This is a genomic window from Nonomuraea salmonea (assembly GCF_042428605.1).
Classification (GTDB): domain Bacteria; phylum Actinomycetota; class Actinomycetes; order Streptosporangiales; family Streptosporangiaceae; genus Nonomuraea; species Nonomuraea salmonea.
Genome location: NZ_JBHMCF010000038.1, coordinates 1 through 54,557 on the forward strand (window position 1 = coordinate 1; position 54,557 = coordinate 54,557).

The window sequence follows — 54,557 nt, forward strand, 5'->3', positions numbered from 1 at the left end:
GGGCATCAGGACCGGCACGCCCGGCAGCCCACCACAGCCCGTGACGGCGAGGCCCGCGCGGCGCCGGCCGTCGAAACTGACCGCCGTCCCGGCACGGTCACATGAACCTCAAGGAATCGGCCACGCCGATCACACTGCCGAATTGTTCTTATCGGGATCAAGGCGACGGCGCTGCGCGCCGCCGCACGGGACTTCGTACCTCAGCCCCGGTCCACCGGGCATTCCAGCATCGACGAGGGCCCTTGGACGGCCGCCTCGCCGAGACCGGCCTGGCAATCAGACCCACCTGAGCAACCCGGCCACATCACGAGTTAAACCTCAGTAATGCAGGGCGGTCGCGAGCGCCTCGGCCAGGGTCACGGGCGGGCGGCCGATCAGGCGGCGCAGGTCGCCAGAGTCGGTGTACATCTCGCCGCGGTTCATACCGCGGTCAGCGTCAGCGAGGACCTCCGCCAGCTCGGCGGGTAGGCCCGCGGCGTCCAGTACCTGGGCGAAGTCGGCCACCGGGAGGTCAGCGTAGGTGACCTGCTTTCCGGCCGCAGCGGAGATCGCGGCGGCGAGCTCAGTCAGGGTGAAGGATTCGTCGCCGCCGAGCTCGTACACGGCGCCGGTGTGGCCTTCAGCGGTGAGGACGACCGCTGCGGCCTCGGCGTAGTCGGCGCGGGACGCGGCGCTGATCCGCCCCTCGCCTGCGGCGCCGACGACCGCGCCGTTCTGCAGGATCTGCGGCAGTTGGCTGGTGTAGTTCTCCAAGTACCAGCCGTTGCGCAGCAGCACGCTGGGGATTCCGCGGTCCCGCAGATACGCCTCGGTCTCCCTGTGCGTGGCACCGATGATGGTGGTGGCCGTGTCTGCGTGCGTCGTGCTCGTGTACGCCACCAGCGACACGCCTGCGGATGCCGCGGCGTCGATCACGCGGCGGTGGTTGGCGACCCGCTCGCCCACGGGGACCGAGGCCGAGATCAGCAGCAGCCTGTCCGCCCCCGCGAATGCCTCGGCCAGGCCGTCCGTGTCCGCGAAGTCGGCGCGGCGTACCGTGATGCCTCGGTCGGCCAAATCCTTGATCCCGGCGATGTCCCGGCCGGTCGCGATGATGTCCGCGGCCGGGATCCCGCGCCGCAGCAGTGCCTCGACGGTGAGCCTGCCCAGCTGGCCGGTGGCTCCAGTGACGACGATCGGCATGATGGTCATTCCTTCCTTCCGCGCGTGCCTCGCACGCCTGCCGCGGTCCGTCCGCCGCGGGATGGAACACAGAATGACCTGGATACTCTCTATTGGGGAGTAGCCACTTCTTGGTAGGGTACTTACCGCAGCGAAAGCATCGAGGTGAGCCGTATGGCTGCTGTCGAGAATGTGACCGGGCCCATGCCGTCATTCGATCCGTACGAGCGCGGCTGCCCGTCGCGGGACCTGCTCGACCAGATCGGCAGCAAGTGGGCGGTCCTCGTGCTGGGCGAACTCGGCCGGAACGGGACCTCCCGGTTCGGTCATCTCCGGCAGGCGCTGGCGGGCGTGAGCGAGAAGATGCTCACCCAGACGCTGCGCACCCTCGAACGCGACGGGCTGGTCAGCCGGACCGTCTACCCAGAGGTGCCGCCGCACGTGGAGTATGAGCTGACCGCGCTCGGCCAGACGCTACGGGGACCGCTGAAGGCGCTCACGGAGTGGTCCGTGCTGCACATCGAAGAAGTCATCACCGCCCGCGAAGAGTACGACAACCGCGCTGAGCGCACCAGGTAATCAGCGGCGGCCGGCGGTCTGGTCATGGACGGCCGCCTCGCCGAGACCGGCCCGACAATCAGACCCACCTAAGCCACCCGGCGACATCACGAGTTCAACCTCAGATACGCACCATCTGAAACTACGGCCGCCTCCACGTTCAGCGTGATTTCACTCTCACGCAGCAGTTCAACCAGCGACCTGCGTCCAACTGTCCAACATCATGATCGTCCGCTGGTTTGGACCGCGTCTGCCGAGTACTCCGAAGTGGTGCGGGTTCCGGGTTCGAGCCCCGGGCGCCCTACCTCTCCACACTCATCCGAACTGCGCTCTCGGGGGCCTTCGGCGAGACGCAGGCACGCCGTTGGTTGCTCTTCGGTACGAGCCGGGAGACCTGACGGGCATCCCGGTCCGGGGTTCGCCTGCCGGTCGGCTCGGAAGGGTTTCAGCGGTCGTCGTCGGCAAAGCCTGTGCGGTAGGCGAAGACCACGGCTTGGACGCGGTCGCGTAGGTCCAGTTTGGTGAGGATGCGGGAGACGTAGGTTCGGACGGTCTCGAAGCTGATGACCAGTTCCGCGGCTATCTCGGCGTTGGAGAGGCCGCGGGCGATCAGCCGCAGTACCTCGCGTTCGCGGGGAGCCAGGACGGCCAGCGGGTCCTCGTCGGGGGTGGGGGCGGCCGGACGGAGGCGGTCGGCGAAGCGACCTATCAGGGTACGGGTCACGGTGGGGGACAGCAGGGACTCTCCGCGGGCGACGGTGCGGACGCCGTTCACCAGCTCCAGTAGAGGGGCGTCCTTCAGCAGGAAGCCGCTGGCTCCGGCGCGCAGGGCTTCGTAGACGTACTTGTCCACGTTGAACGTGGTCACCACGAGTACCTTCGGCGGCGCCACGACACCGGGGCCGGCGATGCGCCTCGTCACCTCGATGCCGTCCATCAGCGGCATGTGGATGTCCATGATCACCACGTCGGGCTTCAGGCTGGTGACCGTCTCGACCGCGGCAGGGCCGTCGGCGGCGACGCCGGCCACCGCCATGTCCGGCTGCGCGTCGAACGCCGTCGCGTAGCCGGTACGGACGACCTCCTGGTCCTCGCAGATCACGACACGGATGGTCATTCGGCACCGCCCACGGGGATCGACGCGGAGACTCGGAAACCGCCGTCCGGCTGCTCGCCTACGGCCAGCGAGCCGCCCAGCACGCCGATCCGCTCGCGCAGTCCGGCCAGGCCGCGCCCGCCGGAGAGGCTGCTTCTCGCGCCGACGGGGACCGCGGCGGCGGCGTTCGTCACCTCGACCTCCACCCGGTCGTCCCGGTATCCGATGCGAACGGTGGTGGGTCGGCCTTCGGCGTACTTGACGGCGTTCGTCAGGCCCTCCTGCACCACCCGGTACACGGCCAGCCTCACGCCGGCCGGAAGCGACGGCTGGTCGCCGTCCTCCACCAGCTCGATCGGCTGGCCGCCGCTGCGGGTCTGTTCGACCAGGTCTCGCACGCTGCCCACGACGGGTGTGGCCGGCTCTCCGGTCGCCTCCAGCACGTCCAGCAGAGCCCGCAGTTCGGCCAGGGCTCGGCGGCCGGCGCCGCCGATCGTGGACAGTGCCGTGACCACCCGCTCCGGCGAGGTGGCCACGAACTGCGTGGCGTCGGCCTGCACGACGATGCCGGTGACGTGGTGGGTCACCACGTCGTGCAGCTCCCGCGCGATGCGCGCCCGCTCGGCGGCGGCCGCGGCCTCGGCGGCGAGCCTGCGTCGCTCGGCCTCCTGGAGCCGCTGCCCGCGTACGTAGGCGCCGACCAGCCAGCACGCGGCGAAGAGCAGGTAGAAGATCAGGAAGTCGCTCTGCAAAGGCGGTGAGCCGAGCAGAACGATGGCCACGCACAGGGCGACGTACGCGGCCGATGCCACGGCGGCGACGACGCGCCGGAATCGCTCCTGGTGCGCGCCCACCGAGTACAGCGCGATGTACACCGTCACGGTGCCGAACTGCATCGGGTAGCCGAGCGTCTCGTGGAGCACGAAGGCCGTGCCGCTGATCGCCAGACACGCGGCAGGCCATCGGGTCCGCACGGCCAGAGGCAGCGTCTGGGCCAGGATCAGGACGATCTGGAACGCGTCGGCCGGACGTCCTGACCGGTCGCCGAACTCGACGCTCATGATCGACAGCGCCGGCACGAACGCCAGCCCGGTGCACACGACGGCCAGCCACCGGTCCCACACCGTGGCGTCGTAGAGGCGCCGCAGCTTCCGCAACCTCCGCGACCGGTCGCTGGCACAGGTCCCCGACATAGGTCAGAGCCTAGCGATCCCTGATCCCGCTATTGCCGCGCTTGTCCCTCATGTGAGCTACACGCAATGTCCGCAACGCAGTGATTCGGGACAGGGCCGTCCACTTCTACCTTTCTCATCAGCGGCCGGCAACCACGGTCAACCGCGAAGTCAGATCGCGGCACATCGGTCATTCGGAGGACAGCACCATGGGAAACACCATCCGCGTACGCGTCGCCGCCGTCGGCGCCCTGACCGCGGTCGCGGCAACGGGGGCGGTGATCGGCGGCCAACCGGCCGACGCCAGGGCCGTGGCGGCCGCCGGTCACGTCCAGACTTCGATCAAATGGGGTAAGTGCCCGGAACCCGCGCCGGGCGCCAGGCGAGACCCCAGGCAGACCTGCGGCACGGTCAAGGTGCCTCTGGACTACCGCCGCCCCGGCGGGGAGACCATCACCGTCGCGGTCTCCAGGATCGCCACCGCCAAGCCCGGCAAGAAGCGCGGCAACCTGCTGTTCAACCCGGGTGGTCCGGGACTGCAGGGCCTCGACATGCCCGGCCAGATGGCACGCACGCTCCCGAAGAAGGTGCGGGACTCCTACGATCTGATCGGGTTCGACGCGCGCGGCGTCGGCCACAGCACCCCGATGAGCTGCGGTCTGTCCGGCAGCAGCCTGCTCACCATCTTCCCCTACCCCGGCGCCGGCGGCTCGATCGAGGGCAACGTCACCACCGCGCGCGCCGTCGCCCGGCAGTGCGCCACGATCGGTGCCAAGCTTCGCTTCTTCAACAGCGCGAACACAGCGCGCGACATGGATCGCATCCGCCAGGCGCTCGGGGCGCGGAAGACCTCCTACTGGGGTCAGTCCTTCGGCACCTACCTCGGCGCGGTCTACGCCTCACTGTTCCCCCGCAACACCGACCGGATGGTGCTGGAGGGCAACGTCGACCCGGCCAAGGTGTGGGCGAAGATGCTGAACACCTGGAACCAGGGCATGAACGACCGGTTCCCTGACGCCGCCCGCGTGGCCGCGGCGAACGACGCCGACCTCGGGCTGGGCGCCACCGCCGACGAGGTCACCGACACCTTCCTCGCGCTGGCCGACCGTCTCGACCGCGAGCCGGCCACGATGCCAGGCGCCTCGGTGGCCATCAGCGGTGCGCTGCTACGCGGCGTCACGTACCAGATGTTGCAGCACAACGAGACGCTCCCCCCGCTCACCCGGTTCTGGAAGGCGGCGGCCGACCTGTCCGCCGGCAAGGCCCCGGCGGACGCGGACGTCGCCGTGCTCCGGCAGGTTCTCGCCGACACCCCGGCAACGAAGGGCGTGCCGGCGGACAACCAGGCCACCATGGTCCTGGCCATGCTCTGCGGGGACACCACCTGGTCGCGCAAGGTGGACTCCTACGCCGACGCCACCGCGGCCGCCCGCGCGAAGTACCCGCTGAGCGCGGGCATGCCCAACAACATCCTGCCGTGCGCGTTCTGGTCGCAGAAGCCGATCGAGCCGGTGGTCAAGATCACCTCGCGCGGTGCGCGTAACATCCTGATCCTGCAGAACCGCCGCGACAACGCCACACCGTGGGCCGCGGGCCGGGGAATGCGCAGGGCCCTGGGTGACCGCGCCGGCTTCCTCGGCGTCGAGCACGGCGGCCACTTCGTCTACGGCACCGGATCGACCTGCGCCGACAAGGCCACCGTCGCGTTCCTGATCAAGGGAACCCTGCCGGCCAAGGACGCCTCCTGCGACGGCCCCCGGCGCTGACCGTCGTGCCGACGACACGCCCACTGTTGATCTCGAGGTGATTCTGATGCGCATCGGATTGTTCGTAGATGAGAAGGGGCCGTCCCTCGACGTGATCGTCGATCAGTCTCGCGCCGCGGCCACGGCGGGCTTCGCCGGAGTGTGGCTGGGCCAGCGCGACGGCAGGGACGCGCTGACCACGCTGGCGGTGGCGGGGCGCCAGGTGTCCGGCATCGAGTTCGGTACGGCGGTGGTGCCGAGCTACCCCCGGCATCCGCTGACCCTGGCGGCGCAGGCGCTGACGGTCCAGGAGGCGGTCGGCGGCCGGCTCAGCCTGGGGCTTGGTGTCAGCCACCGGCACATCATCGAAGAGCAGTACGGCCTTTCCTTCGACCGCCCTGTCCGTCACCTCCGCGAGTACCTGTCCGCGCTGGTTCCACTGCTGAAGGGCGAGACGGTGACGTACAAGGGCGAGACGCTCCAGGCCGCGGGCGCGGTCGACATCGCGGCAGCGGCGCCGCCGTCCGTGCTCGTCGGCGCACTCGGCCCGGCGATGTTGCGGGTGGCCGGAGAACTGGCCGATGGAACCATCACGACGTGGGCCAATGCGGCGGCTCTCGCCGACCACATCGTTCCTGCGATCACCCGTGCGGCGGGTCGGCGTACGCCCCGTGTGGTCGTTTCCACGGTCGTCTGCGTCACCTCGCACGAGGACGATCGCCGGCAGTGGGTCGCCGAGAATTTCGGGATGGTCGGGCAGCTGCCCAGCTACCGCGCCGTGCTCGACCGAGGTCGCGCCGCAGGCCCTCAGGACACGGTCGTCATCGGTGATGAGATCGTCGTCGAGCGGCAGATCGACCGGCTGTTCGATGCCGGTGCCACGGAACTCGTGGTGATGCTTCTCGGATCAGCGGATGAACAGGCCCGGAGCACCGCACTCCTGGCCGACCTCGCGGGGTAGGACCGGCCGGACCAGAACGGCGCAGGTCCGAGCGAGAGCACGGCACACCCGTGCTGGACGCGGGTGAAACTCATGCCGACCTGACCGCCGAGTACGGTGCCGGGCGCTCCACCGGCTCCGATCCCTCATCTTTCAGCCGCGGAACACACCGCGGAAACTCACGCGAAAGGATCACGATCGTGGCGTCTCCGGAGCACCCGGAAGATACCCTCCCGCAAGCCGCCTCCACCACGGGCCGCGGCCGATGGCGCAGGTTCCGGTTCCCCGTCCTGCTGATCGCGTTGTTCGGTGTGATGGTGGTGGCGGGCGGGATCACCCAACTCGTCCTGCCCGTACCGGTCCTCGCCCTGCCGGTGGGGGTCGGCCTGGCCATCGCCGCTCTGACCTGCTATCGCTGGTTGTGCCGGGTCGTCGAGCTCCGCCCGGACATCCCCGAACTCGGCAGGACGGGACGATGGTCCCAGCTGCGGCGCGGGACGCTGATCGGGCTCGGCATGTTCGCCGGGTTGATGGCGGTGATCGCGGTGTTCGGTGGCTGGCAGGAGGTGTCCTGGGGTTCCGTCGGCGGATTCCTCGGCGCCGCGGGCCTGATGGCGAGCGTCGCCGTCACCGAAGAACTGCTGTTCCGCGGGGTGCTGTTCCGCATCATGGAGGAACGTACCGGAACGGTGATCGCCCTGGTCGTATCCGGGCTGCTGTTCGGTGCGATGCACCTGATCAACGCCAACGCCACCCTTTGGGGCGCGTTCGCGATCGCCTTGACGGCCGGAGTCATGCTGGCCGCCGCCTACATCGCGACCCGCTCGCTGTGGCTGCCCATCGGCCTGCACTTCGCCTGGAACTTCACCCAGGCCGGGATCTTCGGTGTCACGGTCTCCGGATCGGCCGTACAGTCCGAGGGCCTGCTGAACGTCACGCTGTCCGGCCCGTCCGCACTGACCGGCGGCGCCTTCGGCCCCGAGGCCAGCCTTTTCGCACTGCTGATCTGCATGGTGCCCACGATCCTCCTGCTGCGGCGGGCCGCCCGCACCGGCCGGATCCGGCCCCGCCCGCACCGCGCCAAGCTCTCCACCTGATGGAGGGAGGCCGGCTTGCCGGGCTGCTCACCGGGATCGAGGCGCCAGGCCGCACAGATACGTGGACTCCTCCAGCAACTGTGGCGTCAGTTCGACTCCGGTGAGGTGCTCGGCCAGGGCGAACGCCGCCTGGTCGTGGGTGCCGCGATCGATGTCGTCGCCGAGGCCGAAGCCGACTCGTCGCATCATCTCCACGAGTTCGTCCGGGGCGCTGCCGTGGCGGAAGGACGGGAAGAGCGGGTCGAAGGAGAGGCGGATCTCCCCGTCCTCCACCCAGCGGAAGTGGCCCACCGCGTTGACGTTACGGGAATGGGAAACGAGTCGCGTACCGGCCGACAACGGCACGATGGCCTTCCTGTTCACGCCGAGATGCCCGTTCACCTCGACCATGAGCACCCAGCCGCCGATGGAGGCGGCTCCGAAGAGGTGGCCATCCCAGGTGCCGAGTGGGCCGGGACCGGAGTAGGAGGCATCGATCAGCTGATCGAGCGTCTTACGAGACACCGCTTCGACGTTGGCGCCGAGGCGAGTCATCAGTGCCTCGGGGGTCAGGTCACGGACGAGAGTGAAGCAGTAGGAGTCCGCCAGGTCGGGGAACCGATCGTCGTTGAACCATGAGTAGTCCACTGCATTCGGGGCCATCTCGGCATCCTCGCAGCAGTGAACCGTGCAGTCCCCTACCGGCCGCCGGTGAAGGAGGCGGCGGGGACGAACAGCTCGTGCCCGGTGCCGAAGCGGATCCGTACGCCTTCCGGAGTCCACTGTGTGGACTGCACCGGCTTGTCGGCGATGCCCGGGAGGTCGAGGTCGACGAAGTGGCCGTAGTGCAGCGACGGATCGCGTCCCGCGTACAGGCGATAGGAGTCCTCCAGCAGCGAGTGATCGCGGATGAGCGCGATCACGTGCGAGGAGTCGTCGTCGTACGCGACCGTGCCCGGCTGCTTGTCGGTGTAGAGGGTCTGCTGGGCGGGCCAGCGCATGGCGATCATCGCCCCTGCGCACAACACGACGCCCAGGATCAGGCCGATCATCAGGGGGCCGAGCCGTCCCGGCCGACGCGTGGTGCCGGTTGGCGCGGGGGTGTGGATCGTCATGCTCACCTCTCTTTGGAGACGTGACGACCCTTCCAGGCCCGCCTTTCACTCTCCTTTCTCGCCGCTTGAAGGACGCCCCGGGCAGGACAGTGTGCTCACAGAAGCCCTCTCCTGTGGAGATTTCCCATGAGGTCGCGGATCCCGAAGCTCCACGGCGCACAGTCCTCGGCGTGCTGGACGCGGTTGACCAGGGTGCCGAGTGCGGGAGAGCTGATCCGCACCACGTCGCCGGTCTTGTGGGTGAACCCCTCGCCCGGGTGGTCGCGGTCCTGGATGGGGGCGAACATCGTGCCGAGCATGAGGACCGCGCCGTCGGGATAGTGATGGTGCGGGCCGATCAGCTGCCGTACCAGCGCCTCCGGATCGCGGGAGATCCGCGACATCTCCGAGACCGCCTCAAGGCGGAAGCCGTCCTCGCCTTCGAGGTCCAGCCGCACCGCGAGGCCGCGTACGTGGTCCAGGTCGAACCGCTCGTCGAAGAGCCGGACGAGGGGGCCGAGCGCGCAGGACGCGTTGTTGTCCTTCGCCATCGGCAGCAGGAGCGCGGATCGGCCTTCGACGTCCCGGAGGTTGACGTCGTTGCCGAGCGTCGCCCCCACGATCCGGCCACTCGACTGGACGACGAGGGACACCTCGGGCTCAGGGTTGTTCCATGTCGAGGCGGCGAGCACCCCGACGGGCGTCGCGGTGCCCATGGCGGACAGGATCTGGCCCTTGGTGAAGATCTCGGCGTCAGGGCCGATCCCGACCTCCAGGTACTGGCTCCACATGCCTTCGGCGACCAGCAGGGCCTTCAGCCGTGCCGCCTCCTCGGAACCTGGCGTGAGGTCGTGCAGGTCGACGCCGGCGAGCATCCGGCGGCGGATGTCCGCCGCGCGCGCCATGTCGCCGCCGGCCCGTTCTTCGATGACGCGCTCGATCATCGAGACGGCGAAGGTCACTCCGGCGGCCTTGAGCGCCTGGAGGTCGACCGGTGCGAGCAGCCAGGGCCGGGTACGGTCGCGGGCAGGGGACCCGGTGTTGGCGAGCACGTCCGCGAAGGCGCCGACGTGCCGGCCGTTCAGCCCGGAGACCACGGCAGCGGGTTCCGGCAGCTCGCAGATGTCGCGGATCGTCGGGAACTCCGCGCTGACGTCGATGACCTCTCCGTCGCGGACCACCACGGGTGAGGGCCCTTCGGCGAGGGGATCCCAGATCCGCCCGATCAGGACGGCGTCCGCGGCATCGTCCGGCAGCGCGTCCGCGGCCGTCCCGAACCAGGCGCGCTCATCGGACGATGACAGGCTCATTCGCCGTCTCCCAGGTTGAAGAAGGACCGCTCGTCGGGGGGCCGGATGTCGAAGACGGCGTCCTGGAACAAGCGCATGGGGTGGGGGGTGAAGGGATGCCGCGCGATCGCCTCGAGGTCGAGCTCGATGCCGAGACCGGGCCCGGTCGGGACGAGGATGTCGCCCTCCTCCGTCAGCACGAGCCTCTCGTTGGTGACCTCCGGGCGCCATGGGACGTCGGTGGCCATGATCTCCAGGTAGCGGAAGTTGGGCAGGGCGGCCCCGAGCTGCAGCGACGCCGCCGTGCTCAGCGGTCCGCTGGGATTGTGCGGCGCGAACCCGACGTAGCTGGTCGCGGCGAGCGTCGAGATGAAGGCCAGCTCGGCGATGCCGCCGGCGTGCGTCACGTCAGGCTGGACGTAGTCGACCGCCTGGCGGGCGAGCGCCGGCGCGAAACCCTGCCGTCCGAACCATCGCTCCCCCGCGGCGATGGGCACCGGCGATGCCCGGCGGATGTCGACGAGGGCGTCGAGGTTGTCCGGAGGGCAGGGCTCCTCGAAGAACACCGGGTCGAACTGCGCGATCTCCCGCGCGATCTTGATGGCGTGCGTGACGTCGAACCGGCCGTGGCCCTCGATGAACAGCTCGACGTCGGGCCCGACGGCGGAGCGGACGGCGTCGATCTGCGCGAGCGCGCGGTCCAGCTGGCGATGGGTGATCGTGAGGTCGAAGTTCTCGAAGGGGTCCCACTTGAGACCGCGAAAGCCGCTGTCGACGGTCCTCCTCGCGGCGGCCGCGTACTCCTCGGGCGTGGCGGCTCCGGAGAACCAGCCGTTGGCGTACGCGCGCACCCGGTCGCGGGTGGCGCCGCCGAGCAGGCGGAAGACAGGGACGCCGAGCTCCCGTGCCGAGATGTCCCACAGCGCCATCTCGAACGAGCTCAGCGCGGTCATGACGACGGGGCCGCCTCGCCAGTACCAGTCCCTGGCCAGCTCGTACAGGATGCCGGAGATGCGGGTGGGGTCCAGCCCGATCACGGCCTCGGCCAGTTCGGTGACGGCGCCCTGGACGGCGCGTTCCTTGCCCTCCAGGGTCGCCTCGCCCAGTCCGACGATTCCTTCGTCCGTCGAGACGCGGACGATCACGAGATTGGTGCGGTAGAAGTCGACGACGAGAGTGTCGACTGAGGTGATCTTCACGTGCGGCTCAGCCCTTCACGGCCCCGGCGGTCATGCCGGCGACCACATACTTCTGGACGAACAGGTAGAAGACGACGGCCGGCGCCGTGAACAGGAACGAGACCGCCATGACCGTCTGGATGGGCGTGCCGAGCTCACCGATGAAGTTGGCGATGCCGACCGATGCCGGCTGCGTCTCGGGAGTGAAGATGAACGTCACGGCGAAGACGTACTCGTTCCAGGCGTGGAAGAACGCGATGACCGCGCTGGCGGCGAGTGAGGGGGCGATCAGCGGCACGTTGATGCGGGTGAGCACGGTGAGCGGTCGTGCTCCGTCGACCCGCGCGGACTCCTCGATCTCACGGGGCAGGCCGTCGAAGGCGCCCTTGAGGATGAGGGCGACGATCGGCAGGACGAAGGCGGAGTTGACCAGGATGAGCCCGCCGAGGGAGTCGAGGAGGTCGAATCGCCGGAAGAGCGCGAACAGCGGCACGACCATGAGCGCCTCGGGAAGCATCTGCGTGAACAGCAGCACGACGGTCATGAGGACCTTGCCCCGGAACGAGAATCGCGACAGGGCGTAGCCGAGCGGGATGCCGAGACCGATCGAGAGGATCGTCGTGCCAGCGGCGATCACCAGACTGTTGCGCAGCCAGGTCGCCGCCTTGCCTTCGGCCAGCGCGTCGATGAAGACGCCGAACTGGGAGAAGTCGGGGACGAGCCGGGCCTCGGCGGCGAAGAGCTCCGAGTCGCCGGACAGCGCGGTGACGAACATCCAGTACAGCGGGAAGACGGCGATCCCGAGCACGACGAGAACACCGACGATCCGCAGGGTCAGACCGATGCGGGGCAGCCTCATCAGCCGGCCTCCCTTTCAGCGGCGCGGGCGACGAACCGGCTGCCGGCGATGACGATGAGCGAGATGATCACACCGACCATGCCGACCGCCGCCGCCGAGCCGAGCTGCTTGGAGTCGAAGGCCTGCGAGTAGAGGTCGATGACCAGCGTCTGGGTCGCGCCGACCGGTCCGCCCTTCGTCATGAGCCAGATGAGCTCGAACCGCCGCAGCGACCAGATGGTCATGAGGACGGCGAGCAGGCCGACGGTCGGCTTGATGGACTGCCAGGTGACGGCGCGGAAGGTCGCCCATCGTCCCGCGCCGTCCATCATCGCGGCCTCGGTGAGGTGCGACGGGACAGCCTGCAGCGCGGACAGCAGGACCACCGAGGTGAACGGGAACAGCTGCCAGATGGTCGTGACGAGGATGGCGGGGAGCGCGTATCGCGGGCTGTCGAGGATCGCGCCGCCGGGGACGCCGAGGCCGACCGCGTCAAGGAAGCGGTTCACGATGCCGTAGTCCGGGTTGAGCATCCAGATCGCGATGAGCGCGACCGCGATGCCGGGCGCCGCCCACGGAATGGTCACCAGTGCCCGCGCCAGCCCCCGGCCGCTGAAGCCCTTGTTGAGCAGCAGGGCGACTGCCAGCCCGGTGCCCACGGCGGCGACGACGCACACGACGACGTAGATGAGGGTGATGAGGAGGGTACGGCGGAACTCCGCATCACCGAAGATGCGGGTGTAGTTGTCGAACCCCACCCAGGTGCTGTGTGTGGGGTTCAGCAACGAGGTTCGCGTGAAGCTCAGAAAGACTTCCTGCGCCAGCGGAACGACCTGGAAGACCAGGATGAAGAGGGCTGCGGGGGCCAGGAAGAAATAGGGCGTCCACTTGCTCCCCAGAGGGCTGCCTCGACGCCGGGTCCCGGTTCGAGGCCCTGGAAGCTGCTGTTGTTCCAGCGCGGTCATCGAATGTGGTCCTTAAGAGAAATAGGACGCCGCCGGCGGGAGGGGCTCGCCGGCGGTGTCGTCCGGTCAGCCGACCTGCTGGGTCGCCTGCTGCTGAGCGCGGTCCAGTGCGGTCTTGAGGTCGACCGTGCCCTGGAGCGCCGCGATCACGTTCTGCACGACGATCTTCCGGATGTCCGGCGTCTGCGCCTCGAACCCCTGGACGATCTGCGGCAGGCTCGTCTCGGTGAGGTCGTCGAAGACGGTCAGGAACGGCGTCTCCTTGAGCTGCTCAGGGCTTCGCTTGGTGACCGTCGCCACGCTGCTGGCGCCGAGGATCTCCTGCAGCTTGACCTGGTTCTCCGGCTCAAGCGTCCACTTGATGAAGGTCGCCGCCGCCTCCTTGGCCGGGCTCGCCTCGTTGATCACGATGGGGGCGAGGATCGCGCCCTGCTTGCGGACCGGGAACGGGATGGGCGCGACGTTGAAGTTCAGGTCGGCGTTCTGGCCGCGGGTCGCCGTCACGTAGCCGCCGTTGTTGAGCTCCATGCCGACCTTGCCCTCGGCGAACATGCGGCGGAACGTCGCCGCGTCCGTGCCGCGCGGGATCACCTTGGCGTCGTACAGGTCCTTGAACGCCTGCAGGCCCTTGAGGTTCGCGGGCGAGTTGATCGTCAGCTTCTGGCCGTCCGACCACGCGCCGCCGAAGCCGTAGACGTAGTTGAAGATGTCCTGCCAGACACCGGCTTCCTCGGCCTCCGTCTGGCGGAACGCCAGGCCGTAGGTGTCGCCCTTGGTCAGCGACTTGGCCGTCTTGACGAACTCCTCGTAGGTCGTGGGCGGCTTCTTGATCAGGTCGGCGTTGTAGAACATCGCGTAGTTCGACGCCTCGAAGATGATCCCGTGACGCTGGCCGTCATGGACCATGAACTGGTCAGGCTGCTTGATCAGGTCGTACTTGCTGACGTCGATGAGGTCGTCGAGCGGTGCGATGAGGCCGGCATCCGCGGCGGACTCGAACTCCGGCATGTCGAAGCGGATCAAGTCGGGCCCTTTTCCGCTGCCCATCTGGGTCAGGACGGTCTGGCCGAAGGTCGGGTACGGCACCGCGGCCGGAGAGACCTGGATCTTGTTCTGGCTCTTGTTGAACTCCTCGAGCCATTTCGTGAGGAGCGGGCCTCTGCCGGGGTCGCCGAGGGTCGAGGCGGCGAACGTCAGCTTGGTCACGCCGCCTTCGGTGGATCCGCCGTCGGAGCCGCAGCCGGTCAACAGGGCGGCGGCCATACAGGTGACGCCGGCCGCCGCGACCATGCTCCGGCGAACGCGATGCAGCCTCATTTGCACTCCAGAGTGATGACTCGTAACTTCCTGTCGGAATTGCAACGATCGTAGCGACATGTGCAACGGTGTCAAGTAGCGATTGCGCAGGTCATGCGCTACATTGCAACATACGCAACGCAAAGGAGGCGTAGGTGGCGCAAACGATCAGGCGTGCGATCGATTTGATCCGCTTGACCGCGGAGCATCCACTGACCCTCTCCGAGGCCGCGGACGTGCTCGGCGTCCACAAATCCACGGCCCTCCGCATCCTCAAGACGCTGGAGGACGCCCGGTTCGTGCGTAAGACGGGCGCGGGGACGTACGTGTTCGGCAGCGGGCTCATCGAGCTGTCGGAGCTCGCGCTCGGCTCCATGGACCTACGTCAGTTCGCGTCCCCGCACCTGCGCGCGCTGCAGCGGCAGACGGGCCATACCGTGCACCTGGCACAGCTGACCGGCGACGAGATCATCTATGTCGACAAGGTGGACAGCCCCGCGTTCGACGCGGTGAAGCTGCCGTCACGGATCGGCCGCGCCGTCTCGATCCACGCGAGCGCCGTGGGCAAGGTGATCCTCGCCCACCTCTCCCAGGAGGAACGCGACCGCCTGCTCTCGCACGTCACCTTCGAGCGGTACACCAGCACCACCCTCGCCGATCGCGAATCCCTCGATGCCGAGCTCACCCGCGTCGCCGAACGCGGCTGGGCCGTCGACGACGGCGAGCACGACTCCTATGCCAGGTGCGTCGCCGTGCCGATCAGGGACTCGCGCGGACAGGTCATCGCGGCCGTCTCCGTGACCGCGATCGAGGTGATCGCCACTTTGGAGCAGCTCAAGGAGAAACTTCCGCTCCTGCTGGAGACCTCGGCGCTGATCTCTCAGGAACTCGGGTTCACCTCCCAGCCCTCGCCTACGCCGGCGAGCTGAGACGAGCCCTGCCGGACCCCGTCGGAGAGCCGCCAGGGCATGGTTCAGGCTGAGAAGTCCTCCAGGACATCGAACAGTTCGATCGCTGAGGGGGCCTGCATGCCGGGCGCGTCGACGTCGGAGTGAGCGGCCTTGAAGGAGTCGGACTTCATCCAGGCGCGGAAATCCTCGGCCGAGTCGAACTCCATGGTCGACACGTACGGGTCACCGGGCTTGGCCGGGCGCATCAGCAGGCTGCGCCGCAGTCCGGGCACCCCGGCGAGCGTCGCGCGCATGCCGGCGCTGAAGGTCTCCTCGAAAGAGGCGGCCTGTTCGGGAGTGACTTCGATGCGGTTGTGAACGACGTACATGGCGTTCCTCCGAGAACTGAGCCTGCCGGTGCCGCCATCTTACCGACGCTATGTCGGCAAGATGGTTCCGCCCCTGCGACGCACCTCCGGCGGTGTGCTCAGGGCGTCGTCTGGTCCGCGGCGCGGACGAACGGCTCCAGCAGACCCCGTGCGGACCCCCAGACGGTCTGCAGGTCAGTGCCGGACTCGATCAGCCGGGAGCCGGCGAAGACGATGGCGTTGATCATTTCCGCCGTCTCCGGCGCCGCGGGATCTCCGAGGAGGCGCAGCGTCTCCACGAGGGGCTCCAGGAGCTGCGCGTGCATGGCACGGCTCTGCTCGGCGATGGTGTCGCCCGGCACGACCTCGGCGAGGACGGTGGCCAGCGCGTGCTCGCCCTCGGTGATGAGCTCGAAATTGGTCAGCACGTAGGCGAGTACGCCGTCGGCAGGGGTGGCCGCGGCGTCCATCGCCGCGGCCACCCTGGCCGACCAGCGGGGGAAGACGTCTTCCACCACCGCGTTGAGCAGGTCTGCCGGCGACCGGAAGTATTGGTAGAGGCTGGGCCTGGCAAGCCCGGCGCGGGCCGCGACCCGGGTCAGCGTCGGGGGCCGGCCGGTCTCCGCGAGGATCTCCCTGGCCGCGTCGAGCAGCGCCCGGCGCTGGGCGGCCCGATGCTCGGCGACAGTAGGGGCTTGAATGCGCGGCACCTGCCCTCCTCCACCCATGGTCGGCCTACTCCGACAGTCTCCCATCCACCATCGACAGGACACGATCGCAGTGGTGCAGCACCTCGTGATCGTGGGTGACCATGACCGTCGCGACGGCGAACTCGTGCGCCTCATGCGCCAGCAGCGTCACGATATCGTCGCTGCGGGCACGGTCGAGCGCGGCGGTCGGCTCGTCCACCAGGAGCACGGCCGGGCGGGTGACCAGCGCGCGGGCGATCCCCACGCGCTGCCGCTCGCCGCCGGACAGCTGGTGGGGGCGGTGCCCGGCGCGGTGTCCCATGCCGACCCGGTCGAGCAGTTCTCGCGGGTCGTGACCGCCACCTGCGCGTTTGCCCGCTACATCGAGCGCGAAACGGAGCTGGTCGAGCGCGGTGAGGGCCGGGATGAGGTTGCCGGACTGGAAGACGAACCCGATCCGTTCGCGTCGGTGCCGCGCCTTCTCTCGCGGGCTCGCCCTGGTGATGTCGACGCCGTCGAGCAGGACCCTGCCGGTGTCGGGTGTGGTGAGCGCGCCGGCGACGGCGAGCAGGCTCGACTTGCCGGACCCCGACGGCCCCACGACGGCGACGAACTCGCCGGCCGCCACGTCGAGGTCGACGTCGTCGAGCGCGGTGACCGTGGCGTCGCCGTCGCCGAGGGACAGGGTGACGCCCTCCACCAGCAGACCGCCGCGCTCATGAGCGCCGGCCGGGCGGGCGTCAGGACGCCGGGACGTGGAACGAGTGGTCATCGTTGCCCTCCCAGGGCTACGAGCGGGTCGACTCGGACGATGCGGCCCACGGCCGCCGCGGCACCGGCGAGGCCGAGGCCGACGAGGAGCAGGGCGGCGAAGACGAGCGGGCCTGCTTCCAGGGCGAACGGCATGGGCGTGGTGGCGAGCATCGCGCCGCCGCCGACCCCTATCAGGAAGCCCACGGCGGTGGACACGGCCAGGATGACGGTCGCCTGGATCATCGTGTCCCGCATGAGGTAGCCGGTGGAGGCGCCCATGGCCCGTACGACGGCGAGCTCGTGCTTGCGCTGGATCGTCCACACGGTGAAGAACGTTCCGACGACGAGCGCGGAGATGGCGTACAGGAAGACCTGGATGAGCGTGAGCGTGGAGATCTCGGCGGTGTAGCCGGGCGAGGCTCCGAAGGACTCCTCGAGCGTCATGCTCGCGGTGCCCGCCGCCGCGTCGCCGCCGGTCAGGTCGATCTGGTCGCCGTCCCGTGCGCGCAGGGCGATGGCCGTGGCCTCTTCGTATGCTTCGGCACGCGGCTCGTCGCCCGCCCCGGCGCCGGCGTGCACCTGCTGCCAGGAGCGCAACGGCAGGTACGCCACGTCGACGTGCCCGAAGGTGCGCTGGTCGCCCGTGGTTCCGACGATCTTGAGCTGGGTGCCCAGGCGGTTGATGACGACGGTGTCGCCGATCGCCAGGCCCTCGTCCAGGACGGTCTGGCTGACCACGATCCCGTCGAGGTCGCCCAGCCCGGCGCCGGCGGAGACGGCGGGCTTGAGGAACGAACCGGGCTCGACGCCGAACAGGGCCAGGTCGATCGGCACCTGGGCGCCGGCTTCTGTCGTGGCCTTGGCGTTGACCAGCGTGATGCCGAACGGCGCGGCGTCGCCGACGTCGTCGCGGCTCTTCCAGGTCTCGGCCTGGCTCACGTTGACGGTGCTGCGGGAGAAGGCGGAGTCGGTCTGGGTGCCCTCGGCGAAGGCGAACGCGGTGACGGGCAACCGTTGGAGCCCGGAGACGCCGTCGTTGACGAGCCCGGAAGACAGGCCGGACAGCAGGACGACGAGGATGGCGATGAGGGCTACGACTCCGCCCATCAGGCCGAAACGTGCGCGGGCGAAAACCAGCTCGCGCCAGGCCAGGAACATGGCACTCCTTCACAGGAGGGGATTTCACGGAACCGGCGCCGCTATTTACCGACGCGTCGTCGGCAAGATACCAACATAGTGTCGGGAAGACGAAATTCGACGCGTCCGCCACGAGAGACGCTGCAATCACAGCATTGACTCGTCGTAAAGATCTGCCTACCGTGAGTGATGAACGCGGCAAAGCTCCTTCGAAGGGTGAAGCTCATGCTCAGACGAGTCGAATCCGACCGGTGGCAAGAATCACTCGATGTCAACCCTCTTTACAACGGGCTGGTGCCGGAAGGCGGCGTGCCGCGGTTCAAGATGCCGGCCGGCCCGATGAGTCCCACAGCGGCCCAGGCGCTCATCCGCGACGAACTCCTCCTCGACGGCAACGCCCGGCTCAACCTGGCCACCTTCTGCACGACCTGGATGGAGCCCCAGGCCCGCGAACTCATCGCGGAAACCCTCGACCGCAACCTCGTCGACCACGACCAGTACCCGCAGACGGCCGACATCGAGGCGCGCTGCGTCAACATGCTCGATCACCTGTGGGGCGACCCGAACGGCGCCAGCGTCGGCTGCTCCACGGGCGGCTCCAGCGAGGCGGCCATGCTCGGCGCGCTGGCGATGAAGTTCCAATGGCGCGAGCGGCGCAGGGCGGCCGGACTGCCCACCACCAACCCCAACCTCGTGATGGGCACCGCCGTCCACACCTGCTGGCCGAAGTTCTGCCAGTACTGGGACGTCGAGCCGCGCTGGATACCGATCGAGGAGCCGGCCTTCACCTTGAACCCGGCCCGGCTCGGCGAGTTCTGTGACGACAACACCATCGGCGTCATCGGCGTGCTCGGCTCCACGCAATGCGGCAAGTACGACCCGATCGAGCAGATGTCGGCCGAGCTGGACCGGCTGGAGGCCGAGCGCGGGCTGAGAATACCGCTGCACGTGGACGCGGCCGTGGGCGGCTTCATCACCCCGTTCCTGGAGCCCGACATGGTGTGGGACTTCCGGCTCCCCCGGGTGCAGTCGATCAACACATCGGGGCACAAGTTCGGCCTGGTCTACCCCGGCGTCGGCTGGATCGTCTGGCAGGAGCCGGACGCCCTGCCGCAGGACCTGGTGCTCTCCTGCGACCTGCTCGGCGGCAACATGGACACCTTCACGCTCAACTTCTCCCGCTCCGGCGCCCCGGTCGTCGCGCAGTACTACAACTTCCTGCGGCTCGGCTTCGAGGGCTACCAGGCCGTCCAGCAGACCTGCCGGGACGTGGCGACCTACCTCGGGCAGGAGATCGCGAAACTCCCCGAGCTCTCCCTCATCGCCGACGGCTCCGAACTCCCGGTGCTCGCCGTGCGGACCGCCCCCGGCTTCGACGGTTTCACCGTCTTCGACCTGGCCGCCCGGCTGAAGATGCACGGCTGGCAGGCCCCGACGTACTACCTGCCGCCTGACCTGGAGCACATAGCCGTCATCCGCTTCGTCATCCGCAACGGCTTCAGCCAGGACACCGCCGCCAAACTGCTGGCGAACCTCCGCACCGAGGTCGAGTACCTGCGCGGCAATCCGGTTCCGCGCCCCCGCCTCGGCGGCGACGAGGCGGCCGCCGAGCAGCCGGGTGTGCCGACGGGCGGGTGACGTCGATGAACGACTTCGCGGCGTCCATCACCTTCGACCAGCTCGGCGGTGACCCCTATCCGATCTTCGCCAGGCTGCGCCGCGAAGCGCCGGTCGTCCTGCTGCCGAAGCTCGACCTGTGGATGGTCACCCGATGGGATGACGTGCGCCAGGTCCTCAGTGCCTACGAGTCGTTCACCAGCGCCTTCCCCTCGCTGGCCACGCAGATCTTCGGGGAAGGGTCCGTGCTCAGGGCCGAGGGCGACGCCCACGCCGATCTGCGAGCCGCCGTCGACACGCGATTCGCCCACGAACGCGTCGAGCAGGTCGCGACACTCACCCGCGAGGCCGCACGGCCGTACGCCGGCGGGCTCAGCAGCCGGGACGAGCTGATGTCCGGCTACTTCGAACCCGCCGCGAGCACCGCCCTCGCCCGTTTCCTCGGCCTGCCGGACGTGGACACCGGCACGCTCATCCGCTGGGCCCGCCACCTCAGCGCCGGGATGAGCAACTTCATGGCGGATCCGGGCGTACACGAACGGGCGTTGGCCGCCGCCACCGAGATCCGCCAGACGATCGAGCCCTGCGCCAGGAAGGCCGCCGACCGGCCCGACGGCTCGGTCCTGTCACAGCTGCTCCACAGCGGCTGCCCGCCCGATACCGTCCGATCCGCCGAGAACGTCCTGCCCACCTTCATCGAGATCCTCTCGGCGTTCCTGGAACCGGCGGCCGGCGCCGGGCTCACGCTGCTCGCGCTGCTCCAGCACCCCGTTCAGATGCAGGCCGTACGCGACGACCCGCGCCTGATCCGCAAGGCCGTCCACGAAACGCTGCGCTGGCTGTCGCCGAACGGCGCGCTCACCCGCCGCACGACCAGAGACGTGCTCCTCGCGGGACAGATCATCCCCGCCGGAGCGACCGTCATGGCGGTCATCGCCTCGGCAGGCCGGGACGAGAGCGTCTTCACCGACCCCGACACCTTCGACATCAACCGGGACCCCTTCCCGCACCTGGGTCTCGGATACTCCCGCCACGCCTGCCTCGCCGCCCCGGTCGTCGGCGGCATCATCGCGGCCCTGCTGGAGGTGCTGCTCCAGCAACACCCCCGGCTCTCCCTGGACCCCGGACGGCCGCATGACCTGCACGGCTGGAAATTCCGCGTGCTGACGAACCTGCATGTCCGCATCGGCGATCCGGCCCCCGCCAGCTGAACGCAGAAGTGGCGGTCGCGACCTGCGACTTCTTCGCTCGTCGCGCTCCGTTCAGGTGACGAGGTCGGCGAGGCGGGCGATCTCGTCGAGGTCGTCTGTGGCGGGGACGAAGATGATCTCGTCGAGGCCGAGGTCGGTGTAGGCCGCGACGGACTCTTTGATCATTTTCGGGGTGGTGCAGAGCACCGCGTTGGTGGCGATGTCCTTGGGGGCCAGGCGGTAGAAGTCATGGATGTTCGCCCGTCCGGTCTCGGTGTCGCCCAGCGCGAAGTAGCAGAGCACGACGAGTTTCGGGGCGCCCTGGCGGCCCGCCTCCCGCCAGGCCCGTTTCGCCGCCTCGAAGCTGGGCGCCGTCATGGCGGGCGGCAGGGAGCCACCGATGTAGCCCTCGCCCCAGCGCACCATGCGGTCCAGCGCGCGAGCGGAGTATCCGCCGAACAGCATGGGGACCTGCCGGGTGCCCGATGGCACGGCCGGGTTCGGTCCGTTGCCGACCGGTGCGCCGCCCCAGATCTCGCGGTAGGTCGCCAGGTCGGCTTCCAATCGTGCGCCCCGACCGTGCAGGCCGTGTCCGGGGACGGTGAACTCGTCCGCGCGTGACCCGACGCCGACCCCGAGGGTGAGACGGCCGCCGGAGACGCCGTCGATGCCCGCGATCTCCTTGGCCAGCAGGGCGCCGGGCCAGGTCGGGGCCAGCAGAACCGCGCTGAGCAGGCCGATCGTGGTGGTCGCCCCCGCCGCGGCCGCGAGCGCGACGGTGTCGCTCACGCTCGGGTACGCGTAACGCCCGGTCGTGGCGAGGGTGGAGAAGCCGGCTTCCTCAGCCCGGGCCGCCCAGCGTGGAATGATCGAGGCGGTGACGTGGCGCACCTGGTTCGGAAGTCCGATGCCGATGTGCACAAAGATCCTTTCTGTGGTCAGGTCAGGGCTCGCCGGGACGGCTTCAGGCGCCGTCCTCGATCAGCGCTTTGAGCCGCGGCAGGGTCTGCTCGATGGCCTCGGCGTCCCGCCGGCCCCAGGCGGATCCCGCGACGCGCTCTCCCCATGGCGAGGTGGTGAAGTCGCAGGTCTCGGTGACCAGCGTGCCGCCCTCGACCTCCGCCAGCTCGTAGCGCCAGCGGTGCCGGCCCGGGTGCGCCCAGGCGATGCGGCGGTTCTCCTCGTACTCGACGACGGTGTTCGTCACCTCGTACGGCACGTCGTACAGCACCATCGAGACGCTGAACTCGGCGCCCAGGGTGAGGCGGGCGGGGCCGGTGATCGTGTCGGCGACCGTGCCTGACCCGTCGAAGTGGCCGTGCCGGCGCGGATCCGCGATCACGTCGAACACGGCCGCGGCGGGAGCGGCGATCAGGACGCTCCGCGAGATCATCATCTCCGGTACGAGCCTGTCGCCCTTGGCGACGATCCGCGCCTCCACCGCGCCGAGCCGCTCGACCTCGACCCGGACGGTGTCGCCCGGCGTCAGGTAGTCGCGCCGCCCGGCCAGCTCCAGGATGCAACCGGTGCCGACGGGACCGCTGGCGATGATGTCGCCGGCCCGCAGCGTGGTGTCCCGCGACGCGTGCGCCAGCAGCTCGCCGAACGACCAGTGGATCTCGTCCCAGGTGCCGCCTCCGTACGGCTCGCCGTTGACGTAGCCGTCCATCGTGAGCGTGTAGCCCTTGCCCGAGCGGTGGGGCTCCAGTTCGTCGGGCGTGACGAGGTACGGGCCGAGGCTGGTCGCGCTGTCCTTGCTCTTGGAGGGGCCGAAGACGAAGCCCATCTCCCGGGCGGAGAGGTCGCGCGCGCTCCAGTCGCAGTAGACGAGGTAGCCGGCGATGTGGCTCTCGGCCGTGGCCGGGTCCAGGTCGGAGCAGTCGTCGGCGATCACGGCGGCGACCTCGACCTCGTAGTCCCACGCCGTCGTCCCCGGCGGTACGGGCACGTCGTCGCGCGGGCCCCGGATCGCGGCCGGGTTCGAGAAGTGGAAGATGGGCTCCTCGTACCAGACCGGGCTGACCGTGCCGCCGGCGGCGCCCGCGACGTGCCGTTCGAAGGCGGCGAAATCGCGGACCGACGGCGGCACCGGGATCGGCGCCAGGATGTCCGCCCAGGCCAGGTCCACGATCTCGGCCGGGTTCGACGTCACCAGGGCGGCGGCGGCCTCCAGGCCCTCACCGGAGCGCAGCACGTCCAGCAAGGTCATGCCCGGGGTGTGGCCGAGGATCTTGCCTCCCTGCACCAGCCCGCACCGCTCCGACCCGTCGGACGACCGGTAGGTGACCCATCTCATGCGGCCACCTCGATCGCCCGGGCGAACGCGCGTACCTCGTCGACGAACAGGCCGGGCTGCTCGAACGCCGCGAAGTGGCCGCCGGCGGGAATGTCGTCGTTGAAGTAGCGCAGGTCGTGGTAGGCGCGTTCGGCCCAGATGCGCGGGGTGCGGGTCAGCTCGTCGGGGAAGACGCTCACGCCCACCGGCAGGTCGAGCTCGGTCAGCCCGAGCGGCTCCTGGGCGTACTCCCAGTACAGGCGGGCGGACGAGGCGGCGGTGCCGGTCAGCCAGTACAGGGAGATGTGGTCGAGCATCTCGTCCAGGGTGAAGGCTCCGGGGGCGGCCCAGTCGAGGAACTTCTCGTAGATCCAGGCGGCCTGACCGGCCGGGGAATCGGTCAGGGCGTAGCCGATGGTTTGCGGCCGGGTGCGCTGCAGCAGGTGGTAGCCGGAGTGGACGTGCGCGAACACCTCGCCCTGAGCCAGGGCCGCGGCCTCTTCCGGGGTCGGCTCGTCGCCGACCGGCGGCAGGGCGAGGAACTCGGGGAAGTTGAGGTGGACGGCGCGCAGGCCGTCAGGGCGCTGCCTGCCCATGCGGGTGGCCACCACGCCGCCCCAGTCGCCGCCCTGCGCCAGGTAGGAGTCGTAGCCCAGGCGCCGCATCAGCACCGCGTACGCGGCGGCGATCCGGTCCGGCGTCCAGCCCTCGGCGCTGGGGATGTCCGAGAACCCGTAGCCGGGCATGGACGGGATGACGACGTGGAAGGCGTCCCGCGCGTCCCCGCCGTGCGCGACCGGATCGGTGAGCGGGCCGATCACCTTCAGGAACTCCAGGAACGATCCAGGCCAGCCGTGCAGCAGCAACAGGGGTGTCGCGTTGCGGTGCGGTGAGCGGACGTGCGTGAAGTGGATGCCGAGGCCGTCGATCGTCGTGCGGAACTGGCCGAGGTCGTTGAGGTGCCGCTCGATCTTGCGCCAGTCGTAGCCGGTGGCCCAGTGGTGCAGGAGCTCCCGCAGCCGGCCGACCTGCACGCCCTGGCCGGCGTCCGGCACGGTCTCGGGGTCGGGCAGGCGTACCCGGGCCAGCCGGTCTCTCAAATCGGCCAGCGCGCTGTCCGGGATGTCAATGTGCAACGGCTGGACGTCGTCCTGGCGAGCCGTGTCTGATTGCATGATCTTGGGTTTCTCCGTGAACGGGTGTCATCGCCCGGCCGGAGAGTTCCGGCCGCGCGGCAAGCCGGCCGGCGATGCCCGCCGGGCCCGGCTTTCACGGATCAACCATGCGTTCACGGCCACCCGCCCGTCCAATGAAACTGTCGGAACAGGTAATACGCCTCACGTATCACCGCAGGTTGTAGGCGGTTCCTGATGCTGTCCAAGGCGCGCTGTCGATCCGTGGCCCGAAAGCATCCGCACTTCTCCCCTCTTCGGCTGCTGTCAGGGGGCGGTGTCGCGGGGGGCGTCCATGTGGGTGAAGAGGTTGATGCCGCCGTCGACGTTGATCACCTCGCCGGTGACGAAGGGGATCTTGGTCAGGGCCAGGATCATGGCTGCGATGTCGGAGGGTTGGCCGAGGCGGCCCAGTGGGGTCATCGCCGCGGTGCGGGACGCCCGTTGAGCGAGGCCGGCCGAGGTGAGGCGGGTTTGGAGGGGCCCGGGGGCGATGGCGTTCACGCGGACGTCCGGGCCTACGGCCTTGGCCAGCAGTCTCGTCAGGTGGTCGAGGGCGGCCTTGCTGACGGCGTAGGGGATCGAGCTGCCGAGGGGGCGCGAGCCGCCCACCGAGGTGATGTTGATGATCTGGCTGCCGGGTTCCATCACCTTCACGGCGGCGACGGAGACCTGCCACGTCCCGACGACGTTGACGCCGAGGATCCGGTGCCAGTCGTCGGCGGTGATCGCCTCCAGGTCGGCGTGCGGGACGGGGCGCGCGACGCCGGCGTTGTTCACCAGCAGGTCGAGCCGGCCGTGCCGCTGCACGGCCGTCTCCACCAGGCGTACGGCGTCGGCGGGATCGGCGACGTCGGCCTGGACGTAGCTCGCTCCGGGGAACTCGGCCGCGAGGCGCTCACCGGCGTCGACCGAGGTGGCCGAGTTCACCACGACGGTGAAGCCGTCGGCCGCGAGCCCGCGGGCGATCCCTTCGCCGATCCCGGAGCTCGAACCTGTCACGATGGCGACGCGCGGTGCGCTCATCGGGCGACTCCCTCTGCGAGTTTCATCGCGTTCACGATCGCCCGGCTGCCGGCGGCGAGGATCGAGGTGTCGTTGCTGACCACCACGTAGTCGTAGCCCCTGGCCAGGGCGGCCCTGGCCTGGTCGCTCGTGGCGGACGCGGTGCCGATGGGGATGCCTGCCGCGGCGGCGGCCTCCAGCGCGGAGGTGACGAGCCGGTCCACCTCGTCGCCGCCCGCCGCGACGCCCATCGACATCGACAGGTCGGCCGTCCCGACCAGCGCGGCACCGACGCCGTCGAGGGCCAGGATCTCCCCGGCGTTCTTCATCGCCGCCTCGCTTTCGAGCTGGACGACGCACAGAACCGGCGCGCTGAGGTAGTCCGCGCGGGGCAGCAGCCCCCAGCGGCCCGCTCGGCTGGTGCCGCCTGACCCGCGGTCGCCGCGCGGCGGGAAGCGGGTGGCCCGTACGACCGCCCGGGCCTGCTCCACCGTGTCGACGTGCGGCACGAGCACACCGGCCGCGCCAGCGTCGAGGACCCGCTGGATCACGCTGAGTCCGTGGTCGGGCACCCTGACGAGCGGGTCCACCCCGAGGGCTCGGGCCGTCGCGATGTGGGTGGAGGCGGCGCCCAGGTCGAGTGTCGTGTGCTCGAGGTCGATGACCACGAAGTCGAAGCCCGCGTACGCCATGATCTCGACGCTCTCGGGGCTGGCGAGCTTGATCCAGGTCCCGAGCGTGCCGCCGTTGATTCCGTCGCGCATCCGTGTCATCGGCTCAGACCTCGCCGGCGGTCTGGTTGGGGGTGGAGGTCCAGAAGACCAGCCACTTGCCGAGCTGTACGACGACCGCGTGCAGGGCGATGCCGACGGCCGACAGCACGACGATCACCGCGAAGGTCCTGGCCACGTCCAGGGTGAAGTTGGTCGCCTGGATCAGGTAGCCCAGACCTTCCGAGCTGCCCACGAACTCCGCGACCACGGCGCCGGTCACGGACAGGATGACGGCGACCTCCAGTCCCGCGAAGATGTGCGGCAGCGCCGAGGGGATCTGCAGGTGCCGCATGACCTGCATGCGGGACGCCCCGAAGGACCTGAGCATCTCGACCTGCTCGTAGGCGGCGGACCGGAATCCCAGGATCGCGTTGATGAGGAGGGGGAAGAACGCGATGAGGGCCACGGTCAGCACCTTCGAGCTGATCCCGATGCCGAACCAGACGATCAGCAGCGGCGCCATGGCGACCTTGGGGATGGTCTGGGTCAGGATGAGCAGCGGGAAGAGCACCCGTTCCACCGTCCTGAACTGGGTGATGAGCACGGCGGAGACCAGCGCGGAGCCGACCGCGATGCCGAACCCGATCAGGATCTCCTTGAGGGTGACGAGCGAGTGGGTGACCAGGCTGCCGTCCTGGAAGCCTTCGACCAGGGAGGCGGCGACGGCCGTGGGTGCGGGGACGAGGATGTCGGAGACGTCGAGGATCTCCACGACGGCCTGCCAGACCACCAGCAGCCCGATGAACACCAGCACGCTGTAGGTGATCTCCGGCAGTCGGCGGCGCCGGGCGCGGACCGGGGCGTCCGGGCTCGTGGGCGCCTCCACCGGCCCGGTCTCGCCGTCCGGGACGGCGAGCGCCTCTCGGCCGGCTGCGTGGCGCTTGGTGTTGGTGGACATCAGTGCTCCTAGTGGGCGCTGTGCTCGGAGTCGAGCAGCTTGCGGATCTTCAGGACGATCTCTCCGAACTCGGGCGTGTTGATGTTCTCGAGCCGCCGTGGCCGAGGCAGCGCGACCTCGACGACGTCCGCCAACCGGCCGGGCCGCGGTGTCATGACCACGACGCGGTCGGCGAGGAGCACCGCCTCGGGGATGCTGTGCGTCACGAACAGCACGGTCTTGCGGTCCTGGTCCCAGATCTTCAGCAGGTCCAGTCCCATCTGGTCGCGGGTCATCGCGTCGAGGGCGCCGAACGGCTCGTCCATGAGCAGGATGCGCGGGTCGTGCATGAGGGCGCGGCCGATCCCGACCCGCTGCTGCATCCCGCCGGACAGCTCGTTGGGGTACCGGTCGCCGAACTCCTCCAGGCCGAGCATCACCAGCAGCTCGTCGGCCTTCGCGTGGGTGCCGGCGTCCCGGCGCTGGTGCAGGTCAGGCGAGGTCAGCAGGTTCTTCCGCACGGTACGCCAGGGCAGCAGCAGCGGCTGCTGGAAGACCATCCCGAGCTGGTTGCGGTGGGTGTCGTCCGACGGCCCGAAGGTGACCTGTCCCGAGGTCTGGCGGGACAGCCCCATGATGATCCGCAGCAGCGTGCTCTTGCCGCAGCCGCTGGGGCCGACGATGGAGATGAACTCACCGGCGCGGACGCTGAGGGAGACGTCGTCGAGAGCCTGGACGGTCCCGCCGGACTTCGTCGGGTAGAGCATGGACACCGAGTCCAGGCGGATCACGTGGTCGGTGTCGGTACTGGTCGGCATGTCTGTCATTCCTCACCTGGTTCGAGCGCAGGCTGCCCGCGCCTCGGTCGTCGTGCCGGCAGCGATCAGCCGGCCCCCTCGGGCCACGTGCCGCCCATCTCCTTGGTCAGTCGCTTGCAGACGGCCTTCAACGCCGTGGCCTCCCGGGAGTCCAGCGCCGCCGGCAGCATCCGCTCGGTGCCGACGGCCGCGATCGTGGCGCAGATCCCGGTCGCCGCGAACACCGGCGCCGCGACGACGCAGATGCCGCGGTGGTTGACGTGGCTGCTCATGCCGGCCCGCCGGATCTCCTCTATGCGCCGGCGCGTCTCGGTGCGCTGGGGCTCGGGGAGGCTGCCGGTGAGCCGGTCGGCGTTGAACTGGTCGGGGAGGTAGGCCAGGAAGACCTTGGCCTGCGAGGAGTCCAGCGCGAGCTGCGAGCCCACGCGCACCGTCACGAGGGTGGGGTGCTCGGCCTCCTCCACCAGCGAGACCACCGGCCCTGAGGTGCCCCACAGCGACAGCACGGTGCTGACCTTGATCTCGCGGACGAGCTCGCGCATGTGGGCCGGCGCCATCTGCATGATGCGCTGGCGGCCCAGCGCGAAGCTGCCGAGCTGCAGGATCGACCGCCCTGGACGGACGAGTGCGGACTCCTCCACGCGCTCCAGCAGGCCGCAACCGATCATCGAGCTGAAGTAGCGGTGCACCGTGGTCCGGTTGAGGCCGAGCCGGCGGGTGGCCTCCGCGACGGAGAGCTCAGGTGTCTCAGGGCCGAACAGTCCGAGGATCTGCGCGGTCCGGCTCACCGCCTGGATGTCCTGCTCGCGGGCAGTCACCTGTCTGTCGTCCTGGCGCTCCGTCATCGGCCCCCACCCCGTTGCGTTGATGTCCGTAGAGAGTTCTCGTAGTTCGCAGTACGGACAGAGGTTATGCACGCCCTCGCGATTGCTGCAAGGTTTTCCAGGTGTTTCGGGTAAGTGTTTCGGTACGCACCCTATTGACAGACCGGATAGCGAACTTTCAGTCTGTGATGCGAACGGTGATGTGAACTTCCGCCGACCCCCGGAGACTTCATGACTGACTCCCCCGCCATCATCAAGCTGCTCGACGGCTGCGTTGACCTGCACTGTCATTCCGGCCCCAACCCGTTCCCCCGACGGATCGACCACGCCGAGGCCGGTAAGGACGGCGAGCGGCTCGGCATGCGCGGCGTGCTGGTGAAGTCCCACCACCACAACACGGTCATGGACCTGCTCGCGATGAGCGACCGGCTGTCCACGATCAAGACCCCGGTCTTCGGCGGCATCACCCTGAACAGCATGATCGGCGGCATCAACCCCCAGGCGGTGGCCATGTGCCTGCGCATGGGGGGCAAGGCCGTGTGGTTCCCGACGTTCTCGGCCGGCCGGCACATCGAATGCCATCCGGAGGGCGTCGGCTTCCCCACGGCCAGCGTCGAGGTGCCGTCGTCCAGGGTCGACATCCACCAGGAGAACGGCGAGCTCATCCCCGAGGTCTACGAGGTGCTCGACCTGGTCAAGGAGACCGGCGCGATGGTGACCGGCGGGCACATGGAGACCGAGTCGATCACCCAGCTGTTCGCCGCGGCCAAGGACAAGGGCGTCACCAGGATGCTGCTCAACCATCCCGACTACGTCATCGGCGCGGACGAGGCGAAGTGCCGCGAGCTGGTCGGCTACGGGGCGTTCGTCGAGCACGAGACCGGCTTCTACGACCCCGAGGGGACCAAGAAGTGGGACCCGAGGCTCCTCCTCGACTGGATCGAGAAGATCGGCCCCGAGCACACCGTGATGGCCTCCGACCTCGGCCAGAAGGACCGGCCGCTGCCGGTGGACTCCTACATCCGTGTCGCGACCGCGCTGCTGGACCTCGGCCTGGACGAGAGGTCGCTGCGGCAGATCTTCTGCGACAACCCGGCCTTCCTGCTCGGCCTGGACGACTGAGCGACCACACCCCCTACGACAGATGAGGCAGACGATGACCACCTTGGCCACCCCACCCGACGTGGAGTTCTCAGACCTCGGCACGGGCGATCCCGACGAGACGACCCCTGCCGGATCGTCGACGTGGTACTTCCGCGGGCACAACTTCGTCCTCGCCTACACGACGCTGGTCGCCGGCGACGTGCTGGATCGCGATGACCAGCCGGACGAGTACGTCGCGATCCTCCCCTACGAGGAGTGCAGCGTCGTCATCCGTGCGTCGCGGGAGTCCGAGTCGGTCTCGGGCAAGGCCGTGGTGATGGTCCCGCCCGGCAGCAGTGCGATCGTCGGCGTCGACGACTGCACCGTCGTACGGCTGTTCAGCTCCCGGTCCGCCGACCTGCTGGACAAGGCGCGCAACCGGGACGCGTACGCCGATCCGCACCCGAACACCAAGCCGTTCGAGCCGTGGCCCGACCCGCCCGAGGGTTACCGCATCCGGGCCTACCGGCTGGCCGACCTTCAGGTGACGCAGGACGCCATCCGCCCGGGCCAGATCGTGCGGTGCAGCACCTTCATGATCAACTTCCTGGCACCCAGGATCGGCCCGCGCGATCCGGACACCCTCTCGCCGCACGACCACGACGACTTCGAGCAGTGCTCGCTCGCCGTGGAGGGAGAGTACGTCCACCACCTGCGGACCCCGTGGTCCAGGCGGCGCAGCGAGTGGCGCGAGGACCGGCACCTGAAGTGCGGCAGCCCTTCCGTGGCCGTGATCCCACCGCCCATGATCCACACCAGCGAGGCCGTCGGCCCGGGGACCAACCAGCTGATCGACATCTTCTGCCCGCCGCGTCTGGACTTCTCCCTGACGCCGGGCCGCGTGCTCAACGAAGACACCTACCCCCTCCCCAACCAGTAAGAGGCAGGTTCCATCGTGAAGACCGGACGAGCGGTGAAAGTCGTCAGTGGTGCGGTCGCCGTCTTGTGCGCGGTCGTAACGCTGAGCGCGTGCGGTTCCGACAACGGATCCGGGGACTCGGCCGAGTCCGGCGAGCTGACGCCGGTGACGTTCGCGATGGCGTCCCCGAGCTGGAACGCCGGCTACGCGGTCATGGCCGTCGTCGAGGCCGAGGGCTTCTACGAGCAGGAGGGTCTGAAGGTCACGACCAACCTGTTCCCGTCGGCCACCCAGGCGGCGCAGCAGGTCGCCGGCGGCGGTGCCGACCTCGGCCTCATGACGGTCGAGCCCGTGGCCATCGGCCATGACAAGGACCTGGACCTGGCCTACTTCAGCTCCTACTGGGCGAAGTGGATCTACAGCCTCCAGGTGCCGGACGGTTCGGCCGTGCGGAGCATCGCCGACCTGAAGGGCAAGAAGATCGGTGTCTCGGCGGTCGCGAGCTCCGGCGCGACGTTCGCCCGTACCGCGATGGAGCTCAACGGGCTGGGCCAGAACGGCGCCACGCTGGTGCCGATCGGCGCCGGCGCCCAGCAGATCAACGCCATCAAGAGCGGCCAGGTCGACGCGCTGGCGCTCTGGGACATCCAGTACCAGATCGTCAGGAACGCCGGCGTCACGCTGACGCCGCTGCCGATCAAGGAGACGGCGGACGCGTGGGGCGGCGGCTTCGCGACGAGCCGCAAGAACCTCGAGGCCAAGAAGGACGTCCTCGAACGGTTCGGGCGTGCGGTGGCCAAGGCGTTCGTCTTCGCCAAGGCCAATCCCGAGGCCGCGATCCGCGACCTGTGGAAGCTCTATCCGGAGACCCGCGGGTCGGAACCGGAGGAGAAGGCGCTGGCCGACGGAGTCAAGGTCCTTGAAGTGCGCCTGGACGGGCAGGGCTTCGACGACAAGACGCTGGGCCGGATCGACGAGGCGGCGTTCACCCGTTCGCTCGACTTCATGGCCTCGGCCGGACTGATCAAGAAGTTCCCGGCGAAGGAGATCTACACCGACGCGATGTTCAAGGCGTTCAACGAGTTCTCCCACGACGAGGTCGTCAAGCAAGCAGAGAGCGCCGGCTGAATGCGGCTGGGGGTCGCGCTCGATCTGAGCTCCCAGGAGCCGGTCCGCCCGCAGGTGGATCGCGCGGTCACGCTGCTCGCCCGCGCGGAGCGGCACGGTTTCGACTCCGCGTGGGTGGGTGAGAGCTATCACGCGGCCGCTCAGCCGTTCCACCTTCCGTCCGTCCTGATGGTCCTGGGGCATCTGGCCGGGCGGACGTCCCTGGCGCTGGGGTCGGCGGTGCTGCTCCTGCGCGCGTACAGTCCGGAGAAGCTGGCGTACGAGGCCGCGCTGCTCGACCAGCTGTGCGGCGGGAAGCTCACCCTCGGCCTCGGGCTCGGCGGCCCGGAGGTCGCCCACCGGGCCGGGCTGCCCCCCTCAGGCCCGGCCGGCGCCGCCTTCGACGACACGCTGAAGCTGCTGCGCGACGCCTGGTCCGGCGACCCGAGTGCCGGCGCGCCGGTGGCGGTCCCGCCTCCGGTGCGGCGCGGCGGGCCGCGAATCCTGGTGGGCGGCAAGGTGGCCGCCTCGGCCCGCCGTGCCGCGACGCTCGCCGACGGCTTCTACGGCGCGACGAACTACTGCGACGACCTGCTGTTCCAGCAGGCGGCCGCCTACTGGTCGGGGCGCGGCGAGACAGCGGGAACGGTCGCCACCACCAGGTTCTGCGTCGTCCACGAGGACGCCGCCACCGCCCGCGAACTCGCCGCGCGCCACCTGAAGGCCGCGACCGGCTACTACACCGAACGGGGCCTGTGGACGGGTGCGGACGGCCCTGCCGAGCTTGAGCTCCCCATGGTGGGCACGCCCGACGACATCGACGCGACGATCGACCGGTACGTACGGGCGGGGGTCACGTCCGTACAGCTGCGGGTCGCCCCGCTCGGCACGCCCCCGGAGGTCGCCCGCCACACGCTCGACCTCGTCGGGCGGCACGTCCTCCCGCACTGGCACGACACGCACACGAGCTCTGATGGGAAAGACCGACGATGACGAGACGGCTCAAGAGCCTGACCGGCCTGTTCGCAGGAATCCTCATGGTGGCCACGCTGGGCGCATGCGGTGGGGAGGGGGGCGACCCGGCGGGCGGCGCCGGCCTCGACAAAGTCACCTTCGCCCTGAGCGCGCCCAGCTGGAACGCCGGCTACACCACCCTGGTGGTCCCCGAGGCCGAGGGCTACTTCAAGGACGAGGGACTCGACGTCGAGGTCCAGCTGTTCCCCTCCGGCACGCAGTCGGCGCAGCAGGTGGCCGCCGGGGGCGCCGACGTGGCGCTCATGACCGGTGAGCCGGTCGCGATCGGTCACGCCAAGAACCTGGACCTGGCCTACTTCGCGTCGTACTACCCGCACTGGATCTACAGCCTGCAGCTGCCCCAGGGCTCGGCGGTGCGGAGCGTCGCGGACCTGAAGGGCAGGAAGATCGGGGTGACCGCGGTGGCCAGCTCGGGCGGGACGTTCGCCCGCACCGCGATGGAGCTCAACGGGATGAGCGAGAACGCCGCCGGCCTGGTGCCGATCGGCGCGGGCGCCCAGCAGATCAACGCCATCAAGAGCGGCCAGGTCGACGCGCTGGCCCTCTGGGACACCCAGTACGCGATCGTCGAGGACTCCGGGATCCAGCTCACCCCGTTGCCGGTGCCCCAGACCGCCGGCATCTGGGGCGGCGGGTTCGCGGCGACGCGGAAGACGATCGCCGAACGGAAGGACGTCCTGGAGCGGTTCGGCCGCGCCATCGCGAAGGGCTTCGCCTTCGCCCAGGCCAACCCCGAGGCCGCGATCCGCGACCTGTGGAAGCTCCACCCGGAGACCCGGGGCAGCGGACCGGAGAAGGACGCGATGGCGTCCCAGGTCAAGATCCTCAAGGTACGGCTGGCCGACCAGGGGGTCGAGGACGGCGAGTGGGGCCGGATCGACGCGAAGGCGGCGACCGGGATGGTGGAGTTCATGGCGTCCGCCGGGCTCGTGGACAAGGCGTTCCCTGCCACGGAGATCTACACGACCGACCTGCTCGCCGCCATCAACGACTTCTCCTACGACGACATCCGCAAGCAAGCGAAGGACGCCTCCTGAGATGGGGCAGGAAGTGGAGACGCTCCGATGAGCAGCTCATTCGTGTACGCGTCGGTCAGGACCCCGTTCGGCCGGTTCAACGGAGCCCTGGCCGACACGAGGACCGACGATCTGGCCGCGACCGCGCTGAAGGGACTGCTCGACCGCTCGCCGGGCCTGGACCCCGGCCTGGTCGGCGACGTGTTCTGGGGCAACGCCAACGGCGCCGGCGAGGACAACCGCAACGTCGGCCGGATGGCCGTGCTGCTGGCCGGCATGCCCGTCTCGGTGACCGCCACCACGGTGAACCGGCTCTGCGGCTCGTCGCTGGACGCCGCCATGATGGCCTCCCGCATGATCGAGGTCGGTGACGCGGAGATCGCGATCGCCGGCGGCGTGGAGTCGATGACGCGGGCGCCGTGGGTCCTGCCGAAGCCGTCGCGCCGGTTCCCGGCGGGCGACGTCACCGCCGTCTCCACGACGCTCGGCTGGCGGCTGGTGAACGAGCGGATGCCCGCCGAGTGGACGGTCTCGCTGGGCGAGTGCAACGAGCAGTTGCGGGAGAAGTTCTCGATCTCGCGCGAGCGGCAGGACGAGTTCGGCGCCCGCTCGCACCGCCTCGCGGCGGAGGCGTGGGCGAAGGGCTTCTACGACGACCTCGTGGTGCCCGTCCCCGGCGCCGACCTGACCCAGGACGAGAGCATCCGTCCCGGCACCTCGCTCGAGGCGCTGGCCAAGCTGAAGCCGGCGTTCCGGCCCGACGGGACGATCACCGCCGGCAACGCCTCACCGCTGAACGACGGCGCGAGCGCGGTCCTGCTGGGCTCGGCGAACGCCGCCGCGGCCATCGGCCGTGACCCAATCGCGCGGATCGCCGGTCGCGGCTGGTCGGCGCTGGAGCCGCAGCAGTTCGGCTACGCCCCGGTCGAGGCCGCCGGCGACGCGCTCAAGCGGGCGGGCATCACCTGGGAGGACGTCGGCGCCGTCGAACTGAACGAGGCGTTCGCCGTCCAGTCGATCGCCTGCGTCGACGCCTGGCTGAAGCTCGGGCTGCGGGACACCGAGCTCGTCAACGCCAAGGGCGGGGCGATCGCCATCGGGCACCCGCTGGGCGCCTCGGGCGGGCGCATCCTCGGCACCCTCGCGGCGCGGCTCGTGGAGTCCGGCGAACGGTGGGGCGTGGCGGCCATCTGCATCGGCGTGGGTCAGGGCCTGGCGGTCGTGCTGGAGAACGTCGCATGACGCTGCTCTGCACCTCCGCCGACGAGGCGGTCAGCGGCATCGCCGACGGCTCGACGGTGCTGGTCGGCGGCTTCGGCACGGCCGGCCTGCCGTTCGAGCTGATCCACGCGCTGATCCGGCAGGGAGCGCGGGATCTCACCGTCGTGTCGAACAACGCGGGCAACGGGGACACCGGGCTCGCGGCGCTGCTCGCGGCCGGGCGGGTGCGCAAGATCCTGTGCTCGTTCCCCCGGCAGACGGACTCCTGGGTCTTCGACGAGCTGTACCGCGGCGGGAGGATCGAGCTGGAGGTCGTGCCGCAGGGGAACCTGGCCGAGCGCATGCGCGCCGCCGGAGCCGGGATCGGCGGGTTCTACACCCGTACCGGGGTCGGGACCCTCCTCGCGGAGGGCAAGGAGACCCGCGAGATCGACGGCCGGACGTACGTCCTGGAGCTGCCCATCGCCGCCGACGTCGCGCTCATCAGCGCCCACACCGCGGACACCCTCGGGAATCTCGTCTACCGCAAGACGGCGCGCAACTTCGCACCCGTCATGGCGACGGCCGCGACGACCACCATCGTGCAGGTGAAGCACGTCGTCGAGCCGGGAGCGCTGGACCCCGAGGTCGTGGTCACCCCGGGCATCTACGTCGACCGGATCGTGCGGGTGGCGTCATGATCGCTCAGCACGTTGACCGCGGCCCCCTCGGGCGGGACGAGATGGCGCGGGTGCTCGCGCGCGACATCCCCCACGGGGCGTACGTCAACCTCGGCATCGGCCAGCCCACGACCGTCGGCGACCACCTCCCCCCGGAGTCGGGGGTCATCCTGCACACCGAGAACGGCATGCTCGGCATGGGGCCGGCGGCGACCGGCGACGCGATCGACCCCGACCTGATCAACGCCGGCAAGCTCCCGGTGACCGAGCTGCCCGGCGCCTCGTACTTCCACCACGCCGACTCGTTCGCCATGATGCGAGGCGGCCACCTCGACCTGTGCGTCCTCGGCGCCTACCAGGTCTCGGCAGCAGGCGACCTCGCCAACTGGCACACCGGCGAGCCCGGCGCGATCCCGGCGGTCGGCGGAGCGATGGACCTCGCCGTGGGCGCCAAGCAGGTCTACGTGCTGATGTCGCTGTTCACCAGGGCCGGCGAGCCGAAACTCGTCAAGGAGTGCACGTATCCGCTCACCGCGCTGCGGTGCGTGGACCGGGTCTACACCGACGTCGCCACGTTCGAGATCACCGGGGACGCGGTCCTCGTCCGGGAGACGTGGGGGATCTCGTTCCACGAGCTCCGCTCGCGCCTCGACGTCCCGCTCACCGCGGCGACACCATGAGGAGGTTGGAGAGTGTCCACTAGACACCAGTTCTACATCGGGGGCGCGTGGGTCGATCCCGCTGAGCCGCGGACCCTGGGCGTCCTCGACCCCGCGACCGAGGAGACGTTCGCGGAGATCAGCCTCGGGACGGCCGAGGACGTCGACCGCGCCGTGGCGGCGGCGCGCGCGGCCTTCGCCACGTACGCGCAGGTCAGCGTGGAGCAACGGCTGGAGTACCTCCAGCGGATCATCTCCGGCTTCCGTGCCCGGCTGCCCGAGATCGCCAGGACGATGACGCGCGAGATGGGGGCGCCGATCACGTTCGCGACGCAGCGCCAGGCCACGGTGGCGCTGTTCCACTTCGAGGAGGCCGCCCGCGTGCTCGCGGACTACCGCTTCGAGGAGGAGATCGGCGCCGGGATCGTACGGCGTGAGCCGATCGGCGTCTGCGGCCTCATCACGCCGTGGAACTGGCCGCTCAACCAGGTCGCGTCGAAGGTGGCCCCCGCCCTCGCCACCGGCTGCACCGTGGTGCTCAAGCCGAGCGAGATCGCGCCGCTCAGCGCCATGGTGCTCGCCGAGGTCATCCACGACGCCGGACTGCCGCCCGGCGTGTTCAACCTCGTCAACGGGGACGGCCCCACGGTCGGTGAGGCCATCGCGGCGCACCCCGGCATCGACATGGTCTCGCTCACCGGCTCCACCGGCGCCGGCATCAGGGTCTCCAAGCTCGCGGCCGACACGGTGAAGCGCGTCGCGCTCGAACTCGGCGGCAAGTCGGCCAACATCATCCTGCCCGACGCGGACCTTGCGTCCGCGGTCGTCGCCGGGGTGCACGCGTGCTACACCAACGGCGGCCAGAACTGCCAGTCACCCACGCGGATGCTCGTGCACCGATCGCAGCGCGACGAGGCGTACGCCGCCGCGCGGCGGGCGGTCGAGGAGGTCCGTCTCGGCGACCCGCTCGATCCTGCGACCACGATGGGCCCCGTGGTGAGCCAGGCGCAGCTGGACAAGGTCACCGGGCTCGTGCAGTCGGGGATCGACGAGGGCGCGACGCTCGTGGCCGGCGGCCCGGAGCGTCCCGACGGGCTCGACAAGGGGTTCTACGTCCGCCCGACCGTGTTCGGCGACGTCACGCCGCAGATGCGGATCGCGCGCGAGGAGATCTTCGGGCCCGTGCTGTCGATCCTGCTGTACGAGACCGAGGACGAGGCCGTCGAGATCGCGAACGACACGCCGTACGGGCTGGCGGGCTTCGTACAGTCGAAGGACCCCGACCGCGCCCGCAGGGTCGCCAACCGCATCCGCGCGGGCCGCGTCTACCTCAACGGCGCCCCGTTCGACCGCAGCCTGCCGTTCGGCGGCTACAAGCAGTCCGGGAACGGACGCGAGTTCGGGCGGTTCGGCTTCGAGGAGTACCTCGAGGTGAAGGCCGTGCTCGGCTATCCCGAGGGGATGACATGGTGAACACCGACCGGCCGGCCGCCCTCCTGGACCGCGACGAGCTCTTCGACCTGGTGCGGCGGGAACGCTTCGCCCGCGACCAGCGGCTCTTCGACGTGATGCGCGACTGCTTCCACGACGACGCCTACGTCAGGACCACCTGGTACGACGGACGCGGCGGCGACGCCTACGTCGAGGCGACGAAGACGTGGATGGCGCGGACCGGCAACAGCAAACACTGGGTCTTCCCCGCCTACGCGCGGGTCGAGGGCGACCGGGCGACCGTCGAGAGCCCGGCCAAGATCTTCAACCGGACCACGGTGGAGGGAGTGGAGGTCGACTTCCACGCCTACTGCCGGTTCTTCTCCCGTGCCGTCCGGGAGGACGGACGGTGGAAGCTGCTGAGCTTCGAGGTCCTGCTGGAGCGCGACGAACTGCGGCCCGTCTACGCGGGCGAGCCGCTTCCGGTGGACGCGGCCGCACTTTCCGGGCTTCGGCCGTCCTACCGGTTCCTCGCCTGGATCCAGTCGACCCGCGGCGTGACGGTGAGCCAGGACCTGCTCGGCGACGACCGTCCGGCCGAACTCGACGCGTTCCACAAGACCGAGACCGCCTGGCTCCACGGCACGGGATAGCGGCCGGCGCCCCGGGCCCCTGGCCGACTCCAGTGTCCGTGAAGGCACCACTGATCCTGGCGGAGCCGGGTGTCAGCCTTATGACACCATTCATGCGTGCACCGTACTGACCGGTTCTCCGCGATCCGCGCAGATCTCCGCTGTGCGGATCTCCGCTGTGCCGGTCCCGGGGGCCGCATCGTCAGCTACCGCGGTCGTCGCGGTGCGGCGCGCGTTCAGGGCCGCGTTTCGCCGACGTGCCGGACCTCGCCATGAGCGCCCGCCACTGGCTCGGCCGGATGGCGGAGGGGTGGAAGAGCGCGAGGAGCCGGCACGGCTGGCTGGATCACACGGCGCGGGCCCTGATCCGCTACGACCAGGTCGACGCGGGCCGGCTGTCGGCCGCTCTCACCTACTACGCCTTCTTCGCCACCTTCGCCCTGGGCCTGCTGGGGTTCGCCATCCTCGGCCGGGTCCTGCACTCGCCGGCGGCACTGGCCCAGGTGCAGCTCTACCTGAGCGACACCTTCCCGCGCCTGGACGTCCAGGCGCTGCGCGACGCCGGTGACACCGCCGGGCTCGTGGCCTGCGTGGTCCTCCCCCTGACGGGCCTGTTCTGGATGGACACGCTCCGCTCGGCGACCAGGGCGATCTGGCGGCTGGAGGAGTATCCGGGCCGCTTCTTCCTGCGCCAGCTCATCGACCTGGGCATCGTGGCGGGGCTCGGGCTCCTGCTCGCGCTGTCGCTCGCCGTCGCCTTCTCCGCCGAATGGCTGCTGACCTGGGTCGCGGGCCACACCGTGGGCGTGCGGGCCGCCCCTGTCCAGTGGATGCTGCCGGTGGCGGCGTTCGTGCTGGGCAGCGGGGTCAACACGGTGCTGGCCATCGCGCTGCTGACCGCGCCGCCACGGCTGCACCTGTCGCCGCGGCGGGTGATCGGGCCTGCGCTGGTCATCACGATCGGCCTGGAGATCCTCAAGACGCTCGGCCAGGCCGTGCTCAACCTCACGGCCGCCAATCCCGCGTACCAGGTCGTCACGGGAGCGGTCGCGATGCTGCTCTTCCTCAAGGTGCTCAACCAGCTCATCCTCTTCGCCACCGCCCTGGTGGCCACCAGCACCACCGGAGAGGTCAAGGATCTGGCTAACGGTCGCCGTTCCTGAGCGGTGTCCAGGCGGTGTCCGGGCGGTGTCCGGGCGGTGGGCAGGACGACCTGGCCGGTGACGAACTCGCTCCACAGGCCGAAGGTCAGCCGGTCGCCCGGCTTGGCGGTGGTTTCGGCGAAGCCGACCGTGCGGCCCCGGTGCTGGCGCGTCGCGCCGAAGGAGAGCTGGAAGCGGATCGTGCCCGCGCGGTCCTGCGGGGGCACGGACGTGGGTGGCAGGATCTCGTCCAGGGCCCACCGGTAGTCCTCGCGGTACGGGTCCGTCCGCGGATGTCCCGAGCCCGCCGCCGATCCGCGACCCCGCCGGGCACGCCTGTGGTCCCTGCTCCTCGATCACGGTACGCGCGCACGTGGAAAAGGCCCCGGGATTGAAGCTCACCGACCGGTCGAACAGGAACACGAACCGCCGCGCACCGGCCGGAACCTCCCCCGCCTCGGCCCGGCTGCTCCGGTCGGCCTCGGCGTCCTGGAGTGTTCGCACGCCTGCGAGCATGGGCGAGGGCGCCTCCCACCCCGCGCGTCTCCCCGCTCTACCCGCCGTGGCCCGTCGCCTTGCCCGCCACGGCGGCGGCCGCGCGGACGAAGGCGGCCAGGGCTGGGGAGGTGGCGTGCTCGGGCCAGGCGAGGACGAGCGTGGTGGGCTCGGCATCATCGACTGGGACCGCGACCAGGTCGTCGCGGAGCTGGTCGCGGATGGAGGAGGGGAGGACGGCGACCATGCGGCGCAAGGCGATGAGGTGGAGAAGCTGCCCAAGGTCGTGGACCTCGGGTCCGTGTGAGCCACCCTCGGATGAGCCCGGCCAGCGCGGCAGGGGCTCCCCGGCGAGGTCGTTCAGGCAGACCCGGGTACGGCCCGCGAGGCGATGCGAGCGCGGAATCACGAGAAGTTGAGTCTCGGTCAGGAGGTCCTGGGTGTCCAGGCCGGTGAGGTCGTGGTGGGGGCGGTGAAGCAGGGCGGCGTCGGCACGACCCTCCCGCAGGAGGATCTCACGCTCGCCGAAGCTGCACACCAGCTCGACCGGCAGCGCACCCGGCTCAGCCTGATAGGCGTCGAGGATCGCGGGCAGGAGGCCGCCGTCGCCGCCCGGCTTGATGACCAGGACCAGACGTGGGTCGGCGCGGCCGGCCCGCCGGGTGCGGCGCGCCGCGGCCGACGCGGCGTCGAGCACCGTACGGCTCTCGCGGAGCAGGACGGCCCCCGCCTCGGTCAGGGCGACCCGGCGGCTGCCACGTTCCAGCAGGGCTACGCCCAGCCGTCGTTCGAGCTGCTGAATGGCGCGGGAGAGCGGCGGTTGGGTCATCCCTAGCCGGGCGGCCGCCCGGCCGAAGTGCAGTTCTTCGGCGACAGCGGTGAAGTAGACGAGCTCGCGGACCTCCAGTCTTTCCATACCCGCACGGTATCGCTGCGTTCCTGATCGGTGTTGGAGCTCCCGGCCGCCCTCGTGGTGGGCTGAACGCATGACAGAAACCACGACTGCCCTGGTCACCGGTGCCAACAAGGGCATCGGGCGCGAGGTCGCAGCCCGGCTCGCCTCGCTCGGCATGAACGTCCTGCTGGCCTCGCGCGACCCGCGCCGCGGTGCGGCAGCCGCAGCCGACCTGGGCCCGCGGGTGTACCCGGTCACCCTGGACGTCACCGACCGCGCCGGCGTCCTGTCCGCCGCCCGCTGGATCGAGGAGCGCTTTGGCCGGCTGGACATCCTGGTCAACAACGCCGGCATCTCTGGCGACCTCGCCGCCCAGAGCCCTGCCAGTGTCGAACTGCCCGCTGTACGCGAGGTGTTCGAGACCAACGTGTTCGGCGTGATCAGCGTGACCACCACGATGCTGCCGCTGCTCGCCCGCTCCCCCGCCGCCCGGATCGTCAATGTCAGCAGTGGACTGGGCTCCCTCGCCCGGATGACCGATCCCGAGGACTACTTCACGACCCGGCCCCCGTTGGCCGCGTACGTCCCGTCCAAGACCGCACTCAACTCGCTGACCGTGCAGTACGCCAAGGAACTGCGCAGCCGCAACATCCTGGTCAACGCCGCCGATCCGGGGCCGTGTGCGACCGACCTCACCACCGCGTTCCCCGGCCTCACCCGCACCGCGGCCGACGGCGCGGCCGTGGTCGTCCGGCTCGCCACGCTGCCCGATGACGGGCCGACCGGCGGCTTCTTCGACGAGCACGGCCCGGTTCCCTGGTGAGCTGCCTGTCAGGGAACCGAGGGACCAGGTGCGGGCAAAGCTGCTCTTCGGTTCGGCGCGGGCATTGCTCGTGAGGGAGGAAGTCGTCCAGGACGACGTAGAGCTGCTCGCCGGGCCGGCGGATGCGGGGACCACGTTCTGCTTGACCAGGTGTTCGGCGAGCTCGGTCAGGCTTCAGGTGGAGAACGCGGAGATCTTCCAGTCGGCGGGGGACGTCCGGCCGATCAGGCAGATGTGCTCACGCACCTGGCTGCTGATCATCCTGCGGCAGCCTGCCGCGCAACGAACGGAAGATCAATCACCGACCAAGGCATCCGAACCAAGCCACTAGCCGCGAAAAAAATGCGCCTATTCGCTTGAAAAGCGCGCAAATTACAGGAGATCACGCTAGCGTCCGGCAGATCATTGCAACCGCATCAGGAGTCACAAGCTTCATGCCGAACGTAGCCACCCCGACCGCCCGTCCTCGCCGTCAGCTCCGGCTCCCGCTCGTCTCCGCCGCGGTCGCCGCGTCCGTGGCGGCCGGTGTCCTCGTCGGGGGTGCTCCTGCGACGGCGCAGGCGGCCGCCCGGTCGTCCGCCGCGCAGGCCGCCTCGTTCTCGCTGGCGTACGTACGGGTCGCCGGCGCGTCCAGGATCAACCGGAACGGCGTCACGTGCTACTCCGGCCCGGTGAGCTTCGGCATCGCGCTGGAGGGGCCCAAGCCGGGAGCCAAGTTCTCGTACCGGTGGGTCGTGGACGGCAAGGTCTTCGAGAAGGGCACCCGGCGCCTGCCGTCGTACGGCAAGGGTGACTACTTCGGCACCAAGAAGCAGATCACCATGGGCCTCGGCACCGCGCACAAGGTCGTCTTCAAGCTCACCTCGCCGAAGAAGCTGTCGAAGTCGATCAAGTGGGTGATGTGCTGACCCGTCAGAGCCTGCAGCGGGCCCCCTTCGGCCGGCGCCTTGAGGTCGATCAGGTAGCCGGTCGCGGCCCGGCCGACGCAGGCGTTCGTGGTCAGGATCGCGCCGGGCTGCTCCCCCCTCGACGGTGAGCAGGTTGCCGCCGAGCGGACGGTTCGCCGATTCGCCGTGCTATGAGACGGACGGCCGATGGCCCCAGGTGGCCCAGCGCCAGAGCCATTCGAGGGGGCCCTGCCGGTGGCGGCGCAGCCAAAGGGCGGAGAACAGCCACTGGGCCGCCAGGATGACGCCCGCCGTCCAGTACGCCGCCGTCAAGGACTCGCCGATCGGCAGGCCGAGGACGCGGGCGGCCGCCAGGACGAGGAGGGTGGCGCCCAGGTAATGGGTCAGCGCCATCCGGCCCAGTGGCGCGAGCACGAACCGCAGCACCGGTCGCAGCGGCGTCCTGAGCAGGGCCAGCAGGCCGCACACGTACACGCCGACGAGCAGCAGGTCGGCGAGGCTGGACATCGAGGTCAGGTACGTCGTTGTGCCCACGGCCCGCATGCTGTCCCGCACCCACAGAGCGGCGGCCAGGCCCACGGCGAAGGACAGGCCCAGCAGGATCGGCCCTCGGGTGGACCGCTCGATCCTCTCGATCACCTTGTACCGCACCAGTGCCGAGCCCAGCAGGAACAGCCCGGCGATCAGCAACGGCCCGCCCCCGCTGAGGACGAGTGCCCCCGGGATCAGCACGGCGGCGAGGCCCGCCGTGGCCCAGCGAGGCAGCCAGGTCGAGGGCAGCAGCACCAGCATGCCGACGACGGCGTAGTCGGCCAGGATCTCGCCCGGCCACAGCAGCATGTGCAGGAGGCCGATCACGAGCAGCGCCGCGAGCCGGCGCAGCAGCACCACCCTGGGACGGGCGACGCCGCCCGCGGCGGAGTCCAGCAGCAGCGCGAACCCGATGCCGAACAGCAGGGAGAAGATCGGCAGCCCGAGCCACGGGTCCCAGTCGCCCATGGGCTGCACCGCGACGGCGGAGCCGCCGGTGGCCATGAGCTGGATGTTGGCGAGCAGGATCTCGCACAACGCGAACCCGCGGAGCACGTCGAGCGCGACGATACGGGGCCGCCCTGAGGCGGGCGCGTCGTGCGGGGGACGCTGAGGAGGCGAGGCACTGGGGAGATGTTCGCGTGACATGGGGCCTCATCCTGCAAGGCCGCCCGGTGCCGGGTACCGGCCGAAAGCAGGGTCCCTGTCCCTGCTTTCGGCCACATCAAGGGTCACCGCGTCCGCGCGGTGGCCTGGCGGAACCCTCATGGGGCTGGATCATGTCCGCAGGACCGGCATGCCCGTTCCGGCCTCCAGGACCGTGAGACCGTTCAGGGGGCGGCTGAGTACACGAGGTCGTGGTCACCGTTCCTGAGAGGCCGGCATCCAGGGATCACCGAGCGGCGGCTTCACCGGCGTCCACCCCTGATGACGCATGAACCGCCTGATGAGGGCGACCCCAGCGAACCAGAAGAGCACGTAGACCGCGAGGCGGAGCGTCACGTACTCGGCCGTGATCTGCCCCGGGTCCTCCATGACGTCGACGGCGACGTTGAGCAGCGCCGGGACGAAGACGAAACCGCTCCAGCCGAGTAACACGATGCGCCGGTCGGTGAACTGCTTCATGCGCCCTCCAGGGGCTCGGGTCACCCCCATGATCGCGTACGTCCCGGGCGCCGGGCCAGTTCTCAGACCGAGGACGGCACGGGCTCAGGGCGGTGGCCGCCCGCGGGACGGCGGGTGATGGCGTTCAGGCGGTTGACGGTGTTCATGAGGGAGACGAGGGAGACCAGGGCGGCGAGCTGGTCCTCGTCGTAGTGCTCGGCGGCCTGGGCCCAGGTCTCGTCGGTGACGCCCGGGGCGCCGTCGGCGATGCGGGTGCCCTCTTCGGCCAGGCGGAGGGCGGCACGCTCGGCCTCGGTGAAGATCGTCGCCTCCCGCCAGACGGCGACCATGTGGAGGCGTTCGGGCTTCTCGCCCGCTTGGACGGCGTTCCTGGTGTGGATGTCGACGCAGACGGCGCAACCGTTGATCTGGCTGATGCGCAGCGCCACGAGCTCCTGGGTGCTCTGAGGCAGGCCGCTCTCCTGCAGGATCTTGCCGGCGGACATGAGGTGCTTCACGAGCTTGCCGGTGGTCGGCTGGCTCATGACGTCGAGACGGGCTTCCATGATGTGCTCCTTTGTGTGGTCAGCAGTCACCTCTAAGACGAGAGCCGACCTCCCCCTGTGACACCTCCGCCACCGACCCCGAGCAACGGCCGGTTCGGTCAGCCCGTGAACGCGGCCAAGATGTCCATGGAGCCGTCCCCAGCGTCGCTGATCCTCAGGTAGACTCCTCGGCTGGCCCGTTCAGCGCTCACACCGTCGAGGCCGTCGACACAGCGAGAGCACTCGTCACTCGGATCGTCGATGCGGCTCCACCCCATCGCGAGGAACTTCTCGAAGACCTGCTCGCTGGTCATCGTGCCCTTCGCCCTGAAGACGAGGGAGCCGCCGCTCCCCGACTCGCAGTCGTCCTCCTCCATGACGGACTCGGAGACGGCTTTGGGGAGAGGGTCCATCACGATCTGCTTGAGCTGGTCGATCTCCTGCCGCGCCTGTGTCTCGCACCATGCCTTGCAGCCGGTCGTCGTCGAGGCGACCAGGATGGCTGCCGCTGCGGTGAGAGCACAGGTCCTCGTCATGCCGCCTCGTCCTTGGGGGTCGGGGCAAGGCGGAGGTGACGGGGGTTCGTGTCTTCGTCGGGGAAGACCCACTTGCGGAACGCCCAGAAACGGAAGATCATCGCGACCAGGGTGCCGATGAGCTGGGCGCTGGTGAAGTCGGCGATCTCCTGGGTGAGCAGGGTGACGTGGGGGGTCTCCAGGAGGAGGACGTACCTGGAGATCCACAGCGGCACCGAGCTGAGCACCAAACCGACGCCGCTGACCAGGAAGAACAGCGCCGCCTCGTGATGGCGCTCGCGACCGCCCCGCGTGCGGAACGACCATTCGCGGTTGAGGACGTACGACACGATGGTGGCCACCAGCACGGCGATGACCTTGGCGGTCACCGGCTTGGGCTCCAGGACGGTCAGTTTCAGGCCGTAGAAGACCGCGTTGTCCACCAGGAACGCCGCTCCGCCCACCACCGCGAACTTCAGCATCTCGCGGTATCTCCACACCAGGCCGTGCAGGAACGTCGGCAATATGGCGAATGCGGCTCTTTCGACACGCCCCGATCTGCTCATGAGGCAGTCATCCTAGACCCGCCGACCCGGGCTCGCGGCGGATCGGTGGACGTGGGTCAGACGGCGAACAGCAGGGCGGCGTCGAGCAGCACGAGGACCGCGGTGGCGAAATGGACGCCGAAGGCGGTGGCCTTGGTGCCGCCGTTGCGCAGCACGATGACGGTGTCGGCCAGCGGCGCCAAGGCGGCGAGCAGCATGAACCAGGCTTCGGCCCGCGCGCCGACGAAGGCCAGCAGAGCCAGGCCGATCAGCCCGTACGTGCCGTCGCGCACGCCCTTGATCGTCAGGTACGCGCGGTCGGTCGTGGCGGGCACGCCGTAACCGGTGGCGGCCGCGTACGGCTGGAACAGGAAACGGACCCCGATGAGCAGGCAGAGCGCGTTGATGAGGATGGCGAGACCGTAGGCGACAACGGTGAGCATGACGTGACTCCCAAAAAACTAGCACTGCTAGGAACAAGTACGACGCTAGCAGAGCGGCGGCAATTGTTCTAGCGGTGCTAGATTTGGTGTCATGTCGATCCAGAGCCGTAAGGAACGCGAACGCGCCCAGCGAGAAAAGCTGATCATCGCCGCCGCGCGCGAGCTGGCCGAGACCGAGGGCTGGGAGGCGGTCACCACGCGGCGGCTGGCCGAGGAGGTCGAATACAGCCAGCCCGTCCTCTACAGCCACTTCAAGGGCAAGGACGCCATCGTCACCGCCGTCGCCCTCGAAGGCATCACCGACCTGGCCGCCGAGCTGCACGCCGCCCGCACCGCCGCCCACGACCCCGCCGCCGCACTCGCCGGGCTCAGCACCGCGTACGTGGCCTTCGCCGAGCAGCGGCCCGCCCTCTACGAGGCCATGTTCAGCCGCCACGTCGACCTGCCCTTCGCCACCCCGGAGGCCCCGCCGGCGCTGAAGGAGGCGTTCGGCGAGTTCGTCGCGGCCGTACGCCCCTACGCCCACGACACCGCCCCCGAGATGCTGGCCGAGATCCTCTGGGCCGCCCTGCACGGCCAGGTCACGCTGATGCGCGGTGGCCGCATCCCCCGCGAGGTCCAGGAGCACAGGCTGGCGGTCCTCCTGGCCAGGTTCACCCAGGAGCCGGCGGGCTCCGGGCGGGCAGGATGAGGGTGCGCGCGGCCTCACCGTCCCTTCCGCCATGGTGATCGTCCGCCGGGCGCCCAACCCCCCACTTTTGTGATGTACGCCACCGGCTTCGGATGTCACGTGGCCGGCGAAGCGGGCGTCTTGTATACGAAGCGACGCCGAGCAGGCAGGAGCCAGTGATGAACGAGCAGAGCCCGACGGCCGGCGGCCGCACCTTCCTGAGGATCGCGGTCGCCGTACAGACCGTGGCCCTCTTCTTCCAGGCGATCACCGCCGGCGTGCTGCTGGCCTCGTCGCACGAATCGGAGCTGCACCACATCGGCTCGTACGTGACGTACGGCACGACCGTGCTGTACCTGCTCGCCGCCGTCCTGGCCTGGCGTCCCGGCGGCGGCGGCCCCCGCCCCATCCTGTACGCCGCCGGCTTCCTCGTCCTGGCCTCGGTGCAGGTGGCGTCGGGCATCGCGGGCCTGACCCCGCTCCACGTCCCCTTGGGCGTCCTGATGTTCGCCCTCAGCACCCTGGCCCTGGCCCGCCTGTTTCCCACCCGCAGTGCGTCCGCGGTGAGTCCGCGGTGAGTCAGGCCGCCTCGACGCCGATGTGGGTGCGGTGGTGGTGAGGAGTGTCGATCTCGTCCAGGAGAGCGACGGCCAGGTCGGTGTAGGAGATGCGGCCGGCCGGGTCGGCGGCCGTGATCGAGTAGCGGCCGGTTCGGGGGGCGGTGGGGTCGAAGTCGCCGGCCGGGCTGACGATCAGCCAGTCCAGCGCCGAGGCGCGCAACCCGGTCGCCATCGCGGCGTGGCCCAGGCAGAGGGGGCGGTACTCCGGTGGGAAGCCCGGGGCGTCCATCAGGCGGGTTCCGCCGGCGGTCCGCAGGGTGGCCGCCAGCCCCACGACGATCAGGCGAGGCACGCCTGAGCGGCTCAAGCCGTCGATGAGGGCCTTGGCGGCGGCTGGGAAGAACGTCTCGGGTGGGGTGGCGTAGGCGGTCATGATGACGGCGTCGTGGCCGGTGGTGAGGTGGGCGATGGCGCCGGGGTCGGTGACGTCGCCGGGCGCCATGTCCGCTCCTGCTACGACCGTGGCCGGGTCGCGGACGACCGCCATCACCTCGTGGCCCCGTCGCAGGGCCTCCCCCACGGCCGCCCTACCGGCCCGGCCGCCCGCGCCGAACACTGCGATTCTGCTCATGACCGGCAAGGTAGCCGGATGCATGGTTACCGCCTGGACAGTTACGGTGAGGCTGTGCGTGAGCCGCTGGATCCGGAGATGTTCGACCCGGTCTGTCCCTCCGAGGTGATGCCGATCAGGGTGGGGGACAAATGGGGCGGGATGATCATTCAGTGCCTTGAGGAAGGCCCGCGGCGGTTCTCCGAGCTGATGGTCCCGCTGCGGACCGTCACCCCCAAGGTCCTCACGAAGTCGCTGCGCGCGCTGGAGCGCGACGGCTTCGTCGTCCGTACGGAACGCGCCGGGCCGAGGCACGTCGAGTACGCCCTGACCCCGCTCGGCCGCAGCCTCCTCGACCTGCTGGACGCGGCCCGCGCCTGGGCCGAGACGCACATGGACGCGCTCCTCGACGCCCGCGAGGCGGCGCAATGATCGGCGGCCACGGCGGATCAGAGCGGAGTGAGCAGGCCGTCGGGCGCCTCCCTCACCATGCGTCCCTGATGGACCGTCACCACGCGGTCCGTGTCCCGGAGCCGCGGGAGCCGATGCGCGATGATCACCAGGGTGCGTTCCCTGCAGTAGGCGCGGAGGGCGTCGTACACCTCGTCGGAGGTGACGCCGTCGAGGGCGCTGGTGACCTCATCGACGATGAGCACCTGCCAGGGAGCAAGGAGTGCCCTGGCCACGGCCAGGCGTTGCCGCTCGCCGCCCGACAGTTGATGTCCCTCCTGGCCGATGGTGGTGTCCAGGCCGTCCGGCAGCTTCGCCACCAGGCCGTCCAGGCGGACGGCGGCGAGTGCGCGGTCGATGTCCTGCTCGGTCACGTCGTCGCGGGCGAACGTCAGATTCTCCCTGATGGACGTGTCGAACAGCGTGGTGTGCTGCGGGACGATGGTGGCCACCTCCCGTAGCTCCGCGTCCCCTGCGCCGTGGACGTGCACGGTTCCAGTGGCCGGGCGCAGGAGACCGGCTGTGATCAGGCCCAGGGTGCTCTTGCCCGATCCGGTGCGGCCGCGCACGACCGTCACCGAGCCGGCGGGCAGTTCCAGGTCGATCCCGCTGAGGACGGTCCGCGCCCCATAGGAATGACCCACGCCGCGGAGGGTGACGCCGACCCCCGCCCGCGGAGGCGACGTGACGGTGCCCGCGTCGGGCGCCAGCGACACCGGCATGTCCAGATATTCGATGACGCGCTCGAACTTGGCCAGCGAGACGTGGAACCCGCCGGAGAGCTGGAGCATCGTCTGGATGGGCTCGGACAGCTGGAGTTGGAGCATCACCAGGACGATCACTGTCCCGACGCTCAGCCCCGTGACCGTGGTGCCGGCCAGCCAGTAGACCAGAGGAGGGACACAGGCGAACGACACTCCGATGATCACATAGGCGGCCGCGCCCGTCACCCGCTGCCGGATGGTGACCTCGCTCAACCGCCGGCACAGCTCGACGAACCGTTCGCGCTGCCACCGCGTACGGTGCAGCGTCCTGCCCAGGATGATCCCGCCCAGCGTGAGGTCATCAGCGGCGAAGCGGAGCATCGAGGTCACGAGCCGCTGCCGCTGCCGCGCCAGGTCCTGGCGCCTCTGGGCGAAGCGGTGATTGAGCAGCGCCAGCAGGTACGCCAGGACGAAGGAGAGCAGGGCCAGCGGCCAGCTCAGTACCAGCATCGCGATGCCGGAGGCGGCCAGGGCGGTCGCCGCGGCGAGGGACTGCTGGACGATGTTGGTGACGAACCGGTCCACCCCGTCGATGTCGCTGACCAGCCGCGCCTGAACCTCGGACGTGCTCTCCTCCGTGTAGAAGTCCAGCTCCTGCGCCTGGGCGCGCTCGTACACGCCGGCGCGCAACGTGGCGGTCACCCGCTGGCCGATGCTGTTGGTGAGCGCCACGTTGCCGACGGCCAGAGCGCTGTTCACGATCCCCACCACGACCATGAGGGCGCACAGCGTCGTCAGCGTCGCGAAGTCGCCGCGCATCAGGCCCTGGTCGATGACCCCCCTGGTCAGAAGCGGGCTGACGACCCCGAGGGGAACGGAGATCAGCACGACGACCAGCGAGGCCGCGACCCGCCATCGATGCGGCCGGAACCACGTCATCATGCGGCGGAGCACCGCGCGGGCCGTCATGGGAAGGGATGGGGGTCGGCGTTGAGGTCGCCGGGCGTGAGGTCCCGGTCGCGGTGCCCGAGCAGCCGGGGCATGGTCAGGAGCCGCGGGAGGCCGTCCATGCGCCGGTTGTCGTGCCCGAACGTCATCGACAGGGTGCCGGGAATCAGCACCTTCACGCAGGCGAAGCCGCCCGCCCGGTGCTCGGAACCGGTTTGATCGATCATGATGACGTCCAGTCCGGTGTCCAGGTAGCGTCCCACCGTCTCGGTGAGCACTTCGGTCAGATCGGCGTCGTCGAAGGCGCCGGGGATCCCCATGTCGGCGGGCTTGCGGACGCCGGATGACCGGGTCAGGAAGTCGAGCCGCCGGGCGGCGTCCGGGTGCGCGTAGAGCAGGGAGTGGTCGTCCATGTCCCTGACGAGTCCTGGATCGGCCACCATCGCCTGTGCCCGGTCCCTCTCCCGGGCATACCGGTCCGCCATCGGGGTGATGTCAGGAGCGAGCTCGGTGAGCGCGTTGGCGATGGCGCGTTCGGGGTCCGGGCTGGACCCTGCGGCGCTGATCGTCGCGGGCCGGCCGTCGTCGCGGGGATTCACCGCCATGGCCCACACGCAGGGGATCCGCTGCTCGACGCTGATGTCGTAGAGCGACACGGCGTACCCGGTCTCGGCCTCGAGCGCCGCGTGCCACAGCGGCAGGCGACGGTCGGCGGCGGCGGACACGTCGATGCGCGGGGCGGGCAACCGGCAGTACCAGGTGAGGAGGAAGGCGTCGCGTTCAGCGACCTCCATGATGGCGTGCAGGATCGCCTCCTCCAGCGATCCTCCGAGCGCGCATCCGTTGGAGATCTCGTAGACCAGCCCGTGGTCGTGGCCGGTGGAGTGCGCGTGCTGATAGTAGGCGCAGCGCTCCGGCACCAGGATCGGCGCTTGCCGGGCGAAGGAGTACCCCCACACCCAGGCGCGGGGCTCGTTCACGTCGAAGGGACGGTACGGGAATCCCGGCAGGTCGTAGCGCTCCTCGGGGTACAGGCCGAGGGTGCGCGGGTCCAGCGCGCTGTCGGCGATGTCGGCGTACGGGGCGCGCACCTCCGTCCGGCACGCGCCGGGGGCGCCGCCGTAGCGTTCGACGCCTTCCAGCAGCGCGACGAGCCGGCTGGCGGCCCGGGTGCCGGCTCGCCCGTAGCCGGCCACCTCACCGCCGGCCCGTGCCCCCACCGCCGCCGACGTGACGACCAGACCGCCCGCCGTCCACTCGGTGAGCTCGCCGACGAGCCCGGACTCCCTGTCGACGTACAGTTTCTCCAGGTCGGCCAGTTCATCGGCGACGTCCCGCGTCCGGAAGGTCCGCTCCCGATACATGGGCCGGGGTTCCAGCGTCGGCGTCGCGCGCCCGGCGCTGTCCGCCGGAGCATCACCGCACGTGGGGCAGAAGTCGTCGGGCAGGAAGGTGTGCAGGCCGACGTCCAGCGATTCCAGATTCACCAGGAAGAATGCCTCCCGGGTACGGAGCGGGCGGCCTACGGCCAGCAGTGCCGTTTCCGCTGCGACGAGTTCGGCGACCAGCAGGGCTCCCAGCGGGGTGAGCCACGACGACGGGCGCTCGCGCAGGGCGGTGCGGTGCTGTCGCAGGACGGCCCGGTGCCCGGCCGGATCGCTCCGCAGGCGGCGCCGGCGGCGTTCGGCGCAGGAGACGCATCCCGCCTGGCCGGGGGTTTCCAGCGGGCCGACGACGACGCGGTTCAGCTCGGTACGGACGCGCAGCCAGGGGACCCCGAATTCGGTGGCCGCCGCCCGCATCTCCCGGGTGCGCTCGGTGTTCCAGCCGTCGTCGGCCGCGATGAGCAGGCCGGGAGAGCCGGTGAGCTCCTCCGCGGTCGCGTACCGGCTGACGATTCGGTCGCCGCTCAGTTCCGCGGCGATCGCCTCGTGCAGCATTCCCCGCCCGACCAACGCCACTTCACGCATCTTCGATCACCACCTTGGCCAGGTACGGCATGAGCTCGGCGATGGCGGGATCACGGTCGAGGGGCGCGGTCAGCGCCACCAAGCCGCGGGCGCGCAGCCGCGACGCCACCTGTGACGCGCCGAGGCCGGGGAGCATGGGTCGGCACCGGGCGCCGCGCAACTGATCCGGGAAGGGCTCCACCGGGGTCCGTTGCGGGGATTGCAGGTGCAGCAGCACCGCTTTGAGTCCTTTCTGCAGAGCCTTCGCCGGGTTCAGCGCGGCGAAGTAGCCGACGGTGACCGTCCCGGCGCAGCAGACGACGGCCGGGACGCCCAGCGGACCGGTGACGTCGTACACGTCGGGCAGCTGATCGAGCCGGGCGAGGACATCCCGGCACCTCCGGCCCTCCGCGGGCAGGTCGGCCGTGGCGACGTCGACGCGCGGGCACGGTTCCGAGCGCGACCGCAGCTCAGCCAGAGTCAGCCGCAGGCACTGATCGGCCAGGCCCTCGCCGACGGCCTGCTCCCAGTGGGAGCCGGCCGCGAGTCCCGCGTCCGTCGTGCCGAACGCGCCGGGCACGCGCAGTGAGCGAACGGCATCCGGATCGTCGATCTCGTACGCCCACAGGTGGCCGCCCTGTTCGGTGGCCTCGCGCAGTGCGTAGGCGGCCAGAGCCTTGCGGGCGGCGTCGCCGGTCGCCGCGTCGTACCCGAACCCCACCCCGAGCACGTCCATGTCCGGTGTTCCCTTGAGCACGGCGCGACAGACGTTCAGCGGTGTCTGCGGGCCCGCGGCCTCGGCGAGGGTGAACAGGCCCAGATGCTCGTCGTAGCAGGCAGCGATGTCACGAAGGAACGTGGCGTCGTCGACGGGCCGGCCGGCTCGCAGGTCACGCAGGCGCCGGTGGAAGCTCTGCGGCGAGCCGCCCGCCGCCGTCGCGCGCGCGGGGTGCGGCAGGCACGCGTGCCGCGTGCTCGTATACCCGTCCGGACCGATCCGGACTAAATGGTCACGTTCGGTGTCCGGCATGACGCCCGTCATCACCCGGAAAGCGGCATGGACCAGGCGGGCCGCCGCACCGGATGGTGCCGCGGCGACGTGGCCGGTCGGAGAGCCCAGCCGACGCCAGGCGTCCTCCCAGTCGGGTCCTCCCGGGGGCACGAGCCAGGTGGCGTCGCCGGTGTGCACCAGCAAGGCCAGGGGGATCCGGCGCCGCGCGCACATGCGGTTCAGCGGCAGGGCCGACGGCCCGTCGCCGGCGTAGAGCACCAGCTCGGTTCCCTCGGGCAGGCCGATGCCCTCGGGCGGCGGCGTTCCCCGGGGCGCGCTGATGTCGATCCTCGTGACGTTCTCCAGACCCGACACCCTCGCCGCTCGCGCCAAGGACTCCAGCATGGGCTCGGCACCGACGAGCGCTACACGCAGGCGCCGGTAGTCATCGAACGTGGCGACCGCAGGAGTCCGGAAGCAGCCGAGGAAGTCACCTCCGGGTGTGCGCGGCGGTTCCTCGGCGACCATCTGGACGGCGTCGCATTCCAGAAGCAGGTCGATGACCTTCCGCACCGCATCGCCACGGGCAGGCGGCAACCCGGCGGTCAGTTCGCCGACCGTGCGCTCGCCGTCGAGGAACGGGGCCAGCCGGTCGACCCATCCGGCGATCGAGGCGCCGTCGATCCGCGCGAGCCCGCGATGCGTCAGGATGTGAACGCCGTCGCCGTCCGCGGCGGCATAGGCGTCCTCACGCCAGCGCACCCTCATGGCCGCACCTCCGCGTAACGTGATCCGAGGGCGAACTCGCCCACCGCCCCCTCCTCCAACGGGTCGAGCCCCGTCGCCGCGGCGAACGCGCCACCGTCACCGTCGCCCAGGGCGCAGGGTGCCAATCCCATCGCGGTGGCCACCAGGTACATCGTCTGGTAGAGCACTCCGACGTGCTTCATGACCAGCGAGTACGCCATCGCCTGGTAGCCCGACATGACCCGTCCGAACCGGGCGGCGATCACGAGGAGCACCTGCGGTTCCTGCACGGTGGCCGCCGCCATCGCCCCGGCGCGCAGGAGCCGCCGCACCTGGGGTGTGGTCCCGGACAGCCGCTCCAGCCGGTGATCCTGAGGGTCGTAGTGATACAAACCGGGCTCAAGCCCGGAGACTTTCCGGACCA

The 54,557-nt window shown here is 69.9% G+C and carries 58 protein-coding genes (1 of these 58 running past the window's edge); 24 read left to right on the plus strand and 34 right to left on the minus strand.

Annotated features, from left to right (window positions below):
- Positions 1-318: 318 nt before the first annotated feature.
- Positions 319-1,182: an SDR family oxidoreductase gene (locus tag ACFFR3_RS32310; RefSeq protein WP_379484371.1), complete on the minus strand. Its 864-nt coding sequence runs from the start codon at positions 1,180-1,182 to the stop codon at positions 319-321.
- A gap of 183 nt (positions 1,183-1,365) precedes the next feature.
- On the opposite strand from ACFFR3_RS32310, the gene ACFFR3_RS32315 reads away from it, so the two are divergent.
- Positions 1,366-1,740 (plus strand): winged helix-turn-helix transcriptional regulator, encoded by a 375-nt coding sequence (locus ACFFR3_RS32315; RefSeq protein WP_345391608.1) that lies wholly within the window; start codon positions 1,366-1,368, stop codon positions 1,738-1,740.
- Positions 1,741-2,164: 424 nt separating this feature from the next.
- Here the strand turns inward: ACFFR3_RS32315 and ACFFR3_RS32320 are convergent, their stop codons facing one another.
- Positions 2,165-2,836 carry a response regulator gene (locus ACFFR3_RS32320; protein WP_364367037.1) on the minus strand — a complete coding sequence of 224 codons (672 nt, stop codon included), beginning with the start codon at positions 2,834-2,836 and terminating at the stop codon, positions 2,165-2,167.
- Positions 2,833-4,008: a sensor histidine kinase gene (locus ACFFR3_RS32325; RefSeq protein ID WP_364367040.1), complete on the minus strand. Its 1,176-nt coding sequence runs from the start codon at positions 4,006-4,008 to the stop codon at positions 2,833-2,835. The genes ACFFR3_RS32320 and ACFFR3_RS32325 overlap by 4 nt, the downstream gene beginning before the upstream one ends.
- A 188-nt stretch (positions 4,009-4,196) precedes the next feature.
- Between ACFFR3_RS32325 and ACFFR3_RS32330 the strand changes: the two genes are divergently transcribed.
- The 3 genes from ACFFR3_RS32330 to ACFFR3_RS32340 all read left to right on the plus strand — a co-directional run bounded on the left by ACFFR3_RS32330 (position 4,197) and on the right by ACFFR3_RS32340 (position 7,769).
- Positions 4,197-5,753, plus strand: coding sequence for an alpha/beta hydrolase (locus tag ACFFR3_RS32330; protein WP_379484372.1), 1,557 nt, complete (start codon positions 4,197-4,199; stop codon positions 5,751-5,753).
- A gap of 46 nt (positions 5,754-5,799) precedes the next feature.
- The gene (locus ACFFR3_RS32335; protein WP_345391620.1) at positions 5,800-6,693 is read left to right on the plus strand and encodes a TIGR03564 family F420-dependent LLM class oxidoreductase; all 894 of its coding nucleotides are present in this window, start codon (positions 5,800-5,802) and stop codon (positions 6,691-6,693) included.
- A gap of 179 nt (positions 6,694-6,872) precedes the next feature.
- Positions 6,873-7,769, plus strand: a complete 897-nt coding sequence (locus ACFFR3_RS32340) for a CPBP family intramembrane glutamic endopeptidase (protein WP_379484373.1) — start codon at positions 6,873-6,875, stop codon at positions 7,767-7,769.
- Positions 7,770-7,796: 27 nt separating this feature from the next.
- Here ACFFR3_RS32340 and ACFFR3_RS32345 read toward each other — a convergent pair whose 3' ends face one another.
- From ACFFR3_RS32345 to ACFFR3_RS32375, 7 genes are all read right to left on the minus strand, one after another.
- Positions 7,797-8,411 carry a DUF6461 domain-containing protein gene (locus ACFFR3_RS32345; protein ID WP_345391626.1) on the minus strand — a complete coding sequence of 205 codons (615 nt, stop codon included), beginning with the start codon at positions 8,409-8,411 and terminating at the stop codon, positions 7,797-7,799.
- 35 nt (positions 8,412-8,446) lie between these two features.
- Positions 8,447-8,863 carry a hypothetical protein gene (locus ACFFR3_RS32350; RefSeq protein ID WP_379484374.1) on the minus strand — a complete coding sequence of 139 codons (417 nt, stop codon included), beginning with the start codon at positions 8,861-8,863 and terminating at the stop codon, positions 8,447-8,449.
- A gap of 95 nt (positions 8,864-8,958) precedes the next feature.
- Positions 8,959-10,152: a fumarylacetoacetate hydrolase family protein gene (locus ACFFR3_RS32355; RefSeq protein ID WP_345391630.1), complete on the minus strand. Its 1,194-nt coding sequence runs from the start codon at positions 10,150-10,152 to the stop codon at positions 8,959-8,961.
- The gene (locus ACFFR3_RS32360) at positions 10,149-11,330 is read right to left on the minus strand and encodes a mandelate racemase/muconate lactonizing enzyme family protein (protein WP_379484375.1); all 1,182 of its coding nucleotides are present in this window, start codon (positions 11,328-11,330) and stop codon (positions 10,149-10,151) included. The genes ACFFR3_RS32355 and ACFFR3_RS32360 overlap by 4 nt, the downstream gene beginning before the upstream one ends.
- Before the next feature lie 7 nt (positions 11,331-11,337).
- Entirely contained in the window at positions 11,338-12,168 is an 831-nt protein-coding gene (locus ACFFR3_RS32365; RefSeq protein WP_345391634.1) for a carbohydrate ABC transporter permease, read from the minus strand.
- The gene (locus tag ACFFR3_RS32370; RefSeq protein WP_364367065.1) at positions 12,168-12,932 is read right to left on the minus strand and encodes a carbohydrate ABC transporter permease; all 765 of its coding nucleotides are present in this window, start codon (positions 12,930-12,932) and stop codon (positions 12,168-12,170) included. The genes ACFFR3_RS32365 and ACFFR3_RS32370 overlap by 1 nt, the downstream gene beginning before the upstream one ends.
- A gap of 246 nt (positions 12,933-13,178) precedes the next feature.
- Positions 13,179-14,429 (minus strand): ABC transporter substrate-binding protein, encoded by a 1,251-nt coding sequence (locus ACFFR3_RS32375; protein WP_364367068.1) that lies wholly within the window; start codon positions 14,427-14,429, stop codon positions 13,179-13,181.
- A 134-nt stretch (positions 14,430-14,563) separates the two neighbouring features.
- On the opposite strand from ACFFR3_RS32375, the gene ACFFR3_RS32380 reads away from it, so the two are divergent.
- A complete protein-coding gene (locus ACFFR3_RS32380) occupies positions 14,564-15,337 on the plus strand; it encodes an IclR family transcriptional regulator (protein ID WP_345391646.1) in 774 nt (257 codons plus the stop codon).
- Positions 15,338-15,381: 44 nt separating this feature from the next.
- On the opposite strand, the gene ACFFR3_RS32385 is transcribed toward ACFFR3_RS32380, so the two are convergent.
- From ACFFR3_RS32385 to ACFFR3_RS32400, 4 genes are all read right to left on the minus strand, one after another.
- Positions 15,382-15,687, minus strand: a complete 306-nt coding sequence (locus ACFFR3_RS32385) for an antibiotic biosynthesis monooxygenase family protein (RefSeq protein ID WP_345391649.1) — start codon at positions 15,685-15,687, stop codon at positions 15,382-15,384.
- A 98-nt stretch (positions 15,688-15,785) separates the two neighbouring features.
- The gene (locus ACFFR3_RS32390) at positions 15,786-16,376 is read right to left on the minus strand and encodes a TetR/AcrR family transcriptional regulator (protein ID WP_345391652.1); all 591 of its coding nucleotides are present in this window, start codon (positions 16,374-16,376) and stop codon (positions 15,786-15,788) included.
- Positions 16,377-16,401: 25 nt separating this feature from the next.
- Positions 16,402-17,127, minus strand: a complete 726-nt coding sequence (locus ACFFR3_RS32395) for an ABC transporter ATP-binding protein (RefSeq protein WP_345391655.1) — start codon at positions 17,125-17,127, stop codon at positions 16,402-16,404.
- Positions 17,124-18,266 carry an ABC transporter permease gene (locus ACFFR3_RS32400; RefSeq protein WP_345391658.1) on the minus strand — a complete coding sequence of 381 codons (1,143 nt, stop codon included), beginning with the start codon at positions 18,264-18,266 and terminating at the stop codon, positions 17,124-17,126. The genes ACFFR3_RS32395 and ACFFR3_RS32400 overlap by 4 nt, the downstream gene beginning before the upstream one ends.
- A 204-nt stretch (positions 18,267-18,470) precedes the next feature.
- Here ACFFR3_RS32400 and gad point away from each other — a divergent pair, with 204 nt between their 5' ends.
- The gene (gene gad / locus ACFFR3_RS32405; RefSeq protein ID WP_345391661.1) at positions 18,471-19,883 is read left to right on the plus strand and encodes a glutamate decarboxylase; all 1,413 of its coding nucleotides are present in this window, start codon (positions 18,471-18,473) and stop codon (positions 19,881-19,883) included.
- A 5-nt stretch (positions 19,884-19,888) separates the two neighbouring features.
- Positions 19,889-21,073, plus strand: coding sequence for a cytochrome P450 (locus tag ACFFR3_RS32410; protein ID WP_379484376.1), 1,185 nt, complete (start codon positions 19,889-19,891; stop codon positions 21,071-21,073).
- A gap of 51 nt (positions 21,074-21,124) precedes the next feature.
- Here ACFFR3_RS32410 and ACFFR3_RS32415 read toward each other — a convergent pair whose 3' ends face one another.
- The 8 genes from ACFFR3_RS32415 to ACFFR3_RS32450 all read right to left on the minus strand — a co-directional run bounded on the left by ACFFR3_RS32415 (position 21,125) and on the right by ACFFR3_RS32450 (position 28,817).
- A complete protein-coding gene (locus ACFFR3_RS32415) occupies positions 21,125-21,973 on the minus strand; it encodes an LLM class flavin-dependent oxidoreductase (RefSeq protein ID WP_379484377.1) in 849 nt (282 codons plus the stop codon).
- Between the two features lie 43 nt (positions 21,974-22,016).
- Positions 22,017-23,348 (minus strand): fumarylacetoacetate hydrolase family protein, encoded by a 1,332-nt coding sequence (locus ACFFR3_RS32420; RefSeq protein WP_345391670.1) that lies wholly within the window; start codon positions 23,346-23,348, stop codon positions 22,017-22,019.
- Entirely contained in the window at positions 23,345-24,502 is a 1,158-nt protein-coding gene (locus tag ACFFR3_RS32425; protein ID WP_345391673.1) for an epoxide hydrolase family protein, read from the minus strand. The genes ACFFR3_RS32420 and ACFFR3_RS32425 overlap by 4 nt, the downstream gene beginning before the upstream one ends.
- A 264-nt stretch (positions 24,503-24,766) precedes the next feature.
- The gene (locus tag ACFFR3_RS32430) at positions 24,767-25,525 is read right to left on the minus strand and encodes an SDR family NAD(P)-dependent oxidoreductase (RefSeq protein ID WP_364367093.1); all 759 of its coding nucleotides are present in this window, start codon (positions 25,523-25,525) and stop codon (positions 24,767-24,769) included.
- A complete protein-coding gene (locus ACFFR3_RS32435; protein ID WP_379484378.1) occupies positions 25,522-26,277 on the minus strand; it encodes an HpcH/HpaI aldolase family protein in 756 nt (251 codons plus the stop codon). The genes ACFFR3_RS32430 and ACFFR3_RS32435 overlap by 4 nt, the downstream gene beginning before the upstream one ends.
- Positions 26,278-26,281: 4 nt before the next feature.
- On the minus strand, positions 26,282-27,175 hold the full coding sequence (locus ACFFR3_RS32440) for an ABC transporter permease (RefSeq protein ID WP_345391685.1): 894 nt from the start codon (positions 27,173-27,175) through the stop codon (positions 26,282-26,284).
- A gap of 8 nt (positions 27,176-27,183) precedes the next feature.
- Positions 27,184-27,972 (minus strand): ABC transporter ATP-binding protein, encoded by a 789-nt coding sequence (locus ACFFR3_RS32445; RefSeq protein WP_345391688.1) that lies wholly within the window; start codon positions 27,970-27,972, stop codon positions 27,184-27,186.
- Between the two features lie 65 nt (positions 27,973-28,037).
- Positions 28,038-28,817, minus strand: a complete 780-nt coding sequence (locus tag ACFFR3_RS32450; protein ID WP_345391691.1) for an IclR family transcriptional regulator — start codon at positions 28,815-28,817, stop codon at positions 28,038-28,040.
- Between the two features lie 210 nt (positions 28,818-29,027).
- Between ACFFR3_RS32450 and ACFFR3_RS32455 the strand changes: the two genes are divergently transcribed.
- The 11 genes from ACFFR3_RS32455 to ACFFR3_RS32505 all read left to right on the plus strand — a co-directional run bounded on the left by ACFFR3_RS32455 (position 29,028) and on the right by ACFFR3_RS32505 (position 39,721).
- Positions 29,028-29,918, plus strand: coding sequence for a DUF6282 family protein (locus ACFFR3_RS32455; RefSeq protein ID WP_379484379.1), 891 nt, complete (start codon positions 29,028-29,030; stop codon positions 29,916-29,918).
- A gap of 34 nt (positions 29,919-29,952) precedes the next feature.
- Positions 29,953-30,819 (plus strand): cupin domain-containing protein, encoded by an 867-nt coding sequence (locus ACFFR3_RS32460; protein ID WP_345391697.1) that lies wholly within the window; start codon positions 29,953-29,955, stop codon positions 30,817-30,819.
- A gap of 15 nt (positions 30,820-30,834) precedes the next feature.
- Complete coding sequence (locus ACFFR3_RS32465) at positions 30,835-31,926, plus strand: ABC transporter substrate-binding protein (protein ID WP_364367104.1); 1,092 nt, start codon at positions 30,835-30,837, stop codon at positions 31,924-31,926.
- Positions 31,927-32,898: an LLM class flavin-dependent oxidoreductase gene (locus tag ACFFR3_RS32470; RefSeq protein WP_364367107.1), complete on the plus strand. Its 972-nt coding sequence runs from the start codon at positions 31,927-31,929 to the stop codon at positions 32,896-32,898.
- Positions 32,895-33,977 (plus strand): ABC transporter substrate-binding protein, encoded by a 1,083-nt coding sequence (locus ACFFR3_RS32475; protein WP_379484380.1) that lies wholly within the window; start codon positions 32,895-32,897, stop codon positions 33,975-33,977. The genes ACFFR3_RS32470 and ACFFR3_RS32475 overlap by 4 nt, the downstream gene beginning before the upstream one ends.
- A 27-nt stretch (positions 33,978-34,004) precedes the next feature.
- On the plus strand, positions 34,005-35,198 hold the full coding sequence (locus ACFFR3_RS32480; protein WP_345391703.1) for a thiolase family protein: 1,194 nt from the start codon (positions 34,005-34,007) through the stop codon (positions 35,196-35,198).
- A complete protein-coding gene (locus ACFFR3_RS32485; RefSeq protein WP_345391706.1) occupies positions 35,195-35,857 on the plus strand; it encodes a 3-oxoacid CoA-transferase subunit A in 663 nt (220 codons plus the stop codon). Before ACFFR3_RS32480 ends, ACFFR3_RS32485 begins: the two co-directional genes overlap by 4 nt.
- Positions 35,854-36,516, plus strand: a complete 663-nt coding sequence (locus ACFFR3_RS32490) for a 3-oxoacid CoA-transferase subunit B (protein WP_379484381.1) — start codon at positions 35,854-35,856, stop codon at positions 36,514-36,516. The genes ACFFR3_RS32485 and ACFFR3_RS32490 overlap by 4 nt, the downstream gene beginning before the upstream one ends.
- Before the next feature lie 12 nt (positions 36,517-36,528).
- A complete protein-coding gene (locus tag ACFFR3_RS32495) occupies positions 36,529-37,968 on the plus strand; it encodes an aldehyde dehydrogenase family protein (protein ID WP_345391709.1) in 1,440 nt (479 codons plus the stop codon).
- Positions 37,962-38,579 (plus strand): nuclear transport factor 2 family protein, encoded by a 618-nt coding sequence (locus tag ACFFR3_RS32500; RefSeq protein ID WP_345391712.1) that lies wholly within the window; start codon positions 37,962-37,964, stop codon positions 38,577-38,579. The genes ACFFR3_RS32495 and ACFFR3_RS32500 overlap by 7 nt, the downstream gene beginning before the upstream one ends.
- Before the next feature lie 251 nt (positions 38,580-38,830).
- The gene (locus tag ACFFR3_RS32505; protein WP_379484382.1) at positions 38,831-39,721 is read left to right on the plus strand and encodes a YihY/virulence factor BrkB family protein; all 891 of its coding nucleotides are present in this window, start codon (positions 38,831-38,833) and stop codon (positions 39,719-39,721) included.
- 532 nt (positions 39,722-40,253) lie between these two features.
- On the opposite strand, the gene ACFFR3_RS32510 is transcribed toward ACFFR3_RS32505, so the two are convergent.
- Positions 40,254-41,111: a LysR family transcriptional regulator gene (locus ACFFR3_RS32510; protein ID WP_379484383.1), complete on the minus strand. Its 858-nt coding sequence runs from the start codon at positions 41,109-41,111 to the stop codon at positions 40,254-40,256.
- A 70-nt stretch (positions 41,112-41,181) separates the two neighbouring features.
- Here ACFFR3_RS32510 and ACFFR3_RS32515 point away from each other — a divergent pair, with 70 nt between their 5' ends.
- The 3 genes from ACFFR3_RS32515 (at position 41,182) to ACFFR3_RS32525 (ending at position 42,821) form a co-directional block, all read left to right on the plus strand.
- Positions 41,182-41,913: an SDR family oxidoreductase gene (locus ACFFR3_RS32515; RefSeq protein WP_345391721.1), complete on the plus strand. Its 732-nt coding sequence runs from the start codon at positions 41,182-41,184 to the stop codon at positions 41,911-41,913.
- 28 nt (positions 41,914-41,941) lie between these two features.
- A complete protein-coding gene (locus ACFFR3_RS32520; RefSeq protein WP_379484384.1) occupies positions 41,942-42,244 on the plus strand; it encodes a hypothetical protein in 303 nt (100 codons plus the stop codon).
- A gap of 103 nt (positions 42,245-42,347) precedes the next feature.
- On the plus strand, positions 42,348-42,821 hold the full coding sequence (locus ACFFR3_RS32525; RefSeq protein WP_345391724.1) for a hypothetical protein: 474 nt from the start codon (positions 42,348-42,350) through the stop codon (positions 42,819-42,821).
- 168 nt (positions 42,822-42,989) lie between these two features.
- Here the strand turns inward: ACFFR3_RS32525 and ACFFR3_RS32530 are convergent, their stop codons facing one another.
- The 6 genes from ACFFR3_RS32530 to ACFFR3_RS32555 all read right to left on the minus strand — a co-directional run bounded on the left by ACFFR3_RS32530 (position 42,990) and on the right by ACFFR3_RS32555 (position 46,504).
- Positions 42,990-44,000: a DUF418 domain-containing protein gene (locus ACFFR3_RS32530; protein ID WP_379484385.1), complete on the minus strand. Its 1,011-nt coding sequence runs from the start codon at positions 43,998-44,000 to the stop codon at positions 42,990-42,992.
- A gap of 213 nt (positions 44,001-44,213) precedes the next feature.
- Entirely contained in the window at positions 44,214-44,477 is a 264-nt protein-coding gene (locus tag ACFFR3_RS32535) for a hypothetical protein (RefSeq protein WP_345391733.1), read from the minus strand.
- A gap of 62 nt (positions 44,478-44,539) precedes the next feature.
- Positions 44,540-45,022 carry a carboxymuconolactone decarboxylase family protein gene (locus ACFFR3_RS32540; protein ID WP_345391736.1) on the minus strand — a complete coding sequence of 161 codons (483 nt, stop codon included), beginning with the start codon at positions 45,020-45,022 and terminating at the stop codon, positions 44,540-44,542.
- A gap of 98 nt (positions 45,023-45,120) precedes the next feature.
- Entirely contained in the window at positions 45,121-45,537 is a 417-nt protein-coding gene (locus ACFFR3_RS32545; protein ID WP_379484386.1) for a hypothetical protein, read from the minus strand.
- Positions 45,534-46,082 (minus strand): GtrA family protein, encoded by a 549-nt coding sequence (locus ACFFR3_RS32550; RefSeq protein WP_364367141.1) that lies wholly within the window; start codon positions 46,080-46,082, stop codon positions 45,534-45,536. Before ACFFR3_RS32550 ends, ACFFR3_RS32545 begins: the two co-directional genes overlap by 4 nt.
- 56 nt (positions 46,083-46,138) lie before the next feature.
- The gene (locus ACFFR3_RS32555) at positions 46,139-46,504 is read right to left on the minus strand and encodes a DUF4267 domain-containing protein (RefSeq protein WP_345391742.1); all 366 of its coding nucleotides are present in this window, start codon (positions 46,502-46,504) and stop codon (positions 46,139-46,141) included.
- Positions 46,505-46,595: 91 nt separating this feature from the next.
- Between ACFFR3_RS32555 and ACFFR3_RS32560 the strand changes: the two genes are divergently transcribed.
- Together ACFFR3_RS32560 and ACFFR3_RS32565 are read left to right on the plus strand one after the other, a co-directional pair.
- Complete coding sequence (locus ACFFR3_RS32560; protein ID WP_364367144.1) at positions 46,596-47,195, plus strand: TetR/AcrR family transcriptional regulator; 600 nt, start codon at positions 46,596-46,598, stop codon at positions 47,193-47,195.
- 158 nt (positions 47,196-47,353) lie between these two features.
- Complete coding sequence (locus tag ACFFR3_RS32565; protein ID WP_345391748.1) at positions 47,354-47,752, plus strand: hypothetical protein; 399 nt, start codon at positions 47,354-47,356, stop codon at positions 47,750-47,752.
- Between the two features lies 1 nt (position 47,753).
- Here ACFFR3_RS32565 and ACFFR3_RS32570 read toward each other — a convergent pair whose 3' ends face one another.
- Positions 47,754-48,365, minus strand: a complete 612-nt coding sequence (locus tag ACFFR3_RS32570; protein WP_345391751.1) for an NAD(P)-dependent oxidoreductase — start codon at positions 48,363-48,365, stop codon at positions 47,754-47,756.
- A 54-nt stretch (positions 48,366-48,419) separates the two neighbouring features.
- Here ACFFR3_RS32570 and ACFFR3_RS32575 point away from each other — a divergent pair, with 54 nt between their 5' ends.
- Positions 48,420-48,776 (plus strand): winged helix-turn-helix transcriptional regulator, encoded by a 357-nt coding sequence (locus tag ACFFR3_RS32575; RefSeq protein ID WP_345391754.1) that lies wholly within the window; start codon positions 48,420-48,422, stop codon positions 48,774-48,776.
- A 17-nt stretch (positions 48,777-48,793) separates the two neighbouring features.
- Here ACFFR3_RS32575 and ACFFR3_RS32580 read toward each other — a convergent pair whose 3' ends face one another.
- The 4 genes in view from ACFFR3_RS32580 to ACFFR3_RS32595 are tightly spaced (each overlapping or abutting the next) and all read right to left on the minus strand, a layout consistent with a single transcriptional unit that may run on beyond the window.
- Complete coding sequence (locus ACFFR3_RS32580) at positions 48,794-50,467, minus strand: ABC transporter ATP-binding protein (protein WP_345391757.1); 1,674 nt, start codon at positions 50,465-50,467, stop codon at positions 48,794-48,796.
- Complete coding sequence (locus ACFFR3_RS32585; RefSeq protein ID WP_379484387.1) at positions 50,464-52,416, minus strand: TOMM precursor leader peptide-binding protein; 1,953 nt, start codon at positions 52,414-52,416, stop codon at positions 50,464-50,466. Before ACFFR3_RS32585 ends, ACFFR3_RS32580 begins: the two co-directional genes overlap by 4 nt.
- Positions 52,409-54,154, minus strand: coding sequence for a YcaO-like family protein (locus ACFFR3_RS32590; RefSeq protein ID WP_345391768.1), 1,746 nt, complete (start codon positions 54,152-54,154; stop codon positions 52,409-52,411). The genes ACFFR3_RS32585 and ACFFR3_RS32590 overlap by 8 nt, the downstream gene beginning before the upstream one ends.
- Positions 54,151-54,557 carry the 3' end of a SagB/ThcOx family dehydrogenase gene (locus tag ACFFR3_RS32595; protein ID WP_379484388.1) on the minus strand. It continues 937 nt past the right edge of the window, so the window shows 407 of its 1,344 coding nt (coding positions 938-1,344); its start codon lies beyond the right edge, outside the window — the gene reads right to left on this strand; its stop codon occupies positions 54,151-54,153. The genes ACFFR3_RS32590 and ACFFR3_RS32595 overlap by 4 nt, the downstream gene beginning before the upstream one ends.

Bases quoted from the DNA above. Each gene is read 5' to 3' on its own strand.
- ACFFR3_RS32310 (WP_379484371.1), bottom strand. From the start codon at position 1,182: ATGCCGATCGTCGTCACTGGAGCCACCGGCCAGCTGGGCAGGCTCACC.
- ACFFR3_RS32315 (WP_345391608.1), top strand. From the start codon at position 1,366: ATGCCGTCATTCGATCCGTACGAGCGCGGCTGCCCGTCGCGGGACCTG.
- ACFFR3_RS32320 (WP_364367037.1), bottom strand. From the start codon at position 2,836: ATGACCATCCGTGTCGTGATCTGCGAGGACCAGGAGGTCGTCCGTACC.
- ACFFR3_RS32325 (WP_364367040.1), bottom strand. From the start codon at position 4,008: ATGTCGGGGACCTGTGCCAGCGACCGGTCGCGGAGGTTGCGGAAGCTG.
- ACFFR3_RS32330 (WP_379484372.1), top strand. From the start codon at position 4,197: ATGGGAAACACCATCCGCGTACGCGTCGCCGCCGTCGGCGCCCTGACC.
- ACFFR3_RS32335 (WP_345391620.1), top strand. From the start codon at position 5,800: ATGCGCATCGGATTGTTCGTAGATGAGAAGGGGCCGTCCCTCGACGTG.
- ACFFR3_RS32345 (WP_345391626.1), bottom strand. From the start codon at position 8,411: ATGGCCCCGAATGCAGTGGACTACTCATGGTTCAACGACGATCGGTTC.
- ACFFR3_RS32350 (WP_379484374.1), bottom strand. From the start codon at position 8,863: ATGACGATCCACACCCCCGCGCCAACCGGCACCACGCGTCGGCCGGGA.
- ACFFR3_RS32355 (WP_345391630.1), bottom strand. From the start codon at position 10,152: ATGAGCCTGTCATCGTCCGATGAGCGCGCCTGGTTCGGGACGGCCGCG.
- ACFFR3_RS32365 (WP_345391634.1), bottom strand. From the start codon at position 12,168: ATGAGGCTGCCCCGCATCGGTCTGACCCTGCGGATCGTCGGTGTTCTC.
- ACFFR3_RS32375 (WP_364367068.1), bottom strand. From the start codon at position 14,429: ATGAGGCTGCATCGCGTTCGCCGGAGCATGGTCGCGGCGGCCGGCGTC.
- ACFFR3_RS32385 (WP_345391649.1), bottom strand. From the start codon at position 15,687: ATGTACGTCGTTCACAACCGCATCGAAGTCACTCCCGAACAGGCCGCC.
- ACFFR3_RS32395 (WP_345391655.1), bottom strand. From the start codon at position 17,127: ATGACCACTCGTTCCACGTCCCGGCGTCCTGACGCCCGCCCGGCCGGC.
- ACFFR3_RS32400 (WP_345391658.1), bottom strand. From the start codon at position 18,266: ATGTTCCTGGCCTGGCGCGAGCTGGTTTTCGCCCGCGCACGTTTCGGC.
- gad (WP_345391661.1), top strand. From the start codon at position 18,471: ATGCTCAGACGAGTCGAATCCGACCGGTGGCAAGAATCACTCGATGTC.
- ACFFR3_RS32410 (WP_379484376.1), top strand. From the start codon at position 19,889: ATGAACGACTTCGCGGCGTCCATCACCTTCGACCAGCTCGGCGGTGAC.
- ACFFR3_RS32420 (WP_345391670.1), bottom strand. From the start codon at position 23,348: ATGAGATGGGTCACCTACCGGTCGTCCGACGGGTCGGAGCGGTGCGGG.
- ACFFR3_RS32425 (WP_345391673.1), bottom strand. From the start codon at position 24,502: ATGCAATCAGACACGGCTCGCCAGGACGACGTCCAGCCGTTGCACATT.
- ACFFR3_RS32430 (WP_364367093.1), bottom strand. From the start codon at position 25,525: ATGAGCGCACCGCGCGTCGCCATCGTGACAGGTTCGAGCTCCGGGATC.
- ACFFR3_RS32435 (WP_379484378.1), bottom strand. From the start codon at position 26,277: ATGACACGGATGCGCGACGGAATCAACGGCGGCACGCTCGGGACCTGG.
- ACFFR3_RS32440 (WP_345391685.1), bottom strand. From the start codon at position 27,175: ATGTCCACCAACACCAAGCGCCACGCAGCCGGCCGAGAGGCGCTCGCC.
- ACFFR3_RS32445 (WP_345391688.1), bottom strand. From the start codon at position 27,972: ATGCCGACCAGTACCGACACCGACCACGTGATCCGCCTGGACTCGGTG.
- ACFFR3_RS32450 (WP_345391691.1), bottom strand. From the start codon at position 28,817: ATGACGGAGCGCCAGGACGACAGACAGGTGACTGCCCGCGAGCAGGAC.
- ACFFR3_RS32455 (WP_379484379.1), top strand. From the start codon at position 29,028: ATGACTGACTCCCCCGCCATCATCAAGCTGCTCGACGGCTGCGTTGAC.
- ACFFR3_RS32460 (WP_345391697.1), top strand. From the start codon at position 29,953: ATGACCACCTTGGCCACCCCACCCGACGTGGAGTTCTCAGACCTCGGC.
- ACFFR3_RS32470 (WP_364367107.1), top strand. From the start codon at position 31,927: ATGCGGCTGGGGGTCGCGCTCGATCTGAGCTCCCAGGAGCCGGTCCGC.
- ACFFR3_RS32475 (WP_379484380.1), top strand. From the start codon at position 32,895: ATGACGAGACGGCTCAAGAGCCTGACCGGCCTGTTCGCAGGAATCCTC.
- ACFFR3_RS32480 (WP_345391703.1), top strand. From the start codon at position 34,005: ATGAGCAGCTCATTCGTGTACGCGTCGGTCAGGACCCCGTTCGGCCGG.
- ACFFR3_RS32485 (WP_345391706.1), top strand. From the start codon at position 35,195: ATGACGCTGCTCTGCACCTCCGCCGACGAGGCGGTCAGCGGCATCGCC.
- ACFFR3_RS32490 (WP_379484381.1), top strand. From the start codon at position 35,854: ATGATCGCTCAGCACGTTGACCGCGGCCCCCTCGGGCGGGACGAGATG.
- ACFFR3_RS32500 (WP_345391712.1), top strand. From the start codon at position 37,962: ATGGTGAACACCGACCGGCCGGCCGCCCTCCTGGACCGCGACGAGCTC.
- ACFFR3_RS32505 (WP_379484382.1), top strand. From the start codon at position 38,831: ATGAGCGCCCGCCACTGGCTCGGCCGGATGGCGGAGGGGTGGAAGAGC.
- ACFFR3_RS32510 (WP_379484383.1), bottom strand. From the start codon at position 41,111: ATGGAAAGACTGGAGGTCCGCGAGCTCGTCTACTTCACCGCTGTCGCC.
- ACFFR3_RS32515 (WP_345391721.1), top strand. From the start codon at position 41,182: ATGACAGAAACCACGACTGCCCTGGTCACCGGTGCCAACAAGGGCATC.
- ACFFR3_RS32525 (WP_345391724.1), top strand. From the start codon at position 42,348: ATGCCGAACGTAGCCACCCCGACCGCCCGTCCTCGCCGTCAGCTCCGG.
- ACFFR3_RS32530 (WP_379484385.1), bottom strand. From the start codon at position 44,000: ATGTCACGCGAACATCTCCCCAGTGCCTCGCCTCCTCAGCGTCCCCCG.
- ACFFR3_RS32535 (WP_345391733.1), bottom strand. From the start codon at position 44,477: ATGAAGCAGTTCACCGACCGGCGCATCGTGTTACTCGGCTGGAGCGGT.
- ACFFR3_RS32540 (WP_345391736.1), bottom strand. From the start codon at position 45,022: ATGGAAGCCCGTCTCGACGTCATGAGCCAGCCGACCACCGGCAAGCTC.
- ACFFR3_RS32545 (WP_379484386.1), bottom strand. From the start codon at position 45,537: ATGACGAGGACCTGTGCTCTCACCGCAGCGGCAGCCATCCTGGTCGCC.
- ACFFR3_RS32550 (WP_364367141.1), bottom strand. From the start codon at position 46,082: ATGAGCAGATCGGGGCGTGTCGAAAGAGCCGCATTCGCCATATTGCCG.
- ACFFR3_RS32555 (WP_345391742.1), bottom strand. From the start codon at position 46,504: ATGCTCACCGTTGTCGCCTACGGTCTCGCCATCCTCATCAACGCGCTC.
- ACFFR3_RS32560 (WP_364367144.1), top strand. From the start codon at position 46,596: ATGTCGATCCAGAGCCGTAAGGAACGCGAACGCGCCCAGCGAGAAAAG.
- ACFFR3_RS32565 (WP_345391748.1), top strand. From the start codon at position 47,354: ATGAACGAGCAGAGCCCGACGGCCGGCGGCCGCACCTTCCTGAGGATC.
- ACFFR3_RS32570 (WP_345391751.1), bottom strand. From the start codon at position 48,365: ATGAGCAGAATCGCAGTGTTCGGCGCGGGCGGCCGGGCCGGTAGGGCG.
- ACFFR3_RS32580 (WP_345391757.1), bottom strand. From the start codon at position 50,467: ATGACGGCCCGCGCGGTGCTCCGCCGCATGATGACGTGGTTCCGGCCG.
- ACFFR3_RS32585 (WP_379484387.1), bottom strand. From the start codon at position 52,416: ATGCGTGAAGTGGCGTTGGTCGGGCGGGGAATGCTGCACGAGGCGATC.
- ACFFR3_RS32590 (WP_345391768.1), bottom strand. From the start codon at position 54,154: ATGAGGGTGCGCTGGCGTGAGGACGCCTATGCCGCCGCGGACGGCGAC.